Consider the following 54,766-nt stretch of genomic DNA (forward strand, 5'->3'; position numbering starts at 1 on the left):
TTCGGAATCTGGGCTCATAACCTCAGAAGAGCAGCCCAAATGGCCAAATAAGCAACGATTAACGGATACAGTTACACGGTAGCCCCCTGAGATTCACCACAATGAGATGCTTCTGCCAAAAAACGATTTTTTCAGGAGTAACTAGCTAACGCTTCGCCGGGCGGGGCCCCGAACACTTTTCTAGCGGCTGTATGGGATGTCCAAATTTATTAATTCTTATACACTAAAAAAAACGGTTATCCTATGCGGTTCAGTATCACCCGCACATGTGATAACCGTTAGAAATAAAGCAGTTACTGTTGAACGATATTGTACTCTTGCATTTTGCGATAGAGAGTGTTTCGGCTAATCTGCAACAATCTGGCTGCTTTGCTGATGTTCCAGCGGGCCATTTGGAGAGATTGCCGGATGGCCTCTTTTTCTAAAACAGGTAAAGAAGGAACCGCTTGTTGATGATCATGATCCCTTTCTTCCCGATCAAACTGGAGATGCTCGGGTCCAATCTGATTTTCTTCCGCCAAGAAGGCAGCCTGGTTTAGCACACTGTATAATTCCCGTACGTTGCCAGGCCACGGATAAGAAAGCAATTTCGTTTTTGCTTCCGCGGAGAGTGTCATCGCGGAGGAGTCGTTTAACGTCCTGACAATATGTTCAGCCAGCTCAATTACATCGCCCCGTTTGCGAAGCGGTGGAAGGGTAATTTGAATCCCTTTCAATCGGTAATAGAGGTCGGATCGGAATCGATTTGCTTTTATTTCCTCCCACAAGTTCTTGTTTGTTGCCGCGATGATGCGAACATCCACCGGTTTACTTTTCACACTGCCAACCGGGGTGATCACTTTCTCCTGCAAGACACGAAGCAGCGCCGCTTGGGCACGAAGGGACATATCGCCGATCTCGTCCAAAAACAGCGTTCCCTGATGTGCAGCCTCAAACTTCCCAAGATTTCCATCAGCTTTTGCTCCCGTGAAGGCACCACCCTCGTATCCGAACAGCTCACTTTCTATGATGTTTTCTGGAATGGCGCTGCAGTTGACGGCGATGAACGGGTACCCTGCCCGTGAACTGGCAGAATGAATGGATTGGGCAAACAGTTCTTTCCCCGTGCCTGTTTCACCCAAAAGAAGAACCGACAGATCCTTTTCCGCCGCTTTTTTCGCCAAAGCCTTCACGCTTTGGATACTGGCACAAGAACCAGCTATATGATCGAATGTGTACAGCTGCTGTTTTTTTGATTCTTTGGTAAGCACCGCAACAGAGCACCATATTTTATTCGTACCGTCCAAAATCGATTCGATCACGAAACCCTTTTTCTCTTTCCATTCTTTTCCCACGCAATCCTTCCCCAGCATACGCCGCGCTGCTTGATTGGCGCGAATGATACGGTTTTCTCTATCGAGGGTTAAGAGCGGTGTATGAAGTTGATTGGACGTGTGCTCCAGCTCTTTTAAGGTGATTAGGTGTTCGTGCTTCGCCTGTTCGATCAGAAGTCGATTTTGTATGGATTCGGCAATAAAACAAACCAGCGATGAAAGATAGGGATTGTATTGTTCCGTTCTTGCACTGATGTTGATCACCCCTGCCAACTCCCCATTGGTTGCAAATAGGGGAGACGCGGTACACGTAAGAAACCTGTTTTGCATAAAGAAGTGCTGATCACCGTGGATCCTTACAGCTTTCTCCTCCTGCAATGCGACTCCCATCGCGTTTGTCCCCTTCTTTTGCTCTTGCCAATTCGCTCCTACACGTAACTGAAGACTTTCTGCCTGCATTTCAAAGTCGGGATCACTTCGTGTATGGAGCACGAATCCATTGCGATCGACAAAAAGAGCGATCTGTCCGCTCTTCCTTAGAAAAGGGGTCAACTTCTCAAATACGGGGGCAACGTGATGAAGAAGATCGTGATTCTCCTCTACCAATTCTTTTACCAGTTGATCGGTAAGCAGATCGTCCTGCACTACATCCATCGGTTTGAACCCAAACGAATAGCACCGAGCCCAAGAGCGCTGGATCATTTTTTGCTCTGCCTGAGGAGTAAGAGATGACAAAAGGATCACCTCCAAACAGAATGGGAAGAATGTAACACTTAGTATATCACAGAATATCCAGAAACTTACAACACAACTCCAGCTTGTTCCATATTGGAGCACTTTGTTGTTTCAAAATAGAACAGTTTACAAGCCCCCTTTATGAAAACGCTATCTTTCTCACCATTTTCGGACTGGCATGCCTTTTGCTTTCTTTCTCCGGCATCGTCACATTCATCTTTATAAGGAGGAATGGCAATGGCAAGCAACAAGGGAGTCGTATACATGGGGCCCGGCAAGGTAGAGGTGCAGGACATTACGTATCCGGATTTGGTATTGCGGGATGGTCCAGGGGTTAATCCGCGAAATGTCGGCCGCAAATGTGATCACGGCGTTATCCTGAAGGTGGTTACAACAAACATTTGCGGGAGCGACCAACACATGGTACGCGGTCGGACTACAGCACCAGCCGGCCTTGTCCTGGGCCACGAGATTACGGGAGAGGTAATTGAGGTTGGGCGTGATGTTGAATTTATCAAAAAAGGGGATCTCGTTTCGGTGCCGTTCAACATCGCCTGCGGAAGATGCCGAAGCTGCAAAGAACAAAACACCCATGTTTGCCTGAATGTGAACCCTGATCGTCCAGGTTCTGCCTATGGTTATGTCGATATGGGCGGTTGGGTAGGCGGTCAATCGGAATACGCCATGGTCCCCTATGCAGACTTTCAGCTGCTGAAATTCCCCGACAAAGATCAGGCTATGGAAAAAATTCTTGACCTGACCATGCTCTCGGATATCTTCCCGACAGGATACCATGGCGCCGTGAGTGCCGGAGTTCGTCCCGGCTCTACCGTCTATGTTGCCGGAGCAGGGCCCGTTGGACTTGCTGCTGCCCATTCCGCTCAACTGTTAGGGGCATCCGTCGTCATTGTCGGTGACTTAAATGCCGCTCGACTGGATCAGGCGAGAAGCTTTGGCTGTGAAACGGTCAACTTAAGTGAATATGGCAACCTGGCTGAACAAATCGAACAAATCCTGGGCGTTCCAGAAGTTGATTGTGCGATAGACTGCGTCGGTTTTGAAGCACACGGTCACGGCAGCGACCATTCCGAGGCACCTGCTACCGTTCTAAACTCCATCATGGAAGTAACCAGAGCTGCAGGTCGGCTCGGTATCCCTGGTCTTTACGTGACGGGTGATCCCGGCGCTGTAGACGAGGAGGCAAAAGTGGGTACGTTGAAAATTCGCATCGGCCTCGGATGGGCAAAAGCCCATACCTTTGTCACCGGGCAGACTCCCGTCATGAGATACCATCGCGAATTGATGATGGCGATCCTCAATGACAAGGTTCAGATCGCCAAAGCGGTCAATGCTACCAAAATTTCACTGGAAGAAGCACCGCAAGCCTATCGTGAATTTGATAAAGGCGCTGCGAGAAAATATGTCATTGATCCTCATGGCTTGGTAAAATAATCCGACTTCACAGCAAAAAGAGATTGGACAAGAGAAAGGTGGTGTGACCGTGGAGCATCCACCTGCTTTATGGAGGCGGAGTCTGGCTGAGTTTGTCGGTACTGCCCTTCTGGTACTAATCGGTCCGGGAAGTGCGGCCTTTCACGGTATCCTGTCGGCAAAAAATAATCATTCGACCACTTTGGCTGATATCGGTGTCATTAGCTTGGCTTTTGCCATCATCGTCATGGCTATGATTTACACTTTTGGGAAAGTATCGGGATGTCATATCAATCCGGCTGTGACCATCGGATTAGCGGCGACGGGACGCTTTTCCTGGAGTGAAGTTCCGGCCTACGTGGCTGCCCAATGTGCGGGAGGAATCGCTGGAGCGCTTTTGATTCTGGTTGTATTGGGTACGGATGGAGCCATTGTGGGAAATCTCGGTGCCACCGTCCTTTCACCCACAACCGGATATGTTCAAGGAATTGCCATTGAAGCGATGGAAACCTTTATTCTTATGCTTGTCATTATGGGAGTCGCAGTTGATTCGCGGGCTCCCCAAGGCTTCGCAGGGCTGATCATTGGTTTGACGGTTGGCGGCATTATCATGATGACGGCTGGACCGACGGGCTCCTCATTCAATCCAGCACGAACCTTCGGCCCTTATGTGGTGGACAGTCTGGCAGGTGGAACCGTTTACTGGAGCCATTTTCCCGTCTATGTAATAGGCCCCTTGCTTGGCGCCGTCTTGGCTGCTTTCACCTATGACGTTATTTCTGCTCCCGGGTCTGTCTCCGCTTCTGGTAATAGGAATCAAAAAGAAGGGCTACCTCATGGATAGCCCTTCTTTTTCCATTCATCAATCCCACGCAAACCGCTGCTCTTTCCACGGGTCGCCGTGACTATCCTAAAGTAACCGTTAATAACCATCGTTACCTTTTCCACTCGTTGACCATTTCAATAAATAATGCAACTCTTTCCCCCATAGTATAATCATCTCCCATAATGAAACAGCAGGAGAAGGTACCTTCTCCTGCTGTCCACTCTTGTCCTACCATCCTTGAAGAACGGTAGCGATTATCTCTACACACATTATATGCAACAACTCTGGAGATGTAAACTCGCTCTTGCCAAGTTAGAATGTTGCTCTGTAAAAAAGACGCCCTGTTGATCAGAGGTGCACTTGAATAGAAGCAACTAATCCCAAGCGAATCTTTGTTCCCGCCACGGGTCGCCGTACATGTGATACCCGTTTTTCTCCCAGAAGCCCTGTCTGTCTTTTTCCAAAAACTCAATCCCGCGCACCCACTTGGCACTCTTCCAGAAGTACAGGTGCGGAATGACGAAGCGAAGCGGCCAGCCGTGCTCCGGCGTCAGGTCCTCGCCGTTGTGCTTGTTGGCGAACAGATTGCCGGGAGCAAGGAAATCGGCCAACGGCATATTGGCCGTCCAGCCGTGCTCGGCGTGCAGCATGACGTATTTGGCTTCCGGTTTTACCTTGACCAGTTTTACTACTTCCTCCACCGGGATGCCTTCCCACACGTTGTCCAGCTTGCTCCAGCCGGTCACGCAGTGGATGTCGTTGGTGATCTGCGCTTTGGGCAGGGCCATCATTTGCTCGTAGGACAGCGTCTTCTCCTCTTCCACCAGACCAAAAATCCGAAAGCTCCACTGCGTCGCCAAGTCGGTATATTCCGGCACCTCGCCGTAGTGAAGCACGGGAAAACCGGTCGTGACTTTCTGATTGGGCGGGACACGATCGTGTTTCATTTCATTTGTCTTGTTGATCAACATACAGCTCCACTCCTTTGTCAATATCCCGAAGCCAAGGTTTCTTTCATTCTTGCACAACCTGCCCCCCTGATGCAAGAAAGAACCCTCGCAGGTTGACGCCAAGAATTACAGTGACAAGCAAGATAACTACCAACGATGGCCAAAAAATCCATGGGTCAATTTGTGGTTTCTTCATTCAATCGCCCCCCAAAATAAAAAAATATTTAAAATTATAATAAAAATAATCATGATTATATTATCATGATAGGTTATTTTTCCGCAATGGTTTGTTTTTTGTTTCTTTCAATAGTAAACTATTTTTAAAACCATACGCGGTTGTGCACGATTGCAATCGAGTGAAAGGTGATGGCGTTGAAGAAGAAAAAGACCATTCAATTGAGCCGCATGTGGCAATACTTTGTGGAAGCGACCGCTCAGATCATCCAGGAAGAGGGCGTGTCTAATGTGACGATCCGCAAAATTGCAGATCGGGCCGGCTACAACAGTGCGACCATCTACAACTACTTCAGCGAGATTTCCCATCTGGTTTTTTTCGCGTCGATGAAGTTCCTGAAACCATACACCGATGAAGTCGTCAAGATATACAAGAGCAAGGAACTGCAGCCGCAGGAAAAGTACTTGCGTGCCTGGGAATTGTTTTGCCGGCATTCGTTCCAAAACCCGCAAATTTTTCATGCGATCTTCATCGCTGACCTGGGCAGCCAGCCGGAAGAGTTGTTAAAGCATTACTACAGCGTCTATCCCGCTGAAATCATTGACATTCCTGAAGAACTGAAACCGTTGATCCTCGAGCAAAACATCTCCAAGCGCGGTTTAGCCGTCCTCGATCTTCTCGTCAAGGAGGGCTACATGAAACAGGAGAATGTGGTTGGCATCAACGAGATGACCATTTTGATCTGGCAGGGCATGTTCACCACTTTCCTGAACAACCGGCGCAGCTACGACCCCGAAGAGGCGACCCGCAAGACCATGCTCTATATCCGGGAAATCGTGCTGAATGCCAATCATTTTTCGTTTTCGGAAGGGCAGCATCAGACCGGATAGCAAGCCTTGGCCGAAACACAAACAGCCAGCCCGTTCACCTTAAATAAAGTGAACAAGCTGGCTGTTTTTCTTTCGCAAAGAAGCATTCTAATCGCGTAGTCGGTTCACCCAGAATCCGCCTTTCAGATTCTTGGGCTCAAAAGAAATGACAAATGCTTTTGGAGCGATGCTGTTAATCAGTTTCCACAACTGTTTTTCGTTGCTCCGTCTGGTCAGCACCTGCATCATCAGACGGTGCCCGTCCCTGCCTTCGGCTACCCAGGAAGTGACTCCAAAGCCCTGTTCCCGCAGCTTGGCTGGCAGCTCCCACTCCAGCGAGTCCACCACCACCTGCAGCGTCACATAACCCATGGCCAAATACTCTTCAATTTTGCTGCCGAAATAAACGCCCATGCCCCACCCGATGCAATAGGCCGCCAAGTTAATCGGATTATCCAGGTTGTCCAGGACGATCGCCAGTCCTTTCAGATAGACAAACACTTCCACCATGGCAACAACCGATGCCAGCATGCGATACCCTTTGATCACCATCAACATCCGCAATGTAAAGAACGACACATACAGGATGTTGATTCCCATGATGATCAAGATAAACTCTATGCCCATTCCCTTTTCCTACCTCCACCCTAGCCGAAAGCATCTAAAATCCGCAATCATGATTATAATATTATCTAAACAAATTACAATATCCAGTTGGAATCGGAGTCTTCGAGGTGGCCTTTTGATCTATATTCCTGCCAAAAATAATACTGCCGCCAAAAAGGACGGCAGTATTCACGATCGTTATTTTTTTCCTACACCCAAAAGGGCATGGTCTACCTTGATGCAGAGGTCCATGATGACCTCAATTCCCTGCTGCTTCGCCAATTCGGCCGCTTCTTCGTTGGCAATTCCCTGCTGCAGCCAGAGAGCCCTTGGCTTGTGTTTCATCTGCAAGACATCCTGAGCGACGGGCATGATTTCTTCGCTGCGGCGAAACACGTTGACGATGTCGACCGGTTCGTCGATCTCCGTCAATGTGGCTACTGCCTTTTCACCCAGTACGGTCTCCCCGGCGATCGTCGGGTTGACGGGAATGATGCGGTATCCGTTGTTTTGCATGGCTTGAGACACCATGTAGCTGGTGCGGTCCGGCTTGTTGGACAGACCGACGACAGCAATGGTTTTCGCTTCCTGCAGCAGCTCGCGGCGCTTTTCGTTGCTTGGGTTTTGATGCGGCATGAACAGACACTCCTCTTAAAGTGGTATTCTATTTTTATTCTTGACTGCGGTTTAGGACAAACTGGGCAATCGTACGGGTCATGACACCCGTTCCGCCGCCGGGATGATAGTCTGTTGCCGAAGAGGAATAAGCGGTTCCGGCAATGTCGAGATGCACCCACGGCGTATCGCCTGCGAACTCCTGCAAAAACACACCGCCGATAATGCCGTGGCCGTAACGGCCGCCGGAGTTTTTCAGATCGGCAAAGCGGCTTTTGTTCAATTCGCGGTATTCTTCAAATGTCGGCAGCTGCCACAGGCGTTCGCCCGCCTGCTCAGCTGCGGCCAGCACTTCATTAACAAGGGACTGGTTGTTGGTCATGGCACCCGAGCAGAAATGTCCCAGTGCCACCACTATTCCACCGGTCAGGGTTGCGCAGTCGACCAAGCTGGTTACGCCCTGCTGTCGGGCGTAGGTGATGCAATCAGCGAGCACAAGTCTGCCTTCTGCGTCCGTCGTGATGATTTCCACGGTTTTGCCGCTCATGGTGGTAATCACGTCACCCGGCTTGTACGCCGTGCCCGACGGCATGTTTTCCACGCAGCCCACGACGACGAGGACGTTGGCCTTCGGTTTCAGCTGTCCCAGCGCTTCCAGAGCACCAATCATGGCGGCGGAACCGCCCATGTCCGACTTCATATCCTCCATCCCGGCAACCGGTTTGATGGAGATGCCGCCCGTATCGAAGGTAACCCCTTTGCCGATCAGCCCGATGACCTCATCCCATGTCTCTTTGCCCTGGTATTTGACGGCTACGACGTACGGCTCCTCGGCGCTTCCCTGCGCCACCGACAGCACACCGCCCATTCCCAGTTCGACCAGCTTAGCTTTCTCCAGCACCTCATAGCTCATTCCATAGCGTTCCGCTACTTCCACGACAGCGTCTTTCAGTGCGCGCGGCGTCATGTAGTTGCCGGGTTCGTTGACCAGCGTACGGGCCAGGTTGGTTCCGGCCGCAAAAGCCTGCCCCAGCTTTACGCCCGTCCTCACGGCTTCAGCCTCTTCCTCGCTTCCGACCAAAAAACTGACCTGCTCCAGTACCGGCTCTTCCCGCTTCGGTTTTTCACGGTATCCTTCATAGTGGTAGCTCGCCAGGAGAAAGGCCTCTGCCGCAGCCTGGGCCAATCTTTCCAACGACAGTGTTTCGACCTGAGGCAAATCGATGGCGACGCGTTTCCTGGAACCTTTTCCGCTGACGGATTTCGCAGCGCGGGCCATAGCGTTTCGCGCCTGGACAAACGTCAGTTTCTCCCGCTCCCCCATACCGACAAACACCAGTTTTTTCGCCTGCAGCTTGCCCAATGTATGTATGACGGCAACACCTTTTGCCTCGCCCGTGATCTCCTTGCCGCCTTGCAGGTCGCTCAGCGCGCCGCCGAACAGCTGGTCGAGCTCAGGGTAAGCGTGAGCCAGCTCTTCCCCTTTCCAAACCGGAATCAACAGCTCGTCGCAGGCAATCTCATGAAGAGCGGTGCGTTTTTCTACGCTCACGTCCATATCCTCTTCCTTCTTTCTCTCTCTTAGGTTAAAATAATCTGCAGTTTTGGAAATTGCATGGCCTTGGCCACATCGTACGGGATGGAGTCTGCATCGGGAAGGGCGGCCAGACAGCTGTCAAGGTAAGCGAGCACCTGGTTGACATCCAGGTCCCAATGAACGGGCGCATACCTGGTGAGGTACTTGCGGGCATTGGCAAACATCCAGCGCGCCCCCTTGATATTGCCGCACTCAAAGTGGTACAGCCCGACGGAGAGCTGCAGCAAGCCCTGCAAAAACTTGTTGGACTTATCCTCCATCCAAAGTTCCTCCAGCAGGTCGTGACACTCGTAGAATTCGCGTTCATTAAACTTGTCGACAAACTGGTAATACTGTTCGGGAAAACGCTTTTGCACCAGACCTCCGTCCTTCCTTCCCTCATGGTAACACAGATAGGCCCGTACCGAAAACCTTATGAAAACTTCACGGATGATTGACACTTTGTTCTGTTACAATAATCTCATAAGTGAACAGCAGAAAGGAATGGATTTCTCCTTATGGCAGATATTTTTGATAACTTTCCCTTGTGGGCAGCATTACTTGCCATAGGAATTGCCCAGTTCATCAAGATTCCGCTTCATTTTATCGCAACCAGAACCTGGCAGTGGTCTCTGCTGTTCAGCACGGGCGGAATGCCCAGCTCCCACTCTTCCGCAGTCACCGCTCTTTCAACGGCCGTCGGCATTCGTGAAGGCTTTACCAGCAGCACATTTGCCATCGCCGCGATCATCGGTGTCATCGTCATGTTCGACGCAGCCGGTGTCCGTCGTCACGCAGGCATGCAGGCCGTCGTGCTGAACAAACTGGTTGATGAATTTAATCACCTGCTCGAAGGAATGAAGACGTTTAAAGTCAAGCAGAGTCAGGAAAAAGCAAAAAAGCTGAAGGAACTGCTCGGACACCAGCCCATCGAGGTGTTGATCGGCGGCTGGCTTGGCGTCATGGTGGCACTTCTTTTACATACGTATTATCAGTGAAAGAAAGAAGACAACGGGAGGGAGTATATGCGCATCGTCTCCATCTGCCCCAGCAATACCGAAATGTTGTACCTTTTAGGTCTTGGCGAGCAGGTAATCGGACTGGATGACCACTCTGACTGGCCTCGGGAGTGGCAGCATCTTCCCCGTGTGGGACCCGACCTCACCATCGACATGGACAAAGTGGAAGCCCTCCAGCCGGATCTTGTGGTGGCGTCTCTCAGCGTCCCCGGCATGGAAAAAAACGTGGAAGCACTGACCGCGCGCAATCTCCCTCATATCGTGCTGAATCCCTCCCGAATCGCCGATATCCCTGCCGATATCCGCGAGCTGGGCGAAGCAACCGGCCGTGAAAAAGAAGCGGAGCAGCTTGCCTCTCGATTCGTCGAAAAAGTGGAAAGCATCCGGCAGGCAACCTCCCGGGTGACCTACCGGCCAAAACTGTACTGGGAGTGGTGGCCCAACCCGATCTATACACCGGGAAGGGAGAACTGGTTGACGGATGTAAGTGAAATCGCCGGCGGCGTAAACATTTTCGCCGACTATCCTGTGGACAACGTCAAAGCTACGCGAGAAATGGTGCTGGAGCGTAACCCCGACCACATCTGCGTGGTATGGTGCGGCATTGAATTAAAACGAATCAAACCGGCGATGATAACGGAACGGCCCGAGTGGCAAGAGGCTGCGGCCATTCGAAACAACCGGGTGCATCTATTGGAGGAAGGGCTGTATTGCCGACCTTCTCCCCGACTTCTGGACGGACTCGAACATCTGGTCCAACTGATCCATCCTCATCTCGCCATCCCGGATTAACCACCTGAAAAAAGGATTTGGGTCCGTGTATCCCGGAGCGCCAAATCCTTTTTTCACTAGTTTACAGGCTGGGCCATCGCCGCTATACCCTTTTCATTCAACATGTTCATCATCACTTCGGTTACTTTCCCTTCCCCTCTGTGCACGACGTATACCTCAAGGGACTTTTTGCCCCACTGCTTAAATACGTCCTGCTTGGTATGGAAGTAAAGGTCAATCTTGTTGCCGCGAATGGCGCCGCCCTTGTCGGCTACGACCCCATATCCATAACCAGGAATATAGAGCACGGTACCAAGCGGAAACACGCGCAAATCAGCAGCAATGGTGGAGTATTCATCCCGACGCACCTTTACGCCGGAGTAGGTGATTCCGTAGGACGGATGGGACGGGTCTTTGCCCGTTGACTCATACCCCGCGGTGTAACCGGTGGCCACGACACGCACCTTTGGATATTGTTCCAGCATCAGGTCCGCTTCTTCCTTGTCAATCATTTGGGTGAACGAGCTGGCGGAGACGGTGCGCTTTTTCACCATCCGCGTCCCTTCTCGCTTTTCCTTTACGCCATAAGCGGTTTCCACGGAGTTGGACCCGACCAGATTGTAGGTAAATCCATCGGTAGCGAAGCTGGTTAACACCATGATGAACAGCGCGATGATACTCACCAAAAGCTTCCCATTCATGTTTGTGAAACCTCCTCTCGTTTCTAGTAATGTCCCGGAAACGAGAGGCCTATACGTAAATTGCTAGATTTGTGGAAATATTTGGTTGGGATATTTTTCCAGTTTGATGCAAAGAAAAACAGATCTCCTAAGGAGATCTGGCGATTGGTTGACAAACGGTTGCCTGTGAGAAGAGAGGCCGCTTATTCCAGCCGTACGCGAACTGTGACGACCTGCCCAGCGAAGAGACGTGGGCGCGGTGCCGAGGATAGGCGGAATAACGGACGATCAAAACATCCGATATCCCTTTTTCCGCAGGGTTTGAATGGTCCAGCCGCTCACCACGGTTCCAATCATGCCGCACGCCAGAATAATCGAGTCAACCACGCCGGGGATGATCTGCTTGTAAATCAGTGCGCCGACGATTACACCGACGGTGATGACCACCGGCAGCCATGTGGTGCGCAGGACCATGTTTATGATAAAACCGATGCCAAAACCCAAAACGGCAAACAGCACGATGGAAACAGCAAATTGTAACAGGCTCATGTTTTCCTCCGGACCTCCCGTCATTTCAGGTATAAGTGTAGCGAAAACGGCAGGAGAGGTCAATTTTGAGATGTGTCAAGTGTGTGAAAAAGAATAAAGCCGATGGTTCATCGGCTCGTGATCGGCATTGTTTACTTGTTGGTGGCCAGTTCCGCTTGACTTGGATCGTGAACGCCTGCCCCTTGGCAATTCGGGCAATTCTCCGTTCCACCCAGGATCAGTTGGAAGTAACCCTGGCCCATGCAGTACGGGCATTGCTCTTGCTGATGATCTTGTCTCATGGTGACTTCTCCTTTCCTATCCTCTTTTGTGTTTTCCCTTTTTTGGAATTTCGTTACTTTTCTGATTATTCGGTGTGGTCTTACTATAGCAGACGACGAACGTTTTGCAAACGGAGATTTCTCGTGAAAAAGACAGAAAAAACCGCAATGTAAGCGTGTACAATCCGGTTTTTCTAGCAATTTCTCATGTTTACTTAAAAATTTTGTACTTCGTATATTCAAAGACTGGGTCGATTTCATACTTCTGCCCTGTGAGATAGCTGGCCATTTCAGGAACGTGAGGCAGGATGATTTTCATGTAGGTGGTCGACAGAGGATCGTCAATGAGCTGACGGATCGGCAAAAAGACCGCTTCAGCGATCTCCCCCTCCTGCGGCCGCGGCTCTCCGCTGACGTAGTCCATTAGGAAAACAACCATGTTGTCGCTGATCTCACCGCGTATCACTCCGGAACGGATGGCTGCAACCTGACGCACGGATGCGGTGATGCCTGTTTCCTCCAGCACTTCACGTACCGCTGCCTCATCAACCGTTTCTCCCGGTTGAACAAACCCCGCCGGAAACGACCACTTCCCCTTCAACCCGCTGTATGTTTTTTTCACCACGAGCGCTTCGTCTCCTCTCAAAACAATTCCGCAAGCACCCAGCCAAACCTTTTCTTTGCGCACGCATGTCCACCTCCGAGCTTCTTTCTTGCCAAGTATACCCGTCCCATCCCAAAAGCATAAGACCCCTGACAAAATCAGGGGTCCCCTTATGATTTACTCGTCATCCTCATCCAGCAGTCCGTTGTCAATCATGTACCGCAGGTTCTCCCGGTCCCGCTCCCGGCCTTTTTCCTTCAGCCGATCAATCGCAGGCAGGATGAGGATGTCAATTTCCCGCTGCACGTGATGGGCAAGATCGTAGCGATTCTGTTCTTCCAGAAACGTTCCCACTTCCATCAACGCGTTGTAGCGATCCATTTCGTCCTTGGTCAACAGGCCTCGCACCTGGATACTCGCGTGACGCATCGTTTTGCCGCCCTCTTACAGACGGACTTTCTTGAGCGCCAGGCCGACGCCGCCGATTTTGTACAGGTAGCGCAGGTCGCTTGCTTTTTTCATCAACGCAGCGCTGGTTCCGTAGATTTTCTTCGTTCCAACCATACCCATGCCTTCGCCTTTACCCAGGGATGCGAGTGTCCCTTGCAGATTCGGCACGAACGGCTCGAGTACTGCTTCACCGCGAACGATCTTGACGAGGTTGGCTCCGCAGTTTTCACCTTCCTGCACGGCGATTTGCGCAGTCGGCGGATACGGACGTCCCTGGTCGTTGAAGATCAGTGCGCAGTCACCCACGATGAACACGTTGTCATAGCCAGGCGCGCGCAGGTATTCGTCAACTTTCACACGGCCGCGCATGACTTCAAAACCGGATTTCTCGACGATGCTGTTGCCGCGGACGCCACCGGTCCAGACCACGGTAGCGGACTTGATTTCTTCGCCGGTTGCGAGTACGACGCCTTCCGGAGTGCACTGCTTGATCGGCGTGTTGATTTTGAACTCAACGCCTTTGCGGGTGAGCACCTCCATCGCGTAGTTGACCAGATCCGGATCAAAGCCCGGCAGCGCTGTCGGTGCCGCTTCGATGTTGTAGATCTTGACGAGCTCAGGGTTTACGTCGAATTCGCGGCAGAGTTCGGGAATGCGGTCTGCCAGTTCGCCGCAGAACTCAATGCCGGTAAAGCCGGCGCCGCCAACGACAAACGTGAGGTAGTCCGTACGTTCCGGCTCCATTTTGTACTTGGCGAACATGTACTCGATGTGTTCGCGGATTTGGCGCACGGCGTTGATGCTGCGGATGCTGAACGCGTGTTCCTTCAAGCCTTGGATGCCAAAGGTTTCCGGCTCGCTGCCCAGCCCGATCACGAGGTAGTCATACATCAGCACATCGCCGTTTTCCAGCGTCACTTTGCGCTCTTCCGGCTGAATGGACTGCACCGTTCCTTTGATGAAGCGGATTTTGTTTGTATCGATAATCTGATCCAGGTATACGCGCGCATGATCTGCGGAAGCCGTTCCAGCAGCCGGCTCATGCAGCCAGGTCGTAATGTAATGGTAGTCGTGCTTGTTGACCAGGGTCACTTCGGCTTCGTTGTAGTTCAGCTTCTTCTGCAGCTGCAGAGTGGTCAAAAGCCCTCCGTACCCCGCCCCCAGAATGAGGATTTTTGGTGTGCTCATGGTATCCCTTCCATTTCATTTGTTTTAGAAAACCTTGGAAGTTTGTGCCGATTTTCACGTGGTTAGATACGATTAAGATGCCCATTTTTCAGTTGAAGGTAGTAACGGAATCATTGCCAATACAACCTGTGAAAAAAGGCACAAACTAATGAAAAATAAAAATGTGTCAGTTTGTTCACACTTTCACATTCATATTAGCAGGGAATCGACAAGATTTGCAAGTAATTTTTGCCTAAATCTTCACGCCTTCTATACTTTTTTTCGATTGAAAGAATGGGTATAATAGGAAGGAATGTGTTCAGAATCTTTCGGAGGTGCTTGAGATTGAATTTTCTGCAAAAGGACGAGCAGGTATATGACATTACCATCATCGGAGGAGGCCCTGCCGGCTTGTTTACCGCGTTTTATGGCGGAATGCGTCAGGTAAGCGTAAAAATTATCGAAAGTATGCCGCAACTGGGCGGTCAGCTCTCCGCTCTTTATCCGGAGAAATACATTTACGATGTTGCCGGCTTTCCAAAAGTGCTGGCTCAGGACCTTGTCAATGGCCTGAAGGAACAGCTGTCTCGTTTCAACCCGACTGTCTGCCTCGAAGAAAAGGTGGAAAATGTGGAAAAGAAACCGGACAACTCGTTTGAAATCACGACAGACAAGGGGATTCACTATTCCAAAGCCGTAATCATCACAGCAGGCGTAGGCGCTTTTGAGCCGCGCAAACTGGAGCATCCGGATGCCGTCAAGTATGAAAAATCAAACCTGCACTACTTCGTGACCGATCTGAACTCTTTTACAGGCCAACGCGTTGCGGTTATCGGCGGCGGCGACTCCGCTGTCGACTGGGCCCTGATGCTCGAACCGATTGCAAAAGAAGTCCATCTCATTCATCGCCGGGACAAATTCCGCGCTCATGAGCACAGTGTTGAAATGCTTATGTCTTCCAAAGTAAAAGTGACCACTCCCTATGAAATTGCCGCTTTGCACGGAGATGAGCGCATTGAGCGCCTGACACTCCAGAACAACGTGACCAAGGAAGAAAAAGACCTGGAAGTGGACGCCGTGATCGTAAACTTTGGCTTCATCTCCTCCCTCGGTCCGATCAAAAACTGGGGTCTTGAGCTGGAAAAAGGCTCAATTGTTGTCAACTCCAAAATGGAAACGAACATCCCTGGGATCTATGCGGCCGGCGACATCGCCACCTACCCGGGCAAAGTAAAGCTGATCGCAGTCGGCTTCGGTGAAGCTCCGACCGCAGTGAACAACGCCGTCGGCTACATCAACCCGGAAGCCAAGCTGCAGCCGGGCCATTCCTCCAGCATGTTTTAAAACACCCACCCGGCAATAGCTATCCTCAACCCACTCGGCGTTAGCTATCGCTGAGCCGAGTGGGGTCCCTTTCTTCGCCGGGCGTGGCCCGATCTTTACACCCTGCACGCATCCGTGCAGGGTTTTTTCATGCGGCACAACAGTCTGTATAGGGGGCGGGGAGCCTGCGCAAAGTAGGAACAGGGAGGTATGCCGCCATGAATCATCTCTGCCCCATTTGCAACGGATTCCACGCTCTTCGGGCCGTTTGCCGCGCTTGCGGCCAGACGCTCGACGACTCCGGCCGCATCTATGACTATTACGGAGATTACAGCCCCTATAGGGAAATCGATGATTCCAAGTTATCCAACGGCTTTCCCGACTTTCAGTACCATCTGTGCATTCATGTGGGCTGGTGCCCCGCCTGCAGGCAGGAACAGCTAGTGTCTGTTCGGGAATGGGACGAGCAACAATGGTTTACCCACTCTTTGCGGATGCCTTAGACGAGAGCGGAGGACATCAACGTCACTCCCATTTTGTTCCATGCAGAAAAGGATGCGTTAAAAAACAGGAACATGTACGCTTTCTAGTTTTTCTTTTCCTCCAGCTTTTTTGCGAGGTGCTGGTTGATCGTTTCGGTTTCCGCAAGCAGCTTCGGCATGACCGCTTTGATTTTGGCCTCATCACCGGATTCGATGGCGGCATCAAACTCGTCGTGCACCTGCCTGAACTGTTTCAGGAATTCGCGGAACTGCTTGAATTCCTCCCGCTTCTGTTGTTTCTTGGGGTCTGTTTTTTCATCAGACTTTCGCGCTTTCCATTCCGTCATCAAGCGTTCCCTCTCGGCAAACGCGGCTTCCCATTTATCCACGCTTTCCGGCGTGTACTTTTCCGCAAGCAGCGTCAGGTACATTTGGCGGTGCGTACCCAGCGACAGCCCATGGCGCAGCTTTGCTTTTTTGTGATCCTTCCGGTGCAGGTCCCCTTTATGCTGGATGAATGGCTTTCCATTTGACGAAGACGCCGTGCTTGTCATCCAATCTTCCATTGCGTATGCCGCGGCCGGAATCGCCAATCCCAGAGCCAGAGTGGTTGCAAGCAAACCGTTAGTCCATTGTTTCTTCATTTGGATCACTCCTCTTTTTGCAGGTGTCTTTCCCGTTTCATTGTTTCTTAAAATGCGCGAAATATGCAAAAATCATGCACGATTGCGCCCATCAACAAGAAAACCCACCCGGCATTAGCTATCCTCAACCCACTCGGCGTTAGCTATCGCTGAGCCGAGTGGGGTCCCTTTCTTCGCCGGGCGGGGCCCCGAACACTTTTCTAGCGGCTGTATGGGATGTCCAAATTTATTAATTCTTATACACCAAAAAAGTCCATCAGATTTGATGGACGTGGGTTAGTGCTGATCTTTCCTTAGGTCTTGGACATCCGGGTTACCTCCTGTGGGAAGATGCCTTTAGTATGTCCGTCCTTCCTGTGGAAAAACACCCAGATCGACGTGACCCGAGTGTTTGGGAACTTGATTTATTTAACAACCAGGGTCGCAGCCATTTTGCCGTGGTCAGGGCCGCACGGGATGCTGCAAAGGATTTGATACTCGCCCGGCTTGTCAGGTGTGATGGTTTTGCTGCCTTCCTTTTGGATGTTGACGTCCAAACCTTCAATCGTGATGCCGTGGAAGCCTTCAGCCGATTTGAAGTTGATCGTGACCGGTTCGCCGGCTTTCACTTCAAATTTGTCCTGGTTAAATTTCCAGTTGCTCGCCTCGATGTTGATCGCGTTGCCGGATGCGGCCGGTGCGGATTGAGACGTTTCCGTCGCTTGCGGCTTGCTCTCGCCTCCGCAGCCTGCTAGCATGACAGCTGAAACCACGAGCGTCGAGAGAATAAAACCCCACTTTTTCATGTGGCACCCTTCTTTCCATTCTTTTTGGTTCACACTCACATTGTATCGAAAGATCAGGTGCCAATTCATGGCAATCTGTGAACGGCTGTTGACGATCTGACGAACAAACTTTGAACGTCAGGAAAGCTCGTCCAGCTGACGCAAAAACCGGGCGAGCTGCCGTTTTTCCGGCGAATCCGTTTCCCGCACCCGATAGACGGCCGCCAATCGGATCAGCTCGACGTGCGGATTCGTCTGCAGCCACTGGTGGAATTGGGCGGTCGGATTCTCCTGTTCGGTTGGTTCAAATGCAATCTCATGGATCATTCCACATGCAACTCCTCTCAGACTCATTACTGGAAGTGTATGTGGACATCCTGTTGGGCATGACTCTTGTTATGGTAAAACGTCAACGCCTCTGCCGCCAAGCCTTTGTCAATACCTGTCCCGGCGTGAATTCTCTCTGCCCATTTGGACAGCGTTTCCATGGGAACGTCGTCAAAAACGTTCACAATCTTTAGCAAAAAGAAAACCTCCCTGACACTGTGCAATAGCGTTTACACAAGTCAAAGAGGTTTGAAATTCACAATCCTAATTCCCGATCCTTACTCGTCACACTTCTCCGCTTTTCCCTCGGCGAGCGCGGTTTTGAATGACGCGCCGCAGCCGCAGCTTGCCACCGCATTCGGGTTGTGAATGGAAAAGCCTCCGCCCATCATCGATTCCTTGTAGTCAATCTCCGTGCCTTTGATGTATTGGTAGCTGTCCTTGTCGACAACGATCTTGACGCCATCCGTTTCGAAGGTCTGATCGCCTTCCTTCATTTCCTGGTCCCAACCCATGCCGTAGGAAAAACCGCTGCAGCCGCCTGGCCGCACGCCTACACGAAGGAACAGGTTCGGGTTGTTTTCCGCCGCCAGCATTTCCTTCACTTTTTTGCTGGCTTGTTCCGTCAAGGTAATCATGACATTCCCTCCTTTGCAGCGTCCTTGTTAGTTTGCTGCTGATCACTTCCAGTATACAAAGAAACTCCCATCCCAACAAGGTTTGCGCTGCACTTCGGGCCACACAACTAAAAAACCCACCCGGCATGAGCTATTCTCACCCCACTCGGCGGTAGCTATCGCTGAGCCGAGTGGGGTCCCTTTTTTCGCCGGGCGGGGCACCGAACACTATCCTAGTGGCTTTATTGGATGTCCATTATTATCAATTCCTATACACAAAAAAAGGAGGGGGGCCCCTCCCTGCGGCGTGTTGGATCTAGGCAAAATGCGCCTTGCTCTCTAAAATGTAAAACCGGTACGGTTGCTTATGCTTATTTTTCACTGCCTTGGACAGACCCTGATCCATCTGGTTCAGTTCGTTGTGCAGTTGATCGATTCTTTGGCTGTATTCTAGGACTTGAGGATGATTCAACCCGCACTCCAACCCAATTTTCACCATTTGCTGTCGAAGGAGTTCGATTTTTTCCAGTAACAGTTCCCGCATGGGGAATCTCCTCCTATCGAAAAATAAGGCTTTTGTACCTATATTTTACAGCTGAAATGGACATTTATCAAATGAAATTTCACTCTCTTGCCAATAGAAAGAAATTTTTTGGCGATAATTGTAAATTTTTAGCAAATTTGCAGTTGCTAAACTTCTTATATTGTTCCTCCCTGCAAAGAGATTTATAATATAGGTGCTTTTGTTGTCTCGGGACAGATCCCTCGACTACTATTACCGGAAGGGATGTGCAAGCCATGGCGCTTGAAATTTTGGAAACGCAAGACAAATCGTTGACCGCTATCGTGGAGAAGGTCACACACGGCGAACGCCTGACACTGGAAGACGGCCTCGCTCTCTATGCATCCAACGACTTGCTGACAATCGGACAATTGGCTAACCTGGTCAATCAACGAAAAAACGGCAACGACGTTTACTTCATCCAAAACATGTACATCAACCCGACCAATGTCTGCGAGGCCCACTGCAAGTTCTGCGGGTTCCGCCGCGACCTCGGGAAAGACGGCGCCTACACCATGAGCATGGACGAACTGCTTCATTATGTCGGCAGCCGCTTTCACGACGGGATTCGCGAATTCCATATCGTCGGTGGACACAACCAGCACCAGAAATTCGATTATTACCTCGATACCGTCCGGACACTGAAAAAAGCGTATCCGAACGTCACCATCAAAGCGTATACCGGTGCAGAAATCGAGTTCTTCTCTCGCATCAGCGGCCTTTCTTTCCGCGAAGTGCTGCAGGAACTGATCAAAGCCGGTCTGGATACCATGCCGGGAGGCGGCGCCGAAATCCTGTCCGAGCGCTACCGTTTAAAAATGAGCCCGGAAAAAGCAAGCACGGATCAATACCTGGAAGCTCACCGTACTGCGCATGAACTTGGTCTGCGCACCCATGTTACTATGCTGTACGGTTCCATCGAGACGATGGAAGAACGGTTGATTCACATGATTCGGGTCCGTGAACTTCAGGATGAGACCAACGGCTTCATGGTATTTATCCCGTTGGCGATGCAGCCGCTGAAAACAACGCACGGCATCAAGCGTCGCACCTCTGCTTTCGACGATTTGAAAACGATGGCCATCAGCCGCCTGATGCTGGACAACTTCCCGCACATCAAAGCGTACTTCATCAACATCGGTACCCAACTGACACAAGTATCCCTGACGATGGGCGCCTCCGACGTGCACGGCACGCTGGTTGAGGAGCGAATCAGTCACGCTGCCGGTGCGCTTACCCAACAGGCGCTTACTGTTGATGAGCTCGTCTGGCTGATTAAAGGGGCAGGCAAACGGGCTCTTGAGCGCGATACCTTCTACAACGTGATCAAGGAACATTAAGCGGTATGGCAATAGAACCTTCTCTTTCGGGAAGGTTCTTTCCCATTAGTATCGGTCTGCCGTTAGATCTGGCCGTACTTGACTGATGGATGGTAAAACAGCAGCGAACGTTCCCCTGTTTGGTAGCTGTAGCTTCGGCCGTAGGAAAAACCCTTCATGTCTTGTCCAACCAGTTGGATCGGGGAATATCTGCCGATGCGTCGTGAGAATCCGCCAAACACATTGAATTCGACCGTCTCTTCATCCCACACAACAGGTACTCCCTCAATCACCTTATAGGTTTGATAGGTCAGAGTCCCACTGAGAAATCCGCGATCCTCCTGATAGTTGTACATATACGTATTGGGATCGGTTACTGAGTTAAACAGCGTGATGTCTCGAAGCACCTGATCCGCATTGTAGTTAAGCATTAATAATGTCCTCCGCATCCACATGTGTCGCCCCGCTCTTCAGGAGATACCGGTAGACCAAGTTCATCTGTTTTCGCAAAGGAGCCTCCGACATTGCCGCCCTCCCTTCAAATCCTCTCGCATATAAAACGCACCGGCCACGCAAATGTATACAAAAATGGAGCAGACTAAGAAAACCCACCCGGCATTAGCTAACACACTAAGAAAACCCACCCGGCATTAGCTAACGCTTCGCCGGGCGGGGCCCCGAACACTTTTCTAGCGGCTGTATGGGATGTCCAAATTTATAAATTCTTATACACTAAAAAAGACCCTCCTCTCAAAAAGGAAAGTCTTTTTCCATCATCTCTTCGTCTTCGCGCAATTTCGTCTTGATTTTTTCAATCAATTCCTCTGCCGTCGACGCTGTGACAAAATCTCCGTTCACCAGGGCAAAGGGCTGCATGTAACACTCGCCGCAATGACCAAGACATCCGTATTCCAACACGTCTACGTCCAGGTCTGGATCGTTTTCCAATGCTTCCACCACGGGTTTTGTATAGGAAGAAACGTTGCTCGCGCAAAATTCTACCAAAGGCTTCATTTACTTCTCACCTGCCGAATGTTCTACATGCTTCCCGTCCTTATTGTACCTCGTTCGCGACAAAAATCCAGAGTGCGAGTGCGGGAAAAAGATTCTGCTTGCATTTTTGCCGAAAGAGACTAAAAATAGAATGGGTACATGAAAACAAACGGACAGAAGAAAGGACTAGACTTTTATGAAACGACTTGTGATCCTTGGCGGAGGTTACGGGGGTTTGCGGATTATCGAACGCGTCCTTACCCCTGATCTACCCGACAATGTGTTCGTGACGCTGGTCGACCGGATGCCTTTTCACGGCTTAAAGACGGAATACTACGCGCTGGCCGCGGGGACGGAGCCGGAGCAGGCGATACGCGTCGCTTTCCCAAGCGATCCTCGGTTGACCATTAAATACGGGGAAGTCACCGGAGTCGATTTGGACGAGCGGATCGTTCGCTTCACAAACGGCGACACACTGCCCTACGATTGGCTGGTCTTGGCTCTGGGCTGTGAAGACCGTTATCACGATATTCCGGGTGCCGATCAATATACGCACTCCATCCAAACTCTGGGGGCGACCCGCAATACTTACGCAGCGATTAACAATGTCGGCCCGTACGGAACGGTTACGATTGTCGGCGGCGGTTTGAGCGGCGTTGAGGTTGCTTCCGAGCTTCGAGAGAGTCGTCCTGACTTGAACATTCGCATCATTGACCGCGGCGAGAGCATTCTCAGCCCGTTTCCCAAAAAATTGCAGACGTACGCTTCCCAGTGGTTTATCGAACACGACGTACAGCTGGTCTCCATGGCCTGTGTGAACCGGGTGGAACCGGGCGTCGTCTACAACCACAACCAACCGCTGGAGACAGACGCCGTCGTCTGGACGGCCGGTATTCAAGCAAACCGCATCGTGCGTGAGCTTCCCATCGAAGTGGACAACATCGGCCGCGCGGTATTGAACAAGTATCATCAGCTCCCCAGCCATCCAAACGTCTATGTGGTAGGCGACTGTGCAAGCCTTCCGTTTGCACCAAGCGCACAGCTGGCAGAAGTTCAGGGCGAACAGATTGCCATGCTGCTGAAAAAAGACTTCAAAGGCGAGGAGTATCCTGCCTCCCTGCCGCCTTTCAAATTAAAAGGGGTTCTGGGCTCCCTCGGTAAAAAAGAAGGCTTCGGCGTAATGGGCAAAGTCTCCCTCGTAGGTCAAATGCCCCGCGTCATGAAGAGCGGCGTTCTCTGGATGTACAAAAAACACTTGGGATAAAAAGAAAAGGCTGCTGGCAACGATTGTTGTCATCAGCCTTTTTTCCTGGCTTGATACTGACGCGCCAGTCGGCGAAAATTTCGGTAGAAGGTCTTGTCCTTCAGCCTAAGGAACAAGGCGTGGGACGGGTATTCATTCCCTTCCCCTCGCCAAGGCCAATACAGTGACGTGTCGTTGCCAACGATATATACAATCGGCAAACAGACGGAACGGCGTTGATGCAGGGGCTCAGAAAATGGGACACTGGTTTGCTACCGTTTTTGGACGCGAATTGCTGAAATTTTCCGAACTTCATACGCCCCTTCGACAATGCCTTCGTGAATGACCCGCAGCTTCAATAAACTGGAGATTTTTCCCGAGTCTGCTTTGGACATCAGTCTCCACAGTGCGGGATCCGGGAGGGCATTGAACAGTCGGTCGTCATGATACTCCCGTCTCTCTTGAAAACTGACAGTCAGCTTGTACTCTCCTGCCTCCACACTCCCCGCTTCTGTCTGGACCTCCAGGATTTGCTTCTTGAGAATTTCCAATTCATCCTCTATCTCCTTTTGCATCAGCTTCAGCTCATAATAGCGGGCCAATTGCAGTTCCATGCATTACCGCTCCCCTCTTTCTTTCATGGTATGCATGTATATGAGGGCGGTTGGACAGGTAGAACTTGGGGGTGTTTTATTTCCTCCGCTAGGCAGAGTTTCAATAGTCGCACAATAGTCGCTCCGCCTGGAAACACCTTCTCCTCTCTCCTGTAGTGAATAAGAAAACCCAGCCGACTTAAGCGATCGCTGGTGTCGGCTGGGGCCCCGAACACTTCTCTAGTGGCTGAAAAAAAGAGCGATTTCTCGCTCTGAGACTGTCGAAAAAGGGATTGGTGTCTATTCGGGACCGATTTCTCCGCATTTTCTCAGAGGTGGCGCTCCTCTCACTTTTCACAGATGTTTGGTCATCACTCTGATTCACTCAACGGCACCACACCGATTTCTTCCAGCTTTGCGTAAATATCCTTCAGCCTGGGGTTTCCCTCTCCGACAATTTCCCCGGAAATTACGACAAGCGGATACCACAAATCTTCCTCAATGATCCTCTTTGCCCAGTTTTTGTCTTCTTCTGTCACCGGCTGTTGAAAGTCCGAATAGCTGATGCGGATACGATCGTTACCGTATTTGCGGGAGAGCGCAGCCTCCAGCCAGGCAGCTGTTTCCTTTGCCGACGGCAGATTGACGCAGCTGGCACACAGCTGTTCGGTGCCGTACACTTTTATTTCCACGCTCATCGTCCCTACCGTCCTTTATGCCAGGGCTTGTTCCAGGTCCTCAATAAGGTCTTGGACGTCCTCAATTCCAACAGAAATGCGGATAAGACCATCGGTAATGCCCAACTCCGCACGGCGTTCCGCCGGTATGGATGCATGCGTCATGCGGGCAGGTACACTGATGAGGCTTTCCACCGCTCCGAGAGATTCGGCCAAAGTAAAGTACTTCACCTTGGAGAGTACTTCGTCCGCACGCTCACCGCTTCCCACGTCGAACGAGATCATGCCGCCAAATCCGCGCGCCTGTTTTTGCATCAGTTCATGTCCCGGATGGTTCTCCAGACCCGGGTAAATGACTCTCTCAATGTCATTGCGCTCTGCCAGCCATTTGGCGAGAGTACGGGTATTGGCCTCGTGCTCTTCCATCCGCACACCCAGCGTTTTCATTCCGCGCAGCAAAAGCCAGGAGTCCTGCGGTCCGAGCACCCCGCCGATGGCGTTTTGCAGAAAATGCAGTTCCTCACCGAGCTTGGGTTCTTTTGCCACAACCAGACCGGCTACGACATCGCTGTGTCCGCCCAGGTATTTTGTAGCGCTGTGGTACACGATGTCTGCACCCAAATCCAGCGGGTTTTGCCAGTACGGTGTCATGAACGTGTTGTCGACGATCAGCAGCAGCCCTTTCGCTTTGGCGATCTCGGCCAATGCCGCGATGTCGCTGACATTTAACAGCGGGTTTGTCGGCGTCTCCATGATAATGGCCTTGGTCTCGGGGCGTACAGCCGCTTCTACGGCAGACAGGTTGGTTGTATCCACATAGGTGGCATCCAGTCCCAGACGGGAAAACACCCGTGTGATGACGCGATAGGTTCCGCCGTACACGTCGTCTCCTACGATCAGGTGATCTCCTTTGCTAAACATGGAAAGAACCGTGGACAGCGCAGCCATCCCGGAACCGAACGCGAGGCCGCGAGCCCCGCCCTCCACTTCCGCAATATACGCTTCCAGTGCGTGGCGGGTCGGGTTCCCCGTACGGGAGTACTCAAAGCCTTTATGCTTGCCGATCGCTTCCTGTCTGTAGGTGCTTACCTGATAAATCGGAACGGATACGGCGCCGGTATGGGGATCGCCGTCGATTCCTCCGTGAATCAAGCGTGTTTTTAACCGCATTTTATACTCCTCCTTGATAGATTTTCTTGCTCAGATATCGTTCACTGCCGTCCGGAAAAATGGTGACGATGTTGGTACCCGGTTTGGCCGCCTTCGCCTCGCGCAGAGCCGCAGCCATTGCTGCTCCCGAAGAGCTGCCGACGAGCAGCCCCTCTTTTGCGGCCAACTGCCTCACCAGGTCAAACGCTTCCGTGTCCATGATCGTGTGAATAGCGTCAAAGTACCCGGTATCCATAAACGGAGGGAGAAATTCCATTCCGATTCCTTCCGTTTTGTGCGGTCCCGGTTCGCCGCCGTTCAAAATGGAACCCTCCGGCTCGACGATGACGGTTTTTACGGACGGCTTTTGCTCCTTCAAATAGCGAGCAACCCCCATGAATGTACCGCCCGAGCCTGCCCCGGCAACGAATACGTCCACTTTCCCATCCATTTGCTCCCAAATTTCCGGTCCGGTCGTCTTGTAGTGTGCATCCGGATTGGCCGGGTTGGCGAACTGCTGGGGAACAAAGGAGCCGGGAATCGCTGCGGCCAGTTCCTGTGCCTTGGCGATGGCCCCCTTGATGCCCAGTTCGGTCGGGGTGTTGACCACTTCCGCTCCCAGCGCTCGCATCAATTCCTGCTTCTCCTCGGAAAATTTGGCCGGTACGCAAAAAATGACCTTGTATCCGGTGCCCACGGCGGCAAGCGCGACCCCGATCCCGGTATTCCCGGCCGTCGGCTCAATGATGGTTCCCCCGGGCTTCAGTTGACCGCTCTCTTCCGCGGCACGAATCAGTTCCATTCCCAGTCGGTCTTTGACGCTTCCGCCGGGGTTGAAAAACTCTAGTTTTGCAAACAGTCGAACGCCCTCCGGCAGATCAAACTGCGTAAGTTCAACGATTGGCGTGTTACCAATCAGTTCCTTCACATTGCGGTAAACCTTCACGGCAACTAACTCCTCATCAATGACATCGTTTTTCCTTTCTATTATACCATGACCCAATCTGGAAAAGTCCATCGGTTGGAGAGCCCGCAGGGTGTGCGGAAAGTGCGAAACCACATGCAAAGACATGGATTTCTTCCCCCTTGGAGATTATAATAGAGGGGAGGATGGAAAGGAGTGAATTTCAATGGACAACATGATGGATCAAGTTCAGGAAGTTCTAGATAAACTGCGTCCGTACCTGCAGCGCGACGGTGGCGACGTACAACTCGTCGACGTGGAGGACGGTATCGTTAAGCTTCGTCTGATGGGCGCCTGCGGCAGCTGCCCGTCATCGACCATCACCCTGAAAGCGGGGATTGAACGCGCGCTGTTGGAAGAAATTCCAGGCATTAAAGAAGTACAGCAGGTGTTTTGATAGCAGGCCAGGGAAACCCCCTATCTCTTTGCAAGAGGCAGGGGGTTTTTGCTTGCCCGCAGCGTCCTGCGGAAGAACGCAATCACTTTTTCGGCGTACTCATCCGGGTACTTGGCATAGCTGCGAACATGTCCGACGTCAGGAACGAGCCACAGCTCGGAACGATTCTCCCCGGCAAGAGCGTGCAGACGTTCGCTGTTTGAACAAGGCACGGTATCGTCTCCCGTCCCGTGAATCAATAAAATCGGCTTGTCCGTTTGGGTTACCGCCTGAAACGGTTTCACGTCGCGGGAATCAGCCCCGTACAAGAGCGGGCTAAGACGAAGGATCAGCCAATTGAACGGAAAACGCGGAAGCCCTGTCCACTGGGGAAGATTCTCCTCCAGGTACTCGCTCAGGGAGAAAAACGGCGAATCCGCGACAACAGCTTGGACACGCGCATCTTGCCCGGCAACCAGCAGCGAGGTGGCAGCTCCCATGGAGAATCCGATCAACCCGATTGCTTGCTGGGGAAAACGTTGCGCTATGTAATCGACAGCTCCGAGCAGATCGAGCTGCTCCCAATAGCCGATCGTCGTGAGTGAACCCCCCGATTCGCCGGCGTTGCGAAAATCAAACATCAGCACATCATAGCCTTCGGCCAGCATCCGGGCAGCCAGTGACAAGGCGGGCAGATGCGGCTCCTGTCGGTTCTGGCTGTAGCCGTGAGCAAAAATAAGCGTGCCGCCGTTGCTCTTTGCACCGTTGGCCCGAGCGGACATGTACCAGCCGCTGAGAGTCACGGCCGGATCGCGGCTGGGAAACGTTACCGCTTCCGTCGCTTGTATTCCAAATGTTTGCGGATCCATATCGACCGGCTTGCGAGGCGGATGCGTCAGCTTCCAGCTAACCCTCAACGCAATGGCAGTAATTCCTGCCAATACCAGCAGCAGCATGCCAACAGCCATCCAAATCATTGCGTTCATACCGGTGAGATAGGCTCCCTTCCCGTCAGCACGGCAACGATGTTGTCCGCAGCCAACCGCGCCATCTGTGTGCGCGCCTGATAGGTGGCACTGCCGATATGCGGCAGCGCGACCACATTGGGGAGCGACAGCAAAGGATGATCAACAGGAACCGGCTCCTGCTGGAAAACATCGAGCCCCGCCGCCCAGATTTGTTTGGTCACCAACGCCTGATACAGCGCCTCTTCGTTAACCGTTCCGCCGCGGGAGACGTTGATGAAAACAGAAGACGGCTTCATCAGCGAAAATTCCCGCGCTCCCATCAGTTCGCGGGTCTGTGGCGTCAACGGGGTCAGCAGCACAACGTAATCGGATTCCTGCAGCAGCTCATCCAGCCCGCAGTAGCGGGCACCGGTAACCCGTTCCGCTGCCATATTGCGCCGCCGATTGTGGTACAAAAGGGACATGTCGAAGCCCTTTGCCCTTTTGGCTACTGCCTCGCCGATCCGCCCCATGCCGATAATGCCCAGCTTGGCTCCGTGTACGCTTTGCCCTGCCATCAGGTACGGACTCCATGTTTTCCATTCGCCGGCATGCAGAAAACGGTTTGCTTCCACCAATCGGCGACCTGCTGCCAGCAGCAGGGCAAAAGCCAGATCAGCGGTCGCTTCCGTCAGCACGTCAGGCGTATTGGTCACGACGATTCCCCTCTTTTTCGCCGCAGCGACGTCGATATTGTCATAGCCGACGGCCATGTTGGCCACGATCTGCAGACGCTCTGCCCGCTTCAGCAAATCCTCGTCGATTCGATCGGTCAGCATGGCAAACAGGGCATCGGCTTTTTCCACCTTCTTAAGCAGGACGTCCCGCGGAACCGGTCCGTCTCCTTCCCACACTTCCACTTGGGCGATCTCCTGCAGCCGCTCCACAATCTCAGCAGCTACTTTCCTCGTCAGATACACACACCATTTTGCATCCTGTTTCGTCATCATCTGGCCTCCACAACCAATCAATGAGCGGAATGGACACCCCGTACCGTTTGCACACGGTCAGCGGAAAGCTGCGAAGTGCCTGTTCCATGTGAGCCAGCTCGTCTTCCAGCGTCCCTTGCCATGCCTCGGCGTTTACTTCTTCACGCTCCTCGGGAGACAAAGCGCGGTAGGCTTCCACATACTTCAGAAAGCGGCCGGGATACAGCATCAGCGCATACACCACGGCGTACTCGCTTTGCAATAGCGGGCAGACACTGTTGTAGCCGTCCAGAAATTGAATCACCGCGTCCTCCCGCCACCCGTTGCGGCGAACATCGGCTTTGATCCACTGGCCGATATCCCGCGCACGCATGTCGATGACCCAATTCCATTCGCCGGCGATGTAACGAGCACAATCTTCATTAAATAGAATATACCCTTCGTCAAAATTTTGGTAGGCCACTTTTCCGCAATCGGCCGTTTGCTTCACCACATCTTGATAGCCGACGTCATGCAAATACTGGACAGCCGTGTCCCCCAGGTGATGCACATACGTATAGGTTGTCAGCAAATACTCGTCGAATGGGGTAATTTCACCGTCGTAGATCCCCAGATCGTCCTGATAGGCGCTGTACTGCCGCAGCTTTTTCCGCCACATGGAGGGCCATGATCCCAACGAGCTGTACGGGAAAAACAGCCGATCCCCGGAAAACGAAGCAGTCGCCTGATGAAAAAGAGCGAGCGCCTGTCCGTTTGCATACACCGGCTCGATGGGAACCGACTCGCGAATCCCCCGGTACAGATAGTAGATTTCCTCTTCGTGCACAACGTAATACTGCCCCTTCAACGTTGGCGCCAAGGAGAGCATGGCGATCTCTTTCTGCCCTTTCAGGTGTTTTTTTACCTTCTCGATAAACTTGCTTTTGTACTTGTATCCGGCCGGGGCGGTGTACAGATAAAATACACCCTGATCCGTGCACAGGACGGTGTGCCCCCCCTCGACTTTGCAATCAAGGATCCGAAAACCGTATTCACTTTGGATTAAGGCTCTTTCCTGCATGGTTCCATCCTCCCAACGCACTTTCCTCTTAGGGCATTTTATGATGGATGGGCGGGATAGGTGCCTATACCCCGGCAGATACTACCCACATGCATGTTTGCAGAGCGAACCGAGGAGGAGCTTGAGATGAGAGCCAGTCCCCTTAACAGCAACCAATGCTATGAACAGACACTTGAACTTCTGCAGCAGCGAGGTGTAGAGGTAGCGGATATCGCCGACATCGTCATGTTTTTGCAGAAAGACTACATTCCCGATTTGTCCTGGGAAACGTGCGTGGAGAGCGTACAGTCCGTGTTAAAAAAACGCGAGGTGCAAAACGCACTATTTACCGGCATTCAGTTGGACATCCTGGCGGAAGAAAAGAAACTGCTTACACCGCTGCAGGACATTATCGAGACGGATGAGCCGCTCTACGGCATTGACGAGGTGCTGGCGCTGGCCATCGTCAATCTGTACGGCAGCATCGGCTTTACCAACTACGGGTACGTGGACAAAATGAAATACGGCAAATTAAAGGACCTGAATGACAAAAGCTTTGGCGTTCACACGTTTTTGGATGACCTGGTCGGGGCCATTGCCGCAGCCGCCTCCAGCAGGATCGCCCATCGGCACAAGCAAAAAGCGGAAGAACAGGAATGCATGTAGCCCGCTACTTCCCTGTCAATCGGCGGAGCCAATCCTGCAAATCTGCCGCGATGTAGGTTGGCCGGCAGGAATGATGCTCGGCGTCTTTCGCCGTTGAGTATCCGGTCAGCACCAGCAGACTGTCGAGACCGCTGTTGGCTCCCGCCTCAATGTCCGTAAACAAATTATCGCCTACAATCAGCGTGTCGTCCGCCGGCACCCCCAGGCTATCCAGCGCATAGCGGACAATCAACGGCTCCGGCTTCCCGATCACAGTCGGCTTTACGCCGGAAGCAACCGAGACGGCAGCAACCAGGGAACCGTTGCCGGGGAGCAGTCCCCGTTCACTGGGAAGCGCGGGATCGCAGTTGGTGGCGATAAACTCTGCACCGTTGCGGATGGCGCAAGCGGCAGTTGCCAGCTTTTCATAGGTGAAGGAGCGATCGATCCCTACCACGACGTAACGGGCTCCTTGTTCCGTCAGGATGAAGCCGTGCCGCTCCAGTTCCCGGCGAAGCCCGTCTTCTCCGATGACGTAGACAGGCGTCCCCGGCGGTGCCTTTTCAGCAAGAAAGCTGGCCGTAGCCATGCTGGAGGTGTATACTTCGCCGGGGCTGGTAGGCAGCCCCATGGCGGTCAATCGGTCCGCCACGTGTTCCGGCGAAGCCGATGAGTTGTTGGTCAGGTAGAGAAAGGGAATGCCTTGCTCCCGAAGGTAACCGATAAACGGTACCGCTTCGGCTATAACTTCGCTGCCGCGGTAAATCGTCCCGTCCAAATCGAGCAGATAGCCCTTGTACTGTTTCATTCTGTCCTCCTTTTACCCACACGGCAAAATAACCCACCCGGCAGTAGCTAGCGCTGCGCCGGGCGGGGCCCCAAACCCTTTCCAAGTGGCTGTATTGGATGTCCATTTTTATAAATTCTTATATGCCCTAAAAAACCCAGCCGACTTTAGCCAACGCTGGTGTCGGCTGGGGCCCCGAACACTTTCCAAGCAGCTGCATCAAATGCCTGATTTTTAACCTTTTCGATAGGCTAAAGCAAAATCCACTCGCCCTGGAGTGGATCTGGTCTCTTACTTTGCTTCTTTGATTTGAAAAATACACTTGTCGCCGCCTTTGGCCATGCAGGACGTCTGCTCCACATCGGCCTTCAGCACGCGGCGGAACAAGGAAAGTTCACAGCTGCACGCCTGGTTGAATTCCCGCGCCACCTGGGAAATCGGGCAGTTGTACTCTTTGAGGTAATACTGACCGGACTCCTGATCTTTTTCCCATTCAACCATGTATCCCTTTTCATTTTGCAGCTCCGCCAGTTTGGCTACGCGGTGCTCCAAATCGCCTTGCACCTGACCGCGGTACGCTTCCTCCAACCGGTTCTCCCGGCGCCGGAACAGCATCTCCACTTTGCCCAATCCGTCCATCTCTTTTAGATCGCGCAGAAAATCAAGCGTAAGATGGGAATAATTGCGGGGAAACAGTTCGTCTGCTTCCTGCGAAAGAGAGTAGACGTTGGTTGGGCGCCCCATTGCCTGGCGCACAAGCGTCGATTGGATCAGGTTGTCCCGCTCCAGTGTGTTCAGATGGCGGCGCACAGCCATTTCAGTAATCCCCAGCTCAACTGCCATGTCGCTGACCGACAGAGATCCTTTTACCTTGAGCATATGCAGGATCTGGTCACGGGTGGAAGTTCCTTCATTGGTCATGGATATCACCGCCCTTCTTCCTTCTATTTTAGCGGATAAAAACACTTTAGTAAACAAAAGAAAGCAGTTTGTTTAAAAAAGGGCTTCGCAGTTAAAACAGTTCCTTCTTCACAAACTCCCGCACAGCCGGATCAAACTGCCGGAGTGTCTCCCGCTGCTCGCGCACCAGCGCAATCATGCTGGCGATCGGCACGGCTGTATATTCGTTTACCAGATGCCTGCGGAATTCCACAACCTCTGTCAACCGCTTCGCCTGCTGGTCTGACAACACCCGCTCGTCACGCAAAATTTCCACAATATCGGCATAGCTGCCGGGGTCACGCATGATAAAGCCGTCAATCAAGGCGTTCCCGACGTCGATGACGGCCTCGATTGCAAGATGCAGGGCCCGCTCCATCGCCGCCACCGCCACCTCGTCCTGCGCAATGGCCTCATCGGTGCGTTCAGCCAGCTTGTCCAGCAGATCGAGCATCTTGCCCATATGTGAGAGCACTTCGTCAATTTTTTTTGTATTTACATCGTACATATACGCTTACGCCACCTTTATTTGTTTCGCTTTCTGGAAGCCCGTTTCGCATAAAAAATGGTAATGACAAAGGTCAACACCAACACAAGCAGAACCAGTTCTCCCTCTTGCAGGTAGGAATTGTTCATCAGGCTCACCTCACTTATCAACAGTATACCAAAATTGCCGAGGCTGTCACGAAAGACCTGCTCTTCCCTTTTCCTTGTGTTACAATGTGTAAGGAGTTTTTTCGTTTGGACCCAAGGAGGAATTGGTGTGGAAAGAGAACTGGCTTTGGAAGTGGTCCGCGTGACGGAGATGGCGGCGCTGGCTTCCTCCCATTGGCTGGGCCGCGGGAAGAAGAACGAAGCGGATGACGCTGCCACCACGGCGATGCGTGCCATGTTTGATACAATCGCCATGCGCGGAACGGTTGTGATCGGCGAAGGAGAACTGGACGAGGCTCCCATGCTCTACATTGGCGAAAAGCTGGGGAATCACGATGCGGAAGGTCCTGAGGTTGACGTGGCGGTGGATCCCCTGGAGGGTACGACCATTGTCGCCAAAGGACACAATAACGCCATGTCCGTAGTAGCCATTGGCGATCGCGGAACGCTGCTTCACGCTCCCGACATGTACATGATGAAGATGGCCGTTGGCAAACGGGCTGCGGGCAGGATCCATCTGAACGATCCGGTGGAAAAGATGATTGAAGTGGTCGCCGAAGCCAACAACAAGCGGATTCAGGACGTAACGGTGATCGTTCAGGAACGGGACCGTCACAACCACATCATTGACGCCATTCGGGAAAAAGGGGCACGGGTCAAGCTGTTTGGTGACGGAGACGTGGGAGCAGCCATTGCCGCTTGCCTTCCCCATACCGGTATTGACTTGTTCCTTGGGATTGGCGGAGCGCCGGAAGGGGTTATCAGCGCAGCCGCGATCAAATGCCTGGGCGGTGATATGCAGGCGCAGCTGAAACCGCAGAACGACGCTGAGCGGGAACGCTGCATCCGCATGGGATTGGCCGACCCGGAACAGCTATTAACGCTGAACGATCTCGTCCGCGGAGATGATGCGATTTTCGCCGCGACTGGAGTCTCCGACGGTGAACTGCTGCAGGGTGTACGCTATCTCGGTGACGATATGGTAGAGACGCACTCCATCGTCATGCGCGCGAAAACCAAGACCATTCGTTTCATACGCGCGCTGCATAATCTGGAGCATAAACCCAATCTTGTATGGAAGTAGAGGGAAGACACACCATGTCCAATGAACTGTTTTTCTTGTACGACGAAACGGAACAAACCACTACCCGCTTCGTCAGCTTCATGGGGGAAGCAACCCGCTTTGACCTGGCGATCACGAACACGAACCGGTTTTACGGCAAAAAGCTGGTGATCAACATCCAGAACGGGCGCTCCGCCATCATCGGCGACGACGACTTGAAGGAAGAAGGCTATCTGGAGTACGCTTTTCAGCTGAACGAACAGGAAGCGGAAGAACTGAAATCGTTTTTACAGACGGTGATCTGAAACGGGGGCCAAACGCTCCCGTTTTTATTTGTCGAACGGGAGACGGATGCGAAACACGGCGCCGGAATGAGGGCGGTTCCAAGCAACAATCGTTCCTCCGCAGCGTTCGATAATCGCGCGGGAGATTGCCAATCCCAGACCGGTTTCCCCATCCTTGCCTTTCATGAAGCGGTTTAACATTGTCCGGGTCGAGCCGGACAGATGGGATGCTGCCGTCTTGAACCAGCTTTACCTCAATATGGCGCTTTGCGGCAAGCGGATTGACTCTTTCCATCGCTTGTTTTGCAAGCTGCTCCAGACACACCTCTACGGGATGAAAAATACCTTCCTCGCTTTCCAGCTTGGCTAGCAAGATCATCTCCGTGACAAGGTTTTTTAGTCGTACGGACTCCTGCACGATCACATCCAATCCTTTCCGAGCCGCATCTCCGGAAAATACTCCGTCCCTGATTCCTTCCGCATATCCCTGGATGGACATTAACGGTGTCTTCAATTCGTGGGAAGCGTTTTGAAAAAACTGCTTCTGGATAGCGTGAAATCGGCCCAATTCGTTCGCCATTTCATAGACGCTTTTGGCAACATCCCCAATCTCGCCCCTTGCCTTGATATGCTCCACATCGGTAAATTTGCGCATCTGAATTTTTTTCAGCTCTGCCTGCAGTTTCACCAACGGTTTTACCAAACTCCGGGTGATCAAATAACTGATTGCAATGACGCCTGCTGTTCCGATGGCAAGGATCACCACGATTTTTCCCGTCAACTCGATGCGGACATCCTTTAGCCCTCGAATCGGTGTGGCCAACAACAGCTTTGGATTTCCGTCCCCTTGAAGGCGAACCGTGACTACGATATATTCGCTATCACCCACATTCCAGATATCCTTGTTCTTTCGTTTGGACTCTTTTCGTTCAATTCCTTCCACCCATTCGGCAAGAGTCTCTGCAGGAAACGTGGAAAACAACACTCTTTTCTTTTTTCCGGCGATCAACACTTCCACTTTTTTGCTGGAGATCAACAGTCGATTCAGCTTGTCAAAATCCGGCAGCTCAAGGGTATCCTTTCTTTCGTTCAGCTGCTGTGCCCAAAGCTCGCCTTTTAACAAGAGCTCTTTCCTTTGCTGCTCAATCAGGTTGTCCAGCAAAAGCGAGTGAATCAACAATGCGGCAGCACCCGTAACGATCACCAACAACAATCCAAATGAAAGTGTCATCCGATGAAGCAATTTCATATTATTCCTTCTCTCCGCTGCACCTCAGACGGTACCCGTATCCCCAGACCGTTTCCAATGGGATCCCGCTCATTTTTTTGCGTATCCTTCTGACCAAATCGTCGACTGCCCGATCACTGCCGTAGAAATCATGGCCCTAGACTGAGTTCAGCAGCTCCTCTCTGGAAAATGCGCGATTGGGGTGATCAACCAGAAAACGAAGCAATTCGAATTCTTTTAGGGTGGTAACCACCTCGGTTCCCTGCCAAAGCGCCTGTCTCTTCTCCAGATTGAGCACAAGCTGATCGGAAGAGAGCAGAGTTTGCTCAGACGGGTCCAAGGAGCGGCTTTTCATTTGATCCCAGCGACGAAGCGCACGATTGACTCGAGCCACCAACTCTCTTGGACTGAATGGTTTTGTAAGATAGTCGTCACTTCCCAGCTCCAGGCCGAGAATTTTGTCAACCTCTTCATCACGCGCGGAAATCATGATGATCGGCGCCTCCGTTTCAGCCCGGAGACGTCTGCAGAACTCGTACCCGTTCATGGCCGGCAACATGATGTCCAGTACCCAGAGATCAGGTGGAGCTTGAAAGCCCCAATGAGGAGCTTTTTCCTTCTTCCATTATTGCAGTTCTGTTAGGATTTCGGCAATTTGCGCCATTTGCGCGAGAATTTCCTGCTTGAGGTCAACCATTTGCTGCAGGAGTTCTACTGCCTCCGACAACAGTGCTTGCGCCTCGTCTTCATTCCCGTTTTTGGTGCGGCTTCCTCGGCTCCCACGACTCCCACACCGCTGACAAGCAAACTGGCTGTAATCAGTGAAACAGAAATCATTTTTTTATGTAACCTTCACACTCCCTGCTTGGTTTGGTGTTGATACCTTTATGCTAAAACCAAAATGCCGCAAAAATGTGGTACAAGTTGCGAAAAAGTGTAGAAAACGCCCATTTCCGGCCGGACAACTCTCCTCCTGGGTATTTGTCTCGTATACTGCTACTGCAAGACAGACATAAGCGTAGAGAGGAGTGCGATTCGCGAGTATGCAGCCTTATCAACACGATCACTACCAACCATTCCCGGAAGAGCAAGCCCAACCTGTGCTGTTTCCATTTGGACGCCGGAGAAGAAGACGCTTTGTTCCGATTCCCATCCCGATCCCTTTCCCAACGTATGAATACTTCTATCCATACCCACCTTATCCGTACTATTCACCTTATCCGTACTATCCGCCGTATTCGCCGTATTACGGATATCAGCACGTACAGGGATCTGCCTACGACGATGGAACGTATGAACAGGAAGATTAAGAAAACCCATCCGGGCTTTCTTCGCCGGGCGGGCCCCCGAACACTTTTCTAGCAAATTCTTATACACTAAAAATAGCGCCCCCTGACGGACGATTGGCCATGTCCGCCGGTGAGGCGCTTTTTGCGCTTAATCCGGTTTATTTTGCGGGGGGACATTGCTTACCGATACCTTGTCCCGATTGGAGCGAAGCGAATTGCCCCGCCGGTCTTTTCCTCCCCGGTCCGCTCGCCAGTTCTTGTCTGTTTTGCCTTGTTCAGCTAGGCCTGTTTTGCCGGCCCGTTCGTGACGATTTTGACGGTCGCCCTGACTGCTGCCTTGCTTTTCAGGACGATCCTGGCGGTTGGGACGTTGATGAAAGCGTCTGCGTTCCTTCCGATCGAGATAAGGTATTGCCTGTTCGGCACGGCTGGACGCCTGGAGGTCCAACGTAATGGAAGACTCTTCATAATCGGCGGGGGATTCTCCCGGTACCGTCTGCGCCGCCTTTACTTTCTTCAGCACAAAGTACGGACATCCGAAGTTGCAGTATTCCTGCAGGTACTCATCGAGGGTGGCAATTCTTTGCTCAAACGGCACCTTTCGGTTGGCGTTGTCGTAAAATCCTCGCAAACGAAGCTGGCCGTATCCCCAATCCCCCACGATGTAATCGTATTTATCCAATATGTCGCTGTAGCGCTCTTTAAATGCTTCCGGGTTCCATCCGTCTCGGTTTTCTTCTATGACCTCATAGGTACCAGCTGGTGTGCGGATCAAGCACGTTTCCTCCTTCATGCTTGCATACTATGTCCATCTTACCACATTTTTTGCTGTTAGACATAAAATTCCCACGAAAACGGTACACCCCGCGAGGGCAATCTACTTACAGGGGGTGTAACCATTGAAAAAAACCTGGCTTTACAGTACCGTTGCAGGTATCGCTTTGTTGGCGACAGCTTGTGCGAATAACGCCGCTCCTAACAACAACGTCCCGAACAGAACCAATGTGCAGAATTTCGCTGGTCCCCGAACCATGACCAATAATATGGCAGGCGCTCCAGACGGCATGTTCAATGGCACCATGCGCAACTACAACGCGTTTAACGGTGCCAATATCCGCACTGCCGATCAGACGGGCATTCGCGGAACCGGAAACGCATCCATTTACCGTGACAATGGCCGAGCGGGAATCATGCAAAACGGCATGTCGCAGATGGGTTACGTCAGAGTGAACCGAAGCTTCCTGACCAACAATGCCAATCCGCTCAACAACGTTTTTGTTGACCGCGATGCACTGGCACGGGTAGTTGGCAATGTAACAGCGAGCTGCCCGGGAGTAGATGCGTCCACTGTTCTCGTGACGGACGAGGAATGCTTTGTCGGACTGAATCTCGACAGAAATAACGCTCAGCCAGGTGGCCCGATCGGCGGCATGGGTACCCGACCCGGCGTTCCAACGAACATCCAGTCCGTGAAGGCACAGGCACGTATGAATGCGATGTCCGTCTGCCCTCGTTACTACAAGGTATACGTAACGGACAACCAGCAGATCATCGACGAAATGACCCGTATTGCCAGCCGCTCAACAAACATGGGCGCAAACCAACCGTTTGACGACCGCATGGTTGACATGCTCATCAGAAACATGGGCGATCTGCCGGACGGCCAAGACTTGACCACAAGAGGTTCGACGTTGACCACGGAAATGCATCGCTCCCATAAAGCCGGCATCAAAGGCACCAGCCGCTAAACCCTCATGACAAACCCCTATGCAGCCCATATGCATAGGGGTTTTCACTACGCCTGCGCGATGGCTTCTTTCGCAGCGCTGGCTTGTTCGTGAGCGTGATAGGAGCTGCGGACGAGCGGACCTGACTCCACGTGGCTGAAGCCGCGCTTCATCCCTTCTTCCTTCAGTTTGGCAAACTCGTCAGGGTGATAGTATTTTTCCACGTTCAGATGTTTTTTGGTCGGCTGCAGGTACTGGCCGATGGTCATGATATTGACGTCCACGGCCCGTAAGTCGTCCATCGTTTCCAAAATTTCTTCGAACGTCTCTCCCACGCCGATCATCAGGCTTGATTTGGTCGGAATGTCAGGCTGCAGTTCCTTTGCTTTTTGCAAAAGAGCCAACGTCCGGTCGTACTTGGCCCGAGCCCGTACCCGATCCGACAGACGGCGGACGGCTTCAATATTGTGATTGAGCACATCCGGACGTGCATCCATGACTACCTGAAGAGCGTCCCAGTTGCCCATGAAATCAGGGATCAGCACTTCCACGGTTGCCAGCGGCAGACGGCGTCGGATTGCCTTGATCGTTTCCGCAAAGATCTGAGCGCCGCCGTCAGCGAGATCGTCGCGGGCAACGGACGTAACCACGACGTGCTTCAGACCCATCTGTTCGGCTGCTTCCGCCACGCGTTCCGGTTCGGCCAGGTCCAGTTCCGTCGGGAGACCTGTTTTTACCGCGCAAAAACGACACGCGCGGGTACATATATCACCTAAAATCATAAAGGTAGCCGTACGGTTAGCCCAACACTCATGGATATTGGGGCATTTTGCTTCTTCACATACGGTGTGCAGGGTTTTGCTCCGCATGGTCTGCTTCAGTTCCTTGAAGTTGGCCAGCTCTTCACCTGAGACAAGATTGATCTTGAGCCACTCCGGTTTGCGTTGAATCATAGGGCTCACTCCTCATTACGACATGGTCACACCTATTATAGTGGAAGGCTTTTGCCAGGGGCAACATGTATGTCCGAGTCGGAGGCACTCTGTCTAGTATGGCCCTGTGAATAAACATCCATTTATCCGCATCCCCTTGGAAGCAATTTGGACAACCTATATACTAAGATCAAGCTACATATGAGAACATATGGAATTGGGAGGAAACAGACGTGGAGCGAGTCATTGAAGTGCGCGGCCACATCATCCGCGACAATATTTTGAAGAAAATCGACGCCTCCGTCGTTCAGTACAACGGTCGTTATCGCGTGCTGCAGCTGTCCGTCGGGGACCAGGTGGATGACGAATCGGTGGCGAAGATCGCCCTGGACCTGCCGGAGGAAAAAATCGACCTGATCCTGAACGAACTGATTAACATCGGCTGCACCATCCCCCGCGGGGAAGAGACGGTCACGGTAAAACCGGCGGAAAAGGACAAAACCGTTCCTGACGATTTCTACTCCACGACCAACCACGCCACGGAAGTGTTTCTCAACGGCAAGTGGGTGCGGGCCAAATACCAGCGGATGGACGCCTGTCTGGTAATTAAGGGAGACGAAGTCCACTGCGTGAAGCTGCGCGACATCAAAAAAGGCGACCAGGTGGTTTGCGGCAGCAACGGCGTGCGTCTCGTACTTCCGCAGGTTGAGGAAACCGGATCGGAGTTCTCCTTTATGAACAATGAAGTAAGCTCTGAACGACGAGTGGAGGTAATCGTCAAGAAGCTGGCGGATGAAATGCGCCAGATTCGTGACCGAAATGGCAAAATCGTGTTTGTGGCGGGACCGGTTGTGATTCACACCGGCGGGCAGGATGCCTTCATGAGCCTGATCCGCAAAGGATATGTGAACGCGCTTCTGTCCGGTAACGCGCTGGCTGTTCACGACATCGAGCGCGCCCTGTTCGGCACTTCGCTGGGCGTAAACCTGGATACAGGGTCTGTCGTGCGCGGGGGCCACAAAAACCACATGCGGGCGATCAACGCCATTAACCGTTCCGGTTCCATCACGGAAGCGGTTAACGACGGCACGCTGAAGAGCGGCATCATGTATGAGTGCGTAAAAAACAACGTGCCGTTCGTGCTCGCCGGATCGATTCGCGACGACGGCCCGCTGCCGGATACGCTGATGGATTTGATCGAAGCGCAAGCGCAATACGCCGAGCAGGTCGCCGACGCAGATATGGTGATCATGCTTTCCACGATGCTGCATGCGATCGGTACCGGCAACATGATGCCAAGCTGGATCAAAACCGTCTGCGTCGACATCAATCCCGCCGTCGTCACCAAGCTGATGGATCGCGGCTCTGCCCAAACGGTAGGGGTCGTCACGGATGTCGGCTTGTTCCTCACCATGCTGGAAAAAGAGCTGTAGGCCGCCACTACGAAGTTTCCCAGGGGTGGCGCTGCTTGATCCCCGCGCCCACGTCCCTACGCTAGCAGGTCGTCACAGCTCGCGGGTAGCTGGAGGAATCGGTCCCTCTACAAACCATTGGTTTCTCAACAAACGGAGACCGGCCGAGGCCGGTCTCTTTCTTTGGTTACAGCCTGTGAATCCCATGCCGTTCAGATTGCATCAGGTATGGTTCCAAATAGGCCAACTCCCGCTGCTGGCAGGAAAACAAAAACACCTGATGTTCCTTGCTCAGCTCGAGCAGGTAATCCAATGTCCGTTCCAGCCGTTCTTCATCGTAATGAACAAAATGATCGTCCAAAAACAGCGGCAGCGGTTCGGTCTGTCCGCTTACATGACGCAGAAGGGCGATGCGCTGGGCAAAGTAAAGCTGATCCTGCGTGCCGGTCGAACATTGATCGTGCTCCACTACCAGCTGCCCGACAGGTTCCAGCACTCTGACCGAAAACTGCCGCCGGGGATCCAGCCGGACATCCCGGTATACTCCTTTTGTTATCTGCGACATCACCTCGGAAGCCAATCGGTTGACAGCAGGGGAAATATCCCGGTTCCACTCGGTCATTGCCTCCTGGAGCGTATCCCTCGCCAGTACAAGAGCTTCCCGCCTTCGCTGCAAATGCTGCAAGGCTGATACAGCGTCATCGTATTCGCCTCTCGCTTTGGCGACAAAAGCATGGTCATGCTTCCCGATTTCTCCTGTCGCCCGGGCGATCTGTTCCCGGCACGACTGAATCCGGTCTGCCGCTTCCCGCTGTCGCTCGGTCAAGTCCATCCGCTGCTCGTCAAGTTGTTCTTTCTCCTGCTTCAGAAGCCGGCGCACCTCCTCTCCCCAGCGGGCAATGATCTGTTCCCGTTCCTCCTGCCGGCGCATTTGTGCCGTCCATTTCCGTTCAGTAGCCCTGTGTCCGCTCTTGATCAGCTCTTCACGGATCGCAAGAAAACCTTCCCAGTCAGAAACGCCCCACTCGGCAAGAATCGATTGCATCTCGCTATTCAGCCGCGCGTCCTCCTCCTCCAGACTACGCATCCGGTCGTCCCGTGAAGCAGAGGGGGCGATCCCGCTCTCCCGTTGCCGCTGAAGAAACCATAATATCCCGAGCGAAACGGCAGCAATTCCGCCTGCCGCTAATCCAACCATTTCTCTGTCGGCGGCGATCAAAACCGCTGCCGCAACCGTCAGCAAGACGGCGGCAGCCACGCCGATACGGCCCTTTTTTGTCCGCTTGCCCGATTCACTGCTGGCCTTTACCTGTCCCCGTCTCTGTCTTTGTGGCCCGGCAGCAGTTATATCGACAACCAACTGACGGAGCTGCTCCCGCTTGTTCTCCCGTTCTTTCAGCAGCTGCCATCCGCGCGAGTAGGCTTCCTCGAGCCGTTCCAGCCTTTCCTGCTGCGCCAGGTCAAGTTCCTCTCCGCACGCAGCATTCTCCTGTTCAGCCAACGCCCTCCGCGTAGTTTGATGGAGGTTCCGCTCCGCCTCGGAGGCTGATTGCTTTTCCCACGCTTTCAGTTGATCGGAATGCTTCAGCTGGTAGCTGTCTGTCCACTTTTGCTGCCACTTGCGCTCTGCATCGGCAAGCTGTTCAAGCCGGCGGGAATGTGCCGCCCACTCCTTTTGCCAACGAGCCTGCTCCGCCTCCCATTCGACGATCTGCCGCGTCAGCTGCTGTGCCGCTTGCCAGCCTCGTTCGGCCGCTTCCCACTCCTGTTTCTTCAAGGCAACGAGACCGGCTGCCTTGCCCAAGAGCGTGTTTTCCGCACGTTCTTTTTTGCCGATGGCAGTAATGTCCCGCTCCAGCCCGGCCAGCATCCGGTTTACCTCGGGGTCCGTCTCTTCCACCCGGGAAAGGGAAGGCAAGAGGTACTCGGCGGCGATCAGCGGCTCCCGCTTCACCCAGGTAATATCGGTAAACAGTGACCGATTCAAGCCGAGATGCAGCTCGAGAAAATTTCGTTCTCTTCGCCGGTCTTCCTGGTACAGGTGGGTCACATCTTCCCAGTCCGGATTCAGATAAAGCCGAGCCGACTCCCGCTCCTTCTCCAGGTGTCGGTGAAGTCGGTACGATTTTCCCGCCAACTGGTACTGCACGATGGTTTCATACGGTCCCTGATGCCACGGCATGTACTTTTCATATTCGGGCAGATAGCGGGCAGACCGTACGTAGTCCCGCTTCAACCCGTACAATGCGGCAAACAGCCCCTGCAGCAACGTTGATTTGCCTGCTTCATTGGGAGCGCTGATCAGATTGAGCCCTGGAGAAAATGGAAACACTGCATCCTGCCATTTGCCAAAACCCTTTAGCTGCACTTCCTCAATCTTCACCGCAAACTGCCTCCTATCCGCGCCAACGCTTCCCGGCGGGCGAGGCGCACGATTTCCCGAGCGGATTCATCCGCGGCGTCCGCTTCCGCTTCATCCAGCTTCGTCAGCCATCTGCTCCAAATGCTGGACTCTGCCATCAGCCTTTCCACATCCAGATCGGGCCAGCTTTTGTCGGTGAACTGGATGAAAAAAAACCGGGAAAACCGCTCGCAAAGCACATCGAGGGCAGGAACGAAATGGCTGGGCCGCTCGCCTGTCAAGGTAACGTAAAGCAGATTCCCGCTCTCCTCGTCAGCCAGTTCCCGCTCCACCAGATCGATCAGGCTTTCCATCGTTTCCACGCCCGAGACCGTTATCTCACGTCGGCTGATTTTCCTGGATTGCACCGGAATTGCCTCCAGGTGTACATTTCCGGCTTCATCTACCTGCCCGAACAGGACGCAGCGTTCCCCGTCCTCTTTGGAAGTCAGCCCTTCCGGCGATCCTGGGTATGCGGCAAACGGGGTCTTGCGTACCGGGTGGATGAACCGGATCGGTTTATGTATGTGGCCGAGTGCCGCGTAAGTGAGGTCGGCCGCTTCCAGATCAGCCAGCGGAATCGGGGCGTATGCCTGGTGTTCCCACTCTTCCCCCGCCATTACCGTAGCGTGCAGAACCATCAGATGATGCCGGTACCCGGCCAGCTTGCCGGGGAACTGCTTGAGCGGAGACTCGTGCACGTGCGGCTGCGGAAACCCCCAACCGTAGACGACACATGACTTTTCGGGAAACTCGTACACGCTCCATTCGGGCGAAAACCAGATCACATTGGGCGGCCATTCCATGGTTTGGTAAAAGGAATCGGACCTCCAGGGATCGTGGTTTCCCGGCGCAATGCATACGGGAATCGGATCGACGGAAGCAAATACATCCCGCAAAAACAGCGCTGTGGAGCGCCGCCCGCCGTGGTATTCCAAAAGGTCACCGGCAATGAGCCAGAAGTCGACCTGCCTATCCATCACGAGGTCGCGTACCTTTTGAATCGTCCGGCGAAAATCGTCCTGCCTGCGCTCGTACAGCCCGGAAAGCGACTGCAGCGGCGCGTCCAGGTGGACGTCCGCCATATGAATGAATGTCAGCATGAAAACCCCTCTTTCCCGACATGACAGACCGCTGTCTGCAATGATACACTTGATTGTATTGGATCGTCGTTCCTAAAGCGAACATACTTTCTCTTATGATGATACAGGAAATGCTGGCCAATTGGAATGAGGAAGGAGTGACCACCCTATGCGAATGGCTTATCTTGACTGTTTTTCCGGCATCAGCGGCGACATGCTGCTGGCCGCTTTGGTAGACGCCGGAGCTGACCGGCACAAAATCGAACAGAACCTGCGGAAGCTCGGTGTTGGACCGTTTCGGCTGGAGTGGAAAACCGTGGTCAAAAAAGGGGTCAGCGCCCTGAAAGTGGACGTGATTGATAAGGAAAACGAACACGTGCACACACCCAAACAGCTGCCCGTCCTGCATCGCCATCATGACCATGATCACCATCATCACGATCACCATCATCACGATCACCACCATGACCATGATCACCATCATGACCGTGATCACCAACACCTTGATCACGCCCATCGAAGCTACAAGGAGATTGCCGCCATGATCGAAGCAGCCGATCTGGAACCGCGCGTCACAGCAAGGGCACTGGCGGTGTTTGAAAAAATTGCCGTCGCGGAAGCAAAAATCCACAACGTCCCGGTGGAAACGGTTCATTTCCACGAGGTGGGCGCACTCGATTCCATCGTCGACGTGGTCGGTATCGCGCTGGCGCTGGAAGATCTGGGGATTGACCAGCTTTATTCCGGACCGATTCCTACCGGCAACGGCTATGTGCGCTGCGACCACGGCTTGTATCCCGTGCCGGCTCCAGCGACCATGGAAATGCTGAAAGGAATTCCGCTTCGCCATACCTCCATTCAAAAAGAGCTGACTACGCCAACCGGAGCAGGAGTTGCCGCTGCGCTGGTCAAGGAGTTCGGTCCGCTGCCGGCAATGACGGTGGAGTCCATCGGATACGGCGCGGGTACCCGCGACCTGCCTGACCAACCCAACGTACTAAGGGTTCTTGTCGGACATCCGTAGATCGCAGCTATTCCTCAAACTTATGAGTTACGCTTATACGTAGAAAAAGGCCTTGCCGCGGCGGCAAGGCCTTTTACGCAACTATTTCAATAGGCGGATAAACTCACGCATGAAGCCCGGCAGATCGGGCCAGGCGTGAGCGGAAACCAGATTGTCGTGCACATGCAGGGTATTGGCTTGATAAATCGCTCCGCAAGCCTCCACGTCTGGTCGGCATGCCTGGTAGGCAGTCATCTCGCGCTCCTGGAGATGCTCCCGTACCAGCGTGAGGACTTGGGATCCATGGCAGATGGATGCCACCGGCTTGTTTGCCTCAAAGAAATGGGCGACGATCGGCTTCAGGTGCTCGTTCAGGCGGATGTATTCGGGTGCCCGTCCACCCGGAATAATCAGCCCGTCAAACTCCTCTGCCTTTACGTCGGCAAACGATACATGAGAGGGGAGTTGATACGCAGGTTTTTCTGTGTACGTCTCGCTGTGAGCTTCGAAGTCATGGCATACGGTGTGTAACGTCTTTTTTGTGGGCGAAGCGATGACCGTTTCGAACCCTTCCTCCAGGCAGCGGTAGTACGGATAAAAAATCTCCAGCGCTTCCACCGCGTCTCCGGAAACAATTAACACCTTCTTACTCATGCAGACAGCCTCCCTTGTTTCAGGTAGGATTTGGAAATCCCCCGCATCAGAATTCTGCAGCGGCTGTCTCTCTTCCTGCCAGCCTCCTATATTTTGGCGGATGACCTGTCCGAAGCAAGCTGCACGGCTTGTTGGTACACCAGCTTCAGCGGCACACCTGCAGCATCGGCGAGACGGGCGCAGACAGCGTATTCGGGCGCAACCTGCACCCGTTCACCGCGGTGGTAGCCCAGCTTCACCGGCACATCTCCCCACGACGTAGCCACTGTCACAAATCGGCGTGCCAGCCGGTGGCAGGAAACAGGGAAATAGCGCAGACCAAAGGTTGACGTTTCCTGAAACACAGTCGTCTTGACCGCATCCAGCTGACTGTGGTAGCAGAGAACCTGCAGCATGACGCCGGGTCTGCTTTTTTTCATCGTCATCGGCAAAAAGCTCACGTCATTCGCTCCGGAACGAAACAACTGCTCCATCATGTAACTCAGCCACTCCGGACTGCTGTCATCTACATTTGCCTGCAACAAAACCATGCCTTCATCGACGTGCTCCACGTCATGCTCTCGCCGCTCGCGGCCGACGGGGATCTCCTCCGTCGCAGATATTTGCAGGAGCGCCAGGCCATCTTCCGTCTCTACCCGCTCGATCCGGCCCTCCAGCCCTCCGATCTGCTGCACCCTCCTCTCCCTCAACCACACCATCGCCAGCGGAGAAAAGTCGGACACCGGACTCTCGGCACATTCCCGTACCGTCCACCCTGTCAACAGCGGCAGCTGCCTGGCGGGAAGCGCAGCAGGTACGACCAGTGACTGGATGTGAAGCGAATCGCCTCCGTCGATGTACACTAGTTCGCGCAGAGCGGATTCTTCCGCATCCCAGACGGCTTCCTCCACGTCCCCGCGAAACGATTCGGCCAGCGACAGCATGCGCTCCAATCGTTCCTGAGCCAACTCCTGTGGGGAAACCGAGCGGTTGATGCGTTTCCAGAGAGGCAGCAAATCCTTTAGGCGCAGCGGCTTTTCGCAGCGAATCAGTACGATCATGAAACGTTCCTCCACCTTCCACAAAGCTTTCTTCTTGCATCATACACCATTCCTTGACCAAAACCCTATGATGATTGGTAAAAAGTATCGAGAATAAAGGCGACAGGCTGGCAGAAACTACAAAAGAGACTACTGGCTGGAGGGAGACGGAATGAGTTTTTTCCGCCTATGCATCGGTATCAGCTTGTGTTTGACAGCTTGTACGCTGCCTGTGACAAACGGATTGAAAGCTGCTCCAAAGCCCCCGCCGGCGAACAGCGCTCCCACTGACCCTGCCTTGCAGGAACGCCTGCAACTGTTTCAGCGGATGGAGCTGGTGTACAACATCCCGTGGTCGTATCTGGCGGCCATTGACCAATACGAGCGAACGATGAAAAAACGGCAAAAGCAGCAAGAGCCTTCCTCGCGCTTAACGGCGATCGACATACCTGCTGCCGTATGGTGCGGGCCGCTGAATCCCGAGGAAGACGACAAGGATTGCTCTACCATCCAGTTCTTTGGCGGAACGGGATGTGACGGGGACGGCGACAATCGTGCCGACCGCGGGAACGATATGGACGTTCTTGCAGCCATCGTCCGCTTTTTCTCCCAATACGGATACACTCGGGAGGACTGGAAAATCGGGCTGTGGTCATTCTACAAACGGGACCGGGCTGTGAAGACAATCGACCAGTTTGCCGCCGTCTATGAAAAATTCCAGACGCTGGCGCTGGATGCCCATCACTTCCCGATTCCCAAACGCTACAACTACAGCTACAACAACACCTGGGGAGATGCCCGCGGCTGGGGCGGCCGACGCATCCATGAAGGCACGGACATCTTCGCAGGTTACGGTACCCCTGTGCTCAGCACAGGCTACGGCGTCATTGAAGTGGTGGGCTGGAACCGTTACGGCGGCTGGCGAATCGGCATGCGGGACATGGGCAACGTATACCACTATTTTGCCCATCTCTCATCCTTCCGGAAGGGACTAAAACCGGGTGACATCGTTGAACCGGGGGAAGTGCTCGGGTACGTGGGCAGCTCCGGATACGGAAAACCCGGTACCTCCGGCAAATTCCCACCTCACCTGCACTACGGCATGTACAGGGACATGGGGCTTAATGAATGGGCGTTTGACCCGTATCCGTATCTGAAGCGCTGGGAACGCCAAATGTACAGTAAAAAGAAGCGGTAATGCACCGCTTCTCTGCATGGAAATGTCTGGGAATAGACGAAAAACGCGCCCCTGTGGAGCGCGCTTCGCTGGTTCGCTTCTCGATGTCAATTCCTTTGATGCCGTTTTAAAATAGAAGTTAATTTTATCTGATCGCTGCGTAGCCATACCTTCGAATACTCGATCGGCATATCGTTTGACGTATAGGTGGTCTGTTCAAGGAAAGTAACCGGTGTACCCTTGTCGATCTGTAATATCCTGGAAATCCGTTCGTCTGCGCCTTTTGCCAGAAATGAACGTTTGCCCCACTCGATGATCGTTTTATACCGATTCTCGATGATGGCAAACAAAGCGTCTTCCGTAAAATCAATCTGGTCCAGATCCGGAAACAGATTGGCAGGCAAATAGTTTTCGAGAAAAACGACAGGTGTTCCCTCAAAATGACGAAGGCGCTGCATATACCAGACCTTGTCGTCCGCTTGCACGTGCAAATTTTCCGCAAGCATCTTCCCCGCGGGAATCAATTCCAGGCTAACCAGGTTTGTAGTAAAGTTTTTCTGGTTTTCGATCATGGTTTCGGCCACGGATACGAGTCTTTCAGCCAGCGGATATTCCAATTGCTCGCCGATCACAAAAGTGCCCTTCCCATGGATTTGCACTAATATGCCTTCCGTAATCAACTGCTTGATCGCCTGCTTGATCGTACCTCTGCTTATATCCAACGCTGCGGCCAAATCGGATTCGGAAGGCAGTTTTTCCTTTGCCTTCCATTCCCCGCTTGCGATTTTCTCTTTGATCCAGTTCTGCACCTGGATATACAGCGGTTCGGGACTCGATTTCTCGATCATTGGCAGTGTCACCCTTTTTTACGTGATACTCTCAACTATACGTTTGTCCTGCATGTTTTTCAAGCCGTCATCGCTCCCCTTTTTGATAAGGAATTCCGGACGCTTTGGGCGGTCTGGCCCGTCCGACAAATCCAGCCAATACGAAAATCGTTAACAAATACGGAAGCATCTGAATAAACGCGACAGGAACATATTGCGCAAATCCGAATACTTGAGCGGAACTGCTTAACGCCTGGGCCAAACCGAAAAACAAGCAGGCAGCCATGGCGCCGACGGGATGCCATTTGCCGAAGATGACGGCGGCAAGCGCAATGAACCCCTGTCCGGAAACCGTATGGTAAGAAAAGTTGCTTGTCGTGGTCAAACTGATGACGGCTCCGCCGATGCCAGCAAAAGCGCCGCTGATCATCACGCCGGCGTAGCGCATTTTGTGCACCTGAACGCCAAGGGTATCCGCCGCAGCGGGATTTTCCCCTACAGCACGCAAACGCAGCCCGAACGGGGATTTGTAGATGACATACCATGACAGCAATGCCAATAAAATGGCCAGGTAGGAAGTCGGATAAGCGGTAAATAACATTTTCCCGAGATAGGGGATATCGCCGAGCCCTGGTACTTTCCATTTACCGATCATGGTTTTGATTGTGGCGGTCTGAGCGGCATTTTGGAACATGAGTTTGGTCAAATAAACGGCAAGCCCCAAAGCCAGAAAATTCGTTGCGATCCCGCTTACGACCTGGTCGGCTTTATATGTGACGGACGCCACGGCATGCGGTATGGAAAACAGGATCCCCGCCAGCAACGCCGCAACCACTCCCAACCATGGCGATCCTGTCGCAAGCGTCGTGATCGCACCGGTAAAGGCTCCTATGATCATCAAGCCTTCCAATCCGATATTGACGACACCGGAGCGCTCCGAATAGATGCTGCCTAAAGCGGCAAAAATCAAGGGAGTCGAATACACGACGGCGTTGTGTACGATGCTGCTCACATTATCGAGGATTTCCATGCGTGGCGCCTCCTTTCTTTCCGCCTGTGAACGGTTTTATCACCTTGTCGATCAGACTGCTCACAAAACCGCTGGAAGCAACAAAAAAGATGACGAGGGCAATCACAATACGAATGATCTCATACGGTACATCGGCGGCCATCTGCATGCTTTTGGCCCCGAACGTCAACCCTCCGAACAGAATCGCTCCCAGAATGATACCGATCGACGTATTCCCTCCGATCAATGCCACGGCGATCCCGTCAAAACCGAAGCCGGGAAAAGTGGCGGAGATGGCCATATAACCGTAAACGCCAAGACCTTCCGATGCGCCCGCGATACCCGCAAAAGCGCCACTAATTGCCATGGACAAAACCATGTTCTGGTTCACTTTCATCCCCGCGTACTCCGCGCCGTGAATATTATGACCTACGGCGCGCAGTTCGAAGCCTTTTGTTGTTCTCCACAACAGAAAGTACATCAAGACCGCCGCCAGCAGGGCAACGACAATTCCGAGATGAATGCGGGCGCCGCCGAACAATTGGCTTAACCAGTCGACTGACAGGGAGGCTGTATCGTGGATGTTGACCGTACGTTCTCCCTGCCCTTTCAGATAGGTGCGAATCAGATGATTGACCAGAATCAGCCCGATCCAGTTCATCATGATCGTCGTGATAACTTCATGGACACCACGCTTTGCTTTCAGATATCCGGGGATTGCTCCCCAAATCCCGCCGGCGAGAATTGCCGCCATAATCGCGGTGGGCACGTGAAGGAACCAGGGCAGGTTGATCATGCTGCCTACCGCAACAGCGGCAAGCTGTCCAACCATAAATTGCCCTTCCGTCCCGATATTGAACAATCCCGTGCGAAAAGCGAATGCAACGGACAGTCCCGTCAGGATAAGCGGGGTAATCTGTCTGATCGTTTCCCCCATAAGGTAAGGGCTTCCGAAAATCCCTGCGAACAAAGAGCCGTAAGCGGTAAACGGATTGTACCCCCCTAACATGAGGATGACGCCGGCCAGCAAAAGTCCGAGCAGAATGGATACGAAAGCCGTTGCGAAAGATCCTTTGAATAACCGCTCCATTACATGCTTCATTGCGCGTTCCTCCATCCTTCCTTTACGGAGCCGGACATCAATAATCCCAATTCCTGTTCTGATGTCTCTTTCGGATCGACGATACCGACGATTTCCCCTTTATACATGACCGCAATCCGGTCACATAGATTCAGCATTTCGTCCAATTCGAACGAGAACAAAAGAACCGCCTTTCCTTTGTCGCGCTGTTCCACCAGCTGTCGGTGGATGAATTCGATGGCGCCGACATCAAGCCCCCGCGTGGGTTGTGCGGCAATGAGAAGGTCCGGATTATGCGATACTTCGCGGGCGATGATCGCCTTCTGTTGATTGCCGCCGGATAAAGTGCGAATTTTCGTGTGAGATCCGGGCGTTCGCACGTCAAATTCATCGATCAAGCGATTGGCGTTCGCTTCGATTTCCGTATGGTTCAATATTCCCCTGCGGCTAAAAGGCGGTTCGTAATACGTATTCAGCACCATGTTTTCGGCAACCGTAAAATCGAGCACCAACCCCCTTTTTTGGCGGTCTTCAGGGATATGACCGATGCCCCGTTCCCGGATGCTCCGGGCGGTCCAGTTGGTGATATCTTCCCCGTTCAACAATACCTGTCCGGCTGTCGCCTTGCGCAAACCGGCAATCACTTCAATCAGCTCCGACTGGCCGTTCCCGTCGACACCGGCTATGCCGACGATTTCGCCGCCGTACACCTGCAAGTTGATCTTGTTCAAGGCAGGAATGCCGCGATTATCGTAGGCCACAACATCTTTTACCTCGAGAACGCATCCTTCGGTACGGGTTAATTCTCTTTTTTCCACGGCAAAATTTACTTCCCGTCCGACCATTTTCCCTGCCAACTCCTGTTCGTTGGTATCCCGGACGGCCAGGGAATCAATCACCTTGCCGCGGCGAATAATCGTGACCGTATCCGCCACGGACATAATTTCCTTCAACTTATGGGTGATGAGGATGATGGTTCTGCCCTCTTTAGCCAAATTCCGCAATATTCCCATCAGTTCCTGAATTTCCTGGGGCGTAAGCACAGCGGTCGGTTCATCGAAAATAAGAATTTGCGCGCCGCGATACAACGTTTTGATAATTTCGACACGCTGCTGCATGCCTACGGAAATATCCTGTATCAGGGCTCGCGGATCGACATGCAGACCGTATTTCCGAGAAATTTCCGTAATTTTTTGCTCTGCCTGGTCATAGTCGATCTTGATTCCTTTTTTCGGTTCCACGCCGAGAATGATATTTTCCGTAACGGTAAACGGTTCGACCAGCATAAAGTGCTGGTGAACCATATTGATGCCCAGGCGTATGGCTGTATTGGGATCGGTGATTTGCACCGGCTGCCCGTTGATCAGGATCTCACCTTCATCCGGTTGATAAAGGCCCATCAGGATGTTCATCAACGTCGATTTGCCGGCACCGTTTTCACCGAGCAGCGCATGAATTTCTCCCTGCTTCACCTGAAACGATATCCGGTCGTTTGCGACTATGCCCGGGAAGCGCTTTGTAATATTTCTCATTTCAATGGCGATTGTCATGAGCTCCCCTCCTCGCTGAGATTGCGACAAAAGGCATACGGGATGTATGCCTTGTTGTCGATATGATCCGCGCGAACCGGTCAGAAATTGTTAAACTCGTCTTTTGTCGCAGGCACTTTCAGTTCGCCTTTGATGATTTTTTCACGGAACGTGTTCACTTTTTCCAGAATATCAGCCGGAACATTGACGTTCGTGGTGGGAGCAATCCCTACCCCCTCTTCCGCCAATCCGAGTACCGTCTGTTTGCCCACCGGGAAATTTCCGTTCAAAAATTGTTCGGACATTTGATAGATCGCCTGATCCACCCGTTTGATCATCGACGTTAAGGTGACATCAGTGCCGAACGTGACCGATTGGTCTTTGTCGACACCGATCACCCATACCTCTTTCCCATTCGCTTTGCGCTCCTTGGCTTCGTTAAAGACGCCGTCACCCGTAGCGCCGGATGCGTGATAGATGATATCAGCACCCTTGTCGTACATCGTGGCCGCTGCTTGTTTCCCGAGATCAGGCGCGGAGAAAGACCCCGTATAGACGCTGAAGACCTCCGCGTTCGGATTTGCCGCTTTCACACCCGCTTTAAAACCATATTCAAATTTGTTGATCGTGGCAAAATCGACGCCCCCGACAAAACCTACCTTATTCGTTTTCGTCATATAGCCCGCGATCAGACCGACGAGAAAGCTGCCCTGCTCCTCCTTGAACGTGACGGAAGCAACATTCGCCGGAATTTCGCCGCCCAGGTCGGAATCGACAATGCCGAAATAGGTATCCTTGTTGGCGGCCGCCACCCTTTTGACGGCGTTATCCATGCTAAACCCGATCGCCCACTTCAGGTCCCAATTTTGCTGCACGAACTGGTTCAGGTTTGTTTCATAATCGGCGTCACTTTTGCTTTCCAAATATTTGACTTGCACGCCTTTATCTTTCCCGAGCTTTTGCAACCCTTCCCAACCGCTTTGATTGTATGAATTGTCATTGACCCCGCCAAGATCGGCAACCATGCCGATTTTCTTGCCGCCGCTCTGCCCGGTATTTGCGCTGTTATCCGCATTTTGGCCGCAGCCGGTCAACAGGCTTCCCGCGACAAGAGCGATTGCGGTCAATACAGAAAAAGTCTTTTTCATGTGGTGCACCCTCCTTGGGTTCCGTCATTGGATTTCACGTAAAATCTTCAACAACATGTTTTTGAAAGCCGCGCGATCGATTTCCTCACAAACCGTCACATTTGGTTTCTGGCCTAGTCTGCCGTTGACATCCACCACACTGTAACCTCTCGTGAACTCGCCTTTTAATTCCACATCGACATAGTATTGATTCGCTTTCATCATTACCTTGTCGTCCGCCGCTACTGCCGCAAGCAGCGCGTCCGGATGCGTCGTGCCGTTCAAACGGTGCACGCTTTTATTAAACTGCATGACCACCCGGTTGACATCTTTGAAAAACCGTGAGCCCGCCGTTTGCAGCGCTTCGATTTCGGCATGATCGTCATCGTCCATAATGGAGTAACGTGTAGCCATTTCCCAACCAACCATCGTAATCGGGATCCCGGATCGCAACACGATGCGTGCCGCTTCCGGATCGACCCAGAAGTTATACTCCGCAGCAGGAGTAATATTCCCGAGTGCATTGTTGGTTCCGCCCATGATATAGATGTGCGGGATTTTGGCGGCGATGCCCGGGTCACGCAGCAAGGCCATGGCGATGTTGGTTAACGGCGCGATTGCCAATAAATGGATTTCACCCGGATATTGATGGACTTTTTCAATAATGATGTCTACCGCATGCTCGCTTTCCGGCCTTTGCACCGCCTTCTCGAAAAATGAGTCGCCCATACCGTCGCGTCCGTGTACGGCTTCTACCGTTTGATGTTTTCCCATAATCGGAAACTCATAACCCTTGTAGACCGGTACCTGACCGCTTTTACCGGCAACTTGCAGCGTATAGAGCGCATTTTCAACCTGCTGGTTAAAGTTCACGTTCCCCCCCGCAATCGTAATCGCTTCCAGTTGGAAGTTAGGGTGCAGCGCTGCGATCAGGATGGCGATCGTATCATCGCCGGCTGTGTCCGTGTCGAGAATGATCCGTTTCATGCATGACCCTCCTTTCCGTCTTTTCCAGCCACATAGGGAACGTAAGGCGACGCGTTGCATACGGCCTTTTTCAACAGCTCGGTGATATAATCGAAAAATCCTTCGACATCCACTTCTTCCATCGCCGTAACCGGGCGACCTTGTGCGCATTCTTCGATTCTGCCCTGGCTTGGGATTTCCGTATGCACCTTGCAGCGAACCTCTCTCCCTTTGGCGAAATCAGTTGAGCCGATATACGATGTGGTTAAGACATCCCACAGGTAATACGTCGAGTTTGTTTCAAAATGGACGAGCGGAGGGCACATC

General features: G+C 52.7%; 63 protein-coding genes and 2 pseudogenes (1 of these 65 cut by a window edge). 18 read left to right on the forward strand and 47 right to left on the reverse strand.

Annotation, left to right across the window (positions count from 1 at the left end; translation table 11 throughout):
• Positions 1–293 precede the first annotated feature (293 nt).
• Positions 294–2,057 (reverse strand): sigma-54-dependent Fis family transcriptional regulator, encoded by a 1,764-nt coding sequence (locus ACE99V_RS11450; protein WP_491624841.1) that lies wholly within the window; start codon positions 2,055–2,057, stop codon positions 294–296.
• A 228-nt stretch (positions 2,058–2,285) separates the two neighbouring features.
• Here ACE99V_RS11450 and fdhA point away from each other — a divergent pair, with 228 nt between their 5' ends.
• Together fdhA and ACE99V_RS11460 are read left to right on the forward strand one after the other, a co-directional pair.
• The gene (gene fdhA / locus ACE99V_RS11455; protein WP_400491221.1) at positions 2,286–3,500 is read left to right on the forward strand and encodes a formaldehyde dehydrogenase, glutathione-independent; all 1,215 of its coding nucleotides are present in this window, start codon (positions 2,286–2,288) and stop codon (positions 3,498–3,500) included.
• A gap of 49 nt (positions 3,501–3,549) precedes the next feature.
• Positions 3,550–4,323, forward strand: coding sequence for an MIP/aquaporin family protein (locus ACE99V_RS11460; protein ID WP_400491222.1), 774 nt, complete (start codon positions 3,550–3,552; stop codon positions 4,321–4,323).
• A 356-nt stretch (positions 4,324–4,679) separates the two neighbouring features.
• Here ACE99V_RS11460 and ACE99V_RS11465 read toward each other — a convergent pair whose 3' ends face one another.
• Positions 4,680–5,276 (reverse strand): sulfite oxidase-like oxidoreductase, encoded by a 597-nt coding sequence (locus ACE99V_RS11465; RefSeq protein ID WP_400491223.1) that lies wholly within the window; start codon positions 5,274–5,276, stop codon positions 4,680–4,682.
• Positions 5,277–5,627: 351 nt separating this feature from the next.
• Here ACE99V_RS11465 and ACE99V_RS11470 point away from each other — a divergent pair, with 351 nt between their 5' ends.
• A complete protein-coding gene (locus ACE99V_RS11470; RefSeq protein WP_400491225.1) occupies positions 5,628–6,320 on the forward strand; it encodes a TetR/AcrR family transcriptional regulator in 693 nt (230 codons plus the stop codon).
• A gap of 87 nt (positions 6,321–6,407) precedes the next feature.
• Here ACE99V_RS11470 and ACE99V_RS11475 read toward each other — a convergent pair whose 3' ends face one another.
• From ACE99V_RS11475 to ACE99V_RS11490, 4 genes are all read right to left on the reverse strand, one after another.
• Positions 6,408–6,926 carry a DUF2179 domain-containing protein gene (locus ACE99V_RS11475; protein ID WP_400491226.1) on the reverse strand — a complete coding sequence of 173 codons (519 nt, stop codon included), beginning with the start codon at positions 6,924–6,926 and terminating at the stop codon, positions 6,408–6,410.
• A 177-nt stretch (positions 6,927–7,103) separates the two neighbouring features.
• Positions 7,104–7,541 (reverse strand): CoA-binding protein, encoded by a 438-nt coding sequence (locus ACE99V_RS11480; protein WP_400491227.1) that lies wholly within the window; start codon positions 7,539–7,541, stop codon positions 7,104–7,106.
• Between the two features lie 34 nt (positions 7,542–7,575).
• Positions 7,576–9,078, reverse strand: a complete 1,503-nt coding sequence (locus ACE99V_RS11485) for a leucyl aminopeptidase (protein ID WP_400491228.1) — start codon at positions 9,076–9,078, stop codon at positions 7,576–7,578.
• A gap of 23 nt (positions 9,079–9,101) precedes the next feature.
• Positions 9,102–9,473 (reverse strand): DUF309 domain-containing protein, encoded by a 372-nt coding sequence (locus ACE99V_RS11490; RefSeq protein ID WP_400491229.1) that lies wholly within the window; start codon positions 9,471–9,473, stop codon positions 9,102–9,104.
• 141 nt (positions 9,474–9,614) lie between these two features.
• Between ACE99V_RS11490 and ACE99V_RS11495 the strand changes: the two genes are divergently transcribed.
• Both ACE99V_RS11495 and ACE99V_RS11500 read left to right on the forward strand, forming a co-directional pair.
• Entirely contained in the window at positions 9,615–10,094 is a 480-nt protein-coding gene (locus ACE99V_RS11495) for a divergent PAP2 family protein (protein ID WP_400491230.1), read from the forward strand.
• Between the two features lie 27 nt (positions 10,095–10,121).
• A complete protein-coding gene (locus tag ACE99V_RS11500) occupies positions 10,122–10,907 on the forward strand; it encodes a cobalamin-binding protein (protein ID WP_400491231.1) in 786 nt (261 codons plus the stop codon).
• A 56-nt stretch (positions 10,908–10,963) separates the two neighbouring features.
• Here the strand turns inward: ACE99V_RS11500 and ACE99V_RS11505 are convergent, their stop codons facing one another.
• The 6 genes from ACE99V_RS11505 to ACE99V_RS11530 all read right to left on the reverse strand — a co-directional run bounded on the left by ACE99V_RS11505 (position 10,964) and on the right by ACE99V_RS11530 (position 14,617).
• Positions 10,964–11,587 (reverse strand): 3D domain-containing protein, encoded by a 624-nt coding sequence (locus ACE99V_RS11505; protein ID WP_400491232.1) that lies wholly within the window; start codon positions 11,585–11,587, stop codon positions 10,964–10,966.
• 267 nt (positions 11,588–11,854) lie between these two features.
• On the reverse strand, positions 11,855–12,115 hold the full coding sequence (locus tag ACE99V_RS11510; RefSeq protein WP_400491233.1) for a YuiB family protein: 261 nt from the start codon (positions 12,113–12,115) through the stop codon (positions 11,855–11,857).
• Between the two features lie 131 nt (positions 12,116–12,246).
• Complete coding sequence (locus ACE99V_RS11515) at positions 12,247–12,396, reverse strand: YuiA family protein (RefSeq protein ID WP_400491234.1); 150 nt, start codon at positions 12,394–12,396, stop codon at positions 12,247–12,249.
• A 190-nt stretch (positions 12,397–12,586) separates the two neighbouring features.
• The gene (locus ACE99V_RS11520) at positions 12,587–13,063 is read right to left on the reverse strand and encodes an NUDIX domain-containing protein (RefSeq protein WP_400491235.1); all 477 of its coding nucleotides are present in this window, start codon (positions 13,061–13,063) and stop codon (positions 12,587–12,589) included.
• Positions 13,064–13,156: 93 nt separating this feature from the next.
• Positions 13,157–13,408, reverse strand: a complete 252-nt coding sequence (locus tag ACE99V_RS11525; RefSeq protein WP_400491236.1) for a hypothetical protein — start codon at positions 13,406–13,408, stop codon at positions 13,157–13,159.
• 15 nt (positions 13,409–13,423) lie between these two features.
• Positions 13,424–14,617: an NAD(P)/FAD-dependent oxidoreductase gene (locus ACE99V_RS11530; protein ID WP_400491237.1), complete on the reverse strand. Its 1,194-nt coding sequence runs from the start codon at positions 14,615–14,617 to the stop codon at positions 13,424–13,426.
• A gap of 324 nt (positions 14,618–14,941) precedes the next feature.
• Here ACE99V_RS11530 and ACE99V_RS11535 point away from each other — a divergent pair, with 324 nt between their 5' ends.
• Positions 14,942–15,940 (forward strand): NAD(P)/FAD-dependent oxidoreductase, encoded by a 999-nt coding sequence (locus tag ACE99V_RS11535; RefSeq protein WP_400491238.1) that lies wholly within the window; start codon positions 14,942–14,944, stop codon positions 15,938–15,940.
• Positions 15,941–16,137: 197 nt separating this feature from the next.
• The gene (locus ACE99V_RS11540) at positions 16,138–16,422 is read left to right on the forward strand and encodes a hypothetical protein (protein WP_400491239.1); all 285 of its coding nucleotides are present in this window, start codon (positions 16,138–16,140) and stop codon (positions 16,420–16,422) included.
• Between the two features lie 83 nt (positions 16,423–16,505).
• On the opposite strand, the gene ACE99V_RS11545 is transcribed toward ACE99V_RS11540, so the two are convergent.
• The 6 genes from ACE99V_RS11545 to ACE99V_RS11570 form a co-directional block, all read right to left on the reverse strand.
• Positions 16,506–17,045 carry a hypothetical protein gene (locus ACE99V_RS11545; RefSeq protein WP_400491240.1) on the reverse strand — a complete coding sequence of 180 codons (540 nt, stop codon included), beginning with the start codon at positions 17,043–17,045 and terminating at the stop codon, positions 16,506–16,508.
• 404 nt (positions 17,046–17,449) lie between these two features.
• Positions 17,450–17,830, reverse strand: a complete 381-nt coding sequence (locus ACE99V_RS11550) for a cupredoxin domain-containing protein (RefSeq protein ID WP_400491241.1) — start codon at positions 17,828–17,830, stop codon at positions 17,450–17,452.
• A 117-nt stretch (positions 17,831–17,947) separates the two neighbouring features.
• Entirely contained in the window at positions 17,948–18,136 is a 189-nt protein-coding gene (locus ACE99V_RS11555) for a hypothetical protein (RefSeq protein WP_400491242.1), read from the reverse strand.
• Between the two features lie 26 nt (positions 18,137–18,162).
• The gene (locus tag ACE99V_RS11560; RefSeq protein ID WP_400491243.1) at positions 18,163–18,333 is read right to left on the reverse strand and encodes a hypothetical protein; all 171 of its coding nucleotides are present in this window, start codon (positions 18,331–18,333) and stop codon (positions 18,163–18,165) included.
• Between the two features lie 81 nt (positions 18,334–18,414).
• Entirely contained in the window at positions 18,415–18,774 is a 360-nt protein-coding gene (gene erpA / locus ACE99V_RS11565) for an iron-sulfur cluster insertion protein ErpA (protein WP_400491244.1), read from the reverse strand.
• Between the two features lie 295 nt (positions 18,775–19,069).
• Positions 19,070–19,297, reverse strand: a complete 228-nt coding sequence (locus tag ACE99V_RS11570) for a Spo0E family sporulation regulatory protein-aspartic acid phosphatase (protein WP_400491245.1) — start codon at positions 19,295–19,297, stop codon at positions 19,070–19,072.
• 254 nt (positions 19,298–19,551) lie between these two features.
• On the opposite strand from ACE99V_RS11570, the gene mqnE reads away from it, so the two are divergent.
• Positions 19,552–20,655 (forward strand): aminofutalosine synthase MqnE, encoded by a 1,104-nt coding sequence (gene mqnE, locus ACE99V_RS11575; protein ID WP_400491246.1) that lies wholly within the window; start codon positions 19,552–19,554, stop codon positions 20,653–20,655.
• Positions 20,656–20,717: 62 nt separating this feature from the next.
• On the opposite strand, the gene ACE99V_RS11580 is transcribed toward mqnE, so the two are convergent.
• Both ACE99V_RS11580 and ACE99V_RS11585 read right to left on the reverse strand, forming a co-directional pair.
• Entirely contained in the window at positions 20,718–21,065 is a 348-nt protein-coding gene (locus tag ACE99V_RS11580) for a hypothetical protein (protein WP_400491247.1), read from the reverse strand.
• A gap of 319 nt (positions 21,066–21,384) precedes the next feature.
• Positions 21,385–21,648, reverse strand: a complete 264-nt coding sequence (locus ACE99V_RS11585) for a DUF1450 domain-containing protein (protein ID WP_400491248.1) — start codon at positions 21,646–21,648, stop codon at positions 21,385–21,387.
• A gap of 175 nt (positions 21,649–21,823) precedes the next feature.
• Between ACE99V_RS11585 and ACE99V_RS11590 the strand changes: the two genes are divergently transcribed.
• Complete coding sequence (locus ACE99V_RS11590) at positions 21,824–22,891, forward strand: NAD(P)/FAD-dependent oxidoreductase (protein WP_400491249.1); 1,068 nt, start codon at positions 21,824–21,826, stop codon at positions 22,889–22,891.
• A gap of 251 nt (positions 22,892–23,142) precedes the next feature.
• Here the strand turns inward: ACE99V_RS11590 and ACE99V_RS11595 are convergent, their stop codons facing one another.
• The 4 genes from ACE99V_RS11595 to cysK all read right to left on the reverse strand — a co-directional run bounded on the left by ACE99V_RS11595 (position 23,143) and on the right by cysK (position 26,235).
• Positions 23,143–23,484, reverse strand: coding sequence for a hypothetical protein (locus tag ACE99V_RS11595; protein WP_400491250.1), 342 nt, complete (start codon positions 23,482–23,484; stop codon positions 23,143–23,145).
• A gap of 350 nt (positions 23,485–23,834) precedes the next feature.
• The gene (locus ACE99V_RS11600) at positions 23,835–24,161 is read right to left on the reverse strand and encodes a YuzD family protein (protein WP_400491251.1); all 327 of its coding nucleotides are present in this window, start codon (positions 24,159–24,161) and stop codon (positions 23,835–23,837) included.
• Between the two features lie 15 nt (positions 24,162–24,176).
• On the reverse strand, positions 24,177–25,310 hold the full coding sequence (locus ACE99V_RS11605) for a bifunctional cystathionine gamma-lyase/homocysteine desulfhydrase (RefSeq protein WP_400491252.1): 1,134 nt from the start codon (positions 25,308–25,310) through the stop codon (positions 24,177–24,179).
• A 1-nt stretch (position 25,311) separates the two neighbouring features.
• Complete coding sequence (gene cysK / locus ACE99V_RS11610; RefSeq protein WP_400491292.1) at positions 25,312–26,235, reverse strand: cysteine synthase A; 924 nt, start codon at positions 26,233–26,235, stop codon at positions 25,312–25,314.
• A gap of 193 nt (positions 26,236–26,428) precedes the next feature.
• Here cysK and ACE99V_RS11615 point away from each other — a divergent pair, with 193 nt between their 5' ends.
• Complete coding sequence (locus tag ACE99V_RS11615; protein ID WP_122903184.1) at positions 26,429–26,650, forward strand: NifU family protein; 222 nt, start codon at positions 26,429–26,431, stop codon at positions 26,648–26,650.
• A gap of 20 nt (positions 26,651–26,670) precedes the next feature.
• Here the strand turns inward: ACE99V_RS11615 and ACE99V_RS11620 are convergent, their stop codons facing one another.
• Genes ACE99V_RS11620 through ACE99V_RS11630 form a run of 3 tightly spaced genes read right to left on the reverse strand, consistent with a single transcriptional unit; the run spans position 26,671 to position 29,625 of the window.
• Positions 26,671–27,615, reverse strand: a complete 945-nt coding sequence (locus ACE99V_RS11620; RefSeq protein WP_400491253.1) for an alpha/beta hydrolase — start codon at positions 27,613–27,615, stop codon at positions 26,671–26,673.
• Positions 27,612–28,583: a 2-hydroxyacid dehydrogenase gene (locus ACE99V_RS11625; RefSeq protein ID WP_400491254.1), complete on the reverse strand. Its 972-nt coding sequence runs from the start codon at positions 28,581–28,583 to the stop codon at positions 27,612–27,614. The genes ACE99V_RS11620 and ACE99V_RS11625 overlap by 4 nt, the downstream gene beginning before the upstream one ends.
• Positions 28,528–29,625, reverse strand: a complete 1,098-nt coding sequence (locus ACE99V_RS11630; protein ID WP_400491255.1) for a hypothetical protein — start codon at positions 29,623–29,625, stop codon at positions 28,528–28,530. Before ACE99V_RS11630 ends, ACE99V_RS11625 begins: the two co-directional genes overlap by 56 nt.
• 126 nt (positions 29,626–29,751) lie before the next feature.
• Here ACE99V_RS11630 and ACE99V_RS11635 point away from each other — a divergent pair, with 126 nt between their 5' ends.
• Positions 29,752–30,270 carry a phosphatidylglycerophosphatase A family protein gene (locus ACE99V_RS11635; protein WP_400491256.1) on the forward strand — a complete coding sequence of 173 codons (519 nt, stop codon included), beginning with the start codon at positions 29,752–29,754 and terminating at the stop codon, positions 30,268–30,270.
• A gap of 4 nt (positions 30,271–30,274) precedes the next feature.
• Here the strand turns inward: ACE99V_RS11635 and ACE99V_RS11640 are convergent, their stop codons facing one another.
• The 4 genes from ACE99V_RS11640 to ACE99V_RS11655 form a co-directional block, all read right to left on the reverse strand.
• Positions 30,275–31,057, reverse strand: a complete 783-nt coding sequence (locus tag ACE99V_RS11640; RefSeq protein ID WP_400491257.1) for a TIGR01457 family HAD-type hydrolase — start codon at positions 31,055–31,057, stop codon at positions 30,275–30,277.
• A 270-nt stretch (positions 31,058–31,327) separates the two neighbouring features.
• Positions 31,328–31,957, reverse strand: a complete 630-nt coding sequence (locus ACE99V_RS11645) for a helix-turn-helix transcriptional regulator (protein ID WP_400491258.1) — start codon at positions 31,955–31,957, stop codon at positions 31,328–31,330.
• A 91-nt stretch (positions 31,958–32,048) separates the two neighbouring features.
• Positions 32,049–32,483, reverse strand: a complete 435-nt coding sequence (hepT, locus tag ACE99V_RS11650) for a type VII toxin-antitoxin system HepT family RNase toxin (protein ID WP_400491259.1) — start codon at positions 32,481–32,483, stop codon at positions 32,049–32,051.
• Positions 32,484–32,500: 17 nt separating this feature from the next.
• Positions 32,501–32,611 (reverse strand): amino acid ABC transporter permease, encoded by a 111-nt coding sequence (locus tag ACE99V_RS11655; protein WP_400491260.1) that lies wholly within the window; start codon positions 32,609–32,611, stop codon positions 32,501–32,503.
• A 127-nt stretch (positions 32,612–32,738) separates the two neighbouring features.
• Here ACE99V_RS11655 and glpX point away from each other — a divergent pair, with 127 nt between their 5' ends.
• Together glpX and ACE99V_RS11665 are read left to right on the forward strand one after the other, a co-directional pair.
• Entirely contained in the window at positions 32,739–33,713 is a 975-nt protein-coding gene (glpX, locus tag ACE99V_RS11660) for a class II fructose-bisphosphatase (RefSeq protein ID WP_400491261.1), read from the forward strand.
• Between the two features lie 14 nt (positions 33,714–33,727).
• Positions 33,728–33,997 carry a DUF3055 domain-containing protein gene (locus ACE99V_RS11665; RefSeq protein ID WP_400491262.1) on the forward strand — a complete coding sequence of 90 codons (270 nt, stop codon included), beginning with the start codon at positions 33,728–33,730 and terminating at the stop codon, positions 33,995–33,997.
• Here the strand turns inward: ACE99V_RS11665 and ACE99V_RS20485 are convergent.
• From ACE99V_RS20485 to ACE99V_RS11685, 3 genes and pseudogenes are all read right to left on the reverse strand, one after another.
• Positions 33,891–35,225 carry a HAMP domain-containing sensor histidine kinase gene (locus ACE99V_RS20485; RefSeq protein WP_491624842.1) on the reverse strand — a complete coding sequence of 445 codons (1,335 nt, stop codon included), beginning with the start codon at positions 35,223–35,225 and terminating at the stop codon, positions 33,891–33,893. The genes ACE99V_RS11665 and ACE99V_RS20485 overlap by 107 nt on opposite strands.
• A 1-nt stretch (position 35,226) precedes the next feature.
• A pseudogene (locus tag ACE99V_RS11680) lies at positions 35,227–35,559 on the reverse strand (winged helix-turn-helix domain-containing protein).
• Positions 35,559–35,790 (reverse strand): annotated as a pseudogene (locus tag ACE99V_RS11685) (response regulator); the annotation flags it as partial. The pseudogenes ACE99V_RS11680 and ACE99V_RS11685, both read right to left, overlap by 1 nt.
• Before the next feature lie 457 nt (positions 35,791–36,247).
• Here ACE99V_RS11685 and ACE99V_RS11690 point away from each other — a divergent pair.
• A complete protein-coding gene (locus tag ACE99V_RS11690) occupies positions 36,248–36,514 on the forward strand; it encodes a hypothetical protein (RefSeq protein ID WP_400491263.1) in 267 nt (88 codons plus the stop codon).
• A gap of 127 nt (positions 36,515–36,641) precedes the next feature.
• Here ACE99V_RS11690 and ACE99V_RS11695 read toward each other — a convergent pair whose 3' ends face one another.
• The gene (locus tag ACE99V_RS11695) at positions 36,642–37,268 is read right to left on the reverse strand and encodes a YutD family protein (RefSeq protein WP_400491264.1); all 627 of its coding nucleotides are present in this window, start codon (positions 37,266–37,268) and stop codon (positions 36,642–36,644) included.
• A gap of 124 nt (positions 37,269–37,392) precedes the next feature.
• Between ACE99V_RS11695 and ACE99V_RS11700 the strand changes: the two genes are divergently transcribed.
• Positions 37,393–38,241 (forward strand): YhcN/YlaJ family sporulation lipoprotein, encoded by an 849-nt coding sequence (locus tag ACE99V_RS11700; protein ID WP_400491265.1) that lies wholly within the window; start codon positions 37,393–37,395, stop codon positions 38,239–38,241.
• 47 nt (positions 38,242–38,288) lie between these two features.
• Here ACE99V_RS11700 and lipA read toward each other — a convergent pair whose 3' ends face one another.
• Entirely contained in the window at positions 38,289–39,173 is an 885-nt protein-coding gene (gene lipA / locus ACE99V_RS11705; protein ID WP_400491266.1) for a lipoyl synthase, read from the reverse strand.
• Positions 39,174–39,385: 212 nt separating this feature from the next.
• Here lipA and ACE99V_RS11710 point away from each other — a divergent pair, with 212 nt between their 5' ends.
• Positions 39,386–40,585, forward strand: coding sequence for an ornithine cyclodeaminase, nickel-pincer nucleotide-dependent (locus ACE99V_RS11710; RefSeq protein ID WP_400491267.1), 1,200 nt, complete (start codon positions 39,386–39,388; stop codon positions 40,583–40,585).
• Positions 40,586–40,751: 166 nt separating this feature from the next.
• Here ACE99V_RS11710 and ACE99V_RS11715 read toward each other — a convergent pair whose 3' ends face one another.
• Both ACE99V_RS11715 and ACE99V_RS11720 read right to left on the reverse strand, forming a co-directional pair.
• Entirely contained in the window at positions 40,752–42,947 is a 2,196-nt protein-coding gene (locus tag ACE99V_RS11715) for an ATP-binding protein (RefSeq protein ID WP_400491268.1), read from the reverse strand.
• Positions 42,944–44,068: a metallophosphoesterase family protein gene (locus ACE99V_RS11720; protein ID WP_400491270.1), complete on the reverse strand. Its 1,125-nt coding sequence runs from the start codon at positions 44,066–44,068 to the stop codon at positions 42,944–42,946. The genes ACE99V_RS11715 and ACE99V_RS11720 overlap by 4 nt, the downstream gene beginning before the upstream one ends.
• Before the next feature lie 148 nt (positions 44,069–44,216).
• On the opposite strand from ACE99V_RS11720, the gene larC reads away from it, so the two are divergent.
• Positions 44,217–45,071, forward strand: a complete 855-nt coding sequence (gene larC, locus ACE99V_RS11725; RefSeq protein ID WP_400491272.1) for a nickel pincer cofactor biosynthesis protein LarC — start codon at positions 44,217–44,219, stop codon at positions 45,069–45,071.
• 81 nt (positions 45,072–45,152) lie between these two features.
• Here the strand turns inward: larC and ACE99V_RS11730 are convergent, their stop codons facing one another.
• Together ACE99V_RS11730 and larC2 are read right to left on the reverse strand one after the other, a co-directional pair.
• Entirely contained in the window at positions 45,153–45,704 is a 552-nt protein-coding gene (locus ACE99V_RS11730; protein ID WP_400491273.1) for a DJ-1/PfpI family protein, read from the reverse strand.
• Between the two features lie 86 nt (positions 45,705–45,790).
• Positions 45,791–46,744, reverse strand: coding sequence for a nickel pincer cofactor biosynthesis protein LarC2 (gene larC2 / locus ACE99V_RS11735; RefSeq protein ID WP_400491274.1), 954 nt, complete (start codon positions 46,742–46,744; stop codon positions 45,791–45,793).
• 151 nt (positions 46,745–46,895) lie between these two features.
• Here larC2 and ACE99V_RS11740 point away from each other — a divergent pair, with 151 nt between their 5' ends.
• Positions 46,896–47,921, forward strand: coding sequence for a M23 family metallopeptidase (locus ACE99V_RS11740; RefSeq protein WP_400491275.1), 1,026 nt, complete (start codon positions 46,896–46,898; stop codon positions 47,919–47,921).
• 86 nt (positions 47,922–48,007) lie between these two features.
• Here ACE99V_RS11740 and ACE99V_RS11745 read toward each other — a convergent pair whose 3' ends face one another.
• The 7 genes from ACE99V_RS11745 to ACE99V_RS11775 form a co-directional block, all read right to left on the reverse strand.
• The gene (locus ACE99V_RS11745) at positions 48,008–48,748 is read right to left on the reverse strand and encodes a GntR family transcriptional regulator (protein WP_400491276.1); all 741 of its coding nucleotides are present in this window, start codon (positions 48,746–48,748) and stop codon (positions 48,008–48,010) included.
• 67 nt (positions 48,749–48,815) lie between these two features.
• Positions 48,816–49,757: an ABC transporter permease gene (locus ACE99V_RS11750; protein WP_400491277.1), complete on the reverse strand. Its 942-nt coding sequence runs from the start codon at positions 49,755–49,757 to the stop codon at positions 48,816–48,818.
• Entirely contained in the window at positions 49,741–50,838 is a 1,098-nt protein-coding gene (locus tag ACE99V_RS11755; protein WP_400491278.1) for an ABC transporter permease, read from the reverse strand. The genes ACE99V_RS11750 and ACE99V_RS11755 overlap by 17 nt, the downstream gene beginning before the upstream one ends.
• Positions 50,835–52,367 (reverse strand): ABC transporter ATP-binding protein, encoded by a 1,533-nt coding sequence (locus tag ACE99V_RS11760; protein WP_400491279.1) that lies wholly within the window; start codon positions 52,365–52,367, stop codon positions 50,835–50,837. Before ACE99V_RS11760 ends, ACE99V_RS11755 begins: the two co-directional genes overlap by 4 nt.
• Positions 52,368–52,447: 80 nt before the next feature.
• Positions 52,448–53,494, reverse strand: a complete 1,047-nt coding sequence (locus tag ACE99V_RS11765; RefSeq protein ID WP_400491280.1) for a BMP family lipoprotein — start codon at positions 53,492–53,494, stop codon at positions 52,448–52,450.
• A 24-nt stretch (positions 53,495–53,518) separates the two neighbouring features.
• Positions 53,519–54,460: a nucleoside hydrolase gene (locus ACE99V_RS11770; protein ID WP_400491281.1), complete on the reverse strand. Its 942-nt coding sequence runs from the start codon at positions 54,458–54,460 to the stop codon at positions 53,519–53,521.
• Positions 54,457–54,766, reverse strand: partial view of a nucleoside hydrolase gene (locus tag ACE99V_RS11775; protein WP_400491282.1) — the 3' end only. 686 nt of this gene lie beyond the right edge of the window; only the last 310 of its 996 coding nucleotides appear in the window; the start codon falls outside the window, past its right edge; it ends in the stop codon at positions 54,457–54,459. Before ACE99V_RS11775 ends, ACE99V_RS11770 begins: the two co-directional genes overlap by 4 nt.

It is taken from the genome of Brevibacillus soli (genome assembly GCF_044759095.2).
In the GTDB taxonomy this organism is placed as follows: Bacteria; Bacillota; Bacilli; order Brevibacillales; family Brevibacillaceae; genus JBIYSM02.

What these genes read in the sequence shown, in the direction of transcription:
- mqnE (WP_400491246.1), top strand. Translation starts at nt 19,552, where the DNA reads ATGGCGCTTGAAATTTTGGAAACGCAAGACAAATCGTTGACCGCTATC.
- ACE99V_RS11530 (WP_400491237.1), bottom strand. Translation starts at nt 14,617, where the DNA reads ATGAGCACACCAAAAATCCTCATTCTGGGGGCGGGGTACGGAGGGCTT.
- ACE99V_RS11595 (WP_400491250.1), bottom strand. Translation starts at nt 23,484, where the DNA reads ATGGAACTGCAATTGGCCCGCTATTATGAGCTGAAGCTGATGCAAAAG.
- ACE99V_RS11645 (WP_400491258.1), bottom strand. Translation starts at nt 31,957, where the DNA reads ATGACCAATGAAGGAACTTCCACCCGTGACCAGATCCTGCATATGCTC.
- larC (WP_400491272.1), top strand. Translation starts at nt 44,217, where the DNA reads ATGCGAATGGCTTATCTTGACTGTTTTTCCGGCATCAGCGGCGACATG.
- ACE99V_RS11630 (WP_400491255.1), bottom strand. Translation starts at nt 29,625, where the DNA reads ATGCAGGAAAGAGCCTTAATCCAAAGTGAATACGGTTTTCGGATCCTT.
- ACE99V_RS11620 (WP_400491253.1), bottom strand. Translation starts at nt 27,615, where the DNA reads ATGAACGCAATGATTTGGATGGCTGTTGGCATGCTGCTGCTGGTATTG.
- ACE99V_RS11765 (WP_400491280.1), bottom strand. Translation starts at nt 53,494, where the DNA reads ATGAAAAAGACTTTTTCTGTATTGACCGCAATCGCTCTTGTCGCGGGA.
- ACE99V_RS11655 (WP_400491260.1), bottom strand. Translation starts at nt 32,611, where the DNA reads ATGAACAATTCCTACCTGCAAGAGGGAGAACTGGTTCTGCTTGTGTTG.
- ACE99V_RS11665 (WP_400491262.1), top strand. Translation starts at nt 33,728, where the DNA reads ATGTCCAATGAACTGTTTTTCTTGTACGACGAAACGGAACAAACCACT.
- ACE99V_RS11500 (WP_400491231.1), top strand. Translation starts at nt 10,122, where the DNA reads ATGCGCATCGTCTCCATCTGCCCCAGCAATACCGAAATGTTGTACCTT.
- ACE99V_RS11515 (WP_400491234.1), bottom strand. Translation starts at nt 12,396, where the DNA reads ATGAGACAAGATCATCAGCAAGAGCAATGCCCGTACTGCATGGGCCAG.
- ACE99V_RS11740 (WP_400491275.1), top strand. Translation starts at nt 46,896, where the DNA reads ATGAGTTTTTTCCGCCTATGCATCGGTATCAGCTTGTGTTTGACAGCT.
- ACE99V_RS11635 (WP_400491256.1), top strand. Translation starts at nt 29,752, where the DNA reads ATGAGAGCCAGTCCCCTTAACAGCAACCAATGCTATGAACAGACACTT.
- ACE99V_RS11745 (WP_400491276.1), bottom strand. Translation starts at nt 48,748, where the DNA reads ATGATCGAGAAATCGAGTCCCGAACCGCTGTATATCCAGGTGCAGAAC.
- ACE99V_RS11550 (WP_400491241.1), bottom strand. Translation starts at nt 17,830, where the DNA reads ATGAAAAAGTGGGGTTTTATTCTCTCGACGCTCGTGGTTTCAGCTGTC.
- ACE99V_RS20485 (WP_491624842.1), bottom strand. Translation starts at nt 35,225, where the DNA reads ATGAAATTGCTTCATCGGATGACACTTTCATTTGGATTGTTGTTGGTG.
- ACE99V_RS11580 (WP_400491247.1), bottom strand. Translation starts at nt 21,065, where the DNA reads ATGCTTAACTACAATGCGGATCAGGTGCTTCGAGACATCACGCTGTTT.
- ACE99V_RS11495 (WP_400491230.1), top strand. Translation starts at nt 9,615, where the DNA reads ATGGCAGATATTTTTGATAACTTTCCCTTGTGGGCAGCATTACTTGCC.
- ACE99V_RS11690 (WP_400491263.1), top strand. Translation starts at nt 36,248, where the DNA reads ATGCAGCCTTATCAACACGATCACTACCAACCATTCCCGGAAGAGCAA.
- lipA (WP_400491266.1), bottom strand. Translation starts at nt 39,173, where the DNA reads ATGATTCAACGCAAACCGGAGTGGCTCAAGATCAATCTTGTCTCAGGT.
- ACE99V_RS11465 (WP_400491223.1), bottom strand. Translation starts at nt 5,276, where the DNA reads ATGTTGATCAACAAGACAAATGAAATGAAACACGATCGTGTCCCGCCC.
- ACE99V_RS11770 (WP_400491281.1), bottom strand. Translation starts at nt 54,460, where the DNA reads ATGAAACGGATCATTCTCGACACGGACACAGCCGGCGATGATACGATC.
- ACE99V_RS11525 (WP_400491236.1), bottom strand. Translation starts at nt 13,408, where the DNA reads ATGCGTCACGCGAGTATCCAGGTGCGAGGCCTGTTGACCAAGGACGAA.
- ACE99V_RS11590 (WP_400491249.1), top strand. Translation starts at nt 21,824, where the DNA reads ATGAAACGACTTGTGATCCTTGGCGGAGGTTACGGGGGTTTGCGGATT.
- hepT (WP_400491259.1), bottom strand. Translation starts at nt 32,483, where the DNA reads ATGTACGATGTAAATACAAAAAAAATTGACGAAGTGCTCTCACATATG.
- ACE99V_RS11625 (WP_400491254.1), bottom strand. Translation starts at nt 28,583, where the DNA reads ATGACGAAACAGGATGCAAAATGGTGTGTGTATCTGACGAGGAAAGTA.
- ACE99V_RS11555 (WP_400491242.1), bottom strand. Translation starts at nt 18,136, where the DNA reads ATGATCCATGAGATTGCATTTGAACCAACCGAACAGGAGAATCCGACC.
- ACE99V_RS11505 (WP_400491232.1), bottom strand. Translation starts at nt 11,587, where the DNA reads ATGAATGGGAAGCTTTTGGTGAGTATCATCGCGCTGTTCATCATGGTG.
- ACE99V_RS11605 (WP_400491252.1), bottom strand. Translation starts at nt 25,310, where the DNA reads ATGCGGTTAAAAACACGCTTGATTCACGGAGGAATCGACGGCGATCCC.
- ACE99V_RS11570 (WP_400491245.1), bottom strand. Translation starts at nt 19,297, where the DNA reads ATGCGGGAACTGTTACTGGAAAAAATCGAACTCCTTCGACAGCAAATG.
- ACE99V_RS11475 (WP_400491226.1), bottom strand. Translation starts at nt 6,926, where the DNA reads ATGGGCATAGAGTTTATCTTGATCATCATGGGAATCAACATCCTGTAT.
- ACE99V_RS11615 (WP_122903184.1), top strand. Translation starts at nt 26,429, where the DNA reads ATGATGGATCAAGTTCAGGAAGTTCTAGATAAACTGCGTCCGTACCTG.
- erpA (WP_400491244.1), bottom strand. Translation starts at nt 18,774, where the DNA reads ATGATTACCTTGACGGAACAAGCCAGCAAAAAAGTGAAGGAAATGCTG.
- larC2 (WP_400491274.1), bottom strand. Translation starts at nt 46,744, where the DNA reads ATGATCGTACTGATTCGCTGCGAAAAGCCGCTGCGCCTAAAGGATTTG.
- ACE99V_RS11730 (WP_400491273.1), bottom strand. Translation starts at nt 45,704, where the DNA reads ATGAGTAAGAAGGTGTTAATTGTTTCCGGAGACGCGGTGGAAGCGCTG.
- ACE99V_RS11540 (WP_400491239.1), top strand. Translation starts at nt 16,138, where the DNA reads ATGAATCATCTCTGCCCCATTTGCAACGGATTCCACGCTCTTCGGGCC.
- ACE99V_RS11485 (WP_400491228.1), bottom strand. Translation starts at nt 9,078, where the DNA reads ATGGACGTGAGCGTAGAAAAACGCACCGCTCTTCATGAGATTGCCTGC.
- ACE99V_RS11480 (WP_400491227.1), bottom strand. Translation starts at nt 7,541, where the DNA reads ATGCCGCATCAAAACCCAAGCAACGAAAAGCGCCGCGAGCTGCTGCAG.
- ACE99V_RS11640 (WP_400491257.1), bottom strand. Translation starts at nt 31,057, where the DNA reads ATGAAACAGTACAAGGGCTATCTGCTCGATTTGGACGGGACGATTTAC.
- ACE99V_RS11545 (WP_400491240.1), bottom strand. Translation starts at nt 17,045, where the DNA reads ATGAAGAAACAATGGACTAACGGTTTGCTTGCAACCACTCTGGCTCTG.
- ACE99V_RS11755 (WP_400491278.1), bottom strand. Translation starts at nt 50,838, where the DNA reads ATGAAGCATGTAATGGAGCGGTTATTCAAAGGATCTTTCGCAACGGCT.
- ACE99V_RS11510 (WP_400491233.1), bottom strand. Translation starts at nt 12,115, where the DNA reads ATGAGCCTGTTACAATTTGCTGTTTCCATCGTGCTGTTTGCCGTTTTG.
- ACE99V_RS11600 (WP_400491251.1), bottom strand. Translation starts at nt 24,161, where the DNA reads ATGAGCGTGGAAATAAAAGTGTACGGCACCGAACAGCTGTGTGCCAGC.
- ACE99V_RS11720 (WP_400491270.1), bottom strand. Translation starts at nt 44,068, where the DNA reads ATGCTGACATTCATTCATATGGCGGACGTCCACCTGGACGCGCCGCTG.
- ACE99V_RS11760 (WP_400491279.1), bottom strand. Translation starts at nt 52,367, where the DNA reads ATGACAATCGCCATTGAAATGAGAAATATTACAAAGCGCTTCCCGGGC.
- ACE99V_RS11585 (WP_400491248.1), bottom strand. Translation starts at nt 21,648, where the DNA reads ATGAAGCCTTTGGTAGAATTTTGCGCGAGCAACGTTTCTTCCTATACA.
- ACE99V_RS11750 (WP_400491277.1), bottom strand. Translation starts at nt 49,757, where the DNA reads ATGGAAATCCTCGATAATGTGAGCAGCATCGTACACAACGCCGTCGTG.
- fdhA (WP_400491221.1), top strand. Translation starts at nt 2,286, where the DNA reads ATGGCAAGCAACAAGGGAGTCGTATACATGGGGCCCGGCAAGGTAGAG.